We start from the raw sequence: 55,711 nt of genomic DNA, 5'->3' as shown, positions 1-55,711 counted from the left end.
CCTGTCGTCGATGCGCAGGACGGCCTTCAGGAGCCGGGCAAGCTCGTCAGCCACTTCGCGGCAGCGCCGCAACGGACTCGTCCAGACCGCCAGCGGGGTCGTGCTCGGGAGCGCGAGCGAAAGACGCCTCGCGCTCGCGCGCGGGTCCTCGCCCGGGGGCAGGTCGAGCCTCCCGTAACAGCGGTTGGTGACCGCGACCGCGGCATGCCGCGCGCACAGGAGGAGGCTCATCGGACGCCGCTTCCCCGCCAGAGAGCAAGCGTGAGCAGGAGGGTGCACTCCACCACCTGCTCCGTGGCGCCGAGGAAGTCTCCCGTCAATCCGCCGGCCCGCCGCATGAAGCGGACGCCGCACGCGACCGCGGTCAGGCCGGCGATCGCGAGCAGGCCCACCAGCAACCTCCAGTCGAGGAATCCGGTAACGGCGGCCGCGCCGAAGAGCAGCGCGATCCAGCCGCTCGCGACCGCCACCTGCGCCGCCCCAGCGCGCACCACAGCGCTGCTCTTCGCGCCTTCCGGCGACACCGAAGGCAAGATCGCCATCATCCACACCGGCGGAAGACGCGCCAGCGCTTGCGTCAGCAGCAGCGCCAAGGGCGCCAGTCCGGCAAGAGCGGAGAGGAGCGCGACCCGCAGGAGAAGCGCCATGCAGAGGGCCGCCGCGCCGAAGGTCCCGATGCGGCTGTCGCGCAGGATCACGAACAGCTTCTCGCGATCGGAAGCGCCGCCCAGCGCGTCGGCGGTATCCGCGAGGCCGTCCTCGTGGAAGGCGCCCGTGAGCAGCATTCCGGCGGATACGGCGAGAGCGGCCGACACCACCGGGCCGGCGCGCGCGGAGACCAGCATCACCCCCGCGAGGACCGACCCCAGCACCGCACCCACGAGCGGAAAGTGCGCGGAGCTCCAGCGCAAGTCCTCCGCAGTGAATGCCGGTCCGCCCACCGGCAGCCGGGTGAGGAAGGCAAACGCAGCCGGCACCGCGCGAAGGACGGTCATGGGGCGCCGCCGTCCGGGACGCCCGCCGAGGCGAAGGTCGCCATGCGCACGTGGAGCGCGCAGGCGTGATCGAGGAGGGACAGCGCGAGCAGCGCTCCGCTCGCCTCGCCCAGGCGCAGCTCGAGGTCGAGGAGGGGTCTTGCTTCCATCGCCTCCAGGACGCGGCGGTGCCCCGGCTCGGCAGAGCGGTGCGCGAAGAAGAGGGATCTGCGCACCGCGGGCGCTGTCCGCACCAAGGCAAGGACCGCCGTGGAAACGATGAAGCCGTCGACGAGGATCGCCATTCCACGCTCGCAGGCGCGCGCGGCGGCTCCGAACAGCGCGGCGATGTCGCGCCCGCCCAGCCGGCGAACGGCCTCCAGGGACGAACCGACCTTGCCGACGCGTGCGAGCGCGTCGCGCACGACCGCTCTCTTCCGTGCCAGCGCGGCACCGCTCACGCCGGTGCCGGCGCCCACGAGCGTATCGGCGTCCGCACCGCGCGCGTCCAGGAGCATTGCGGCCACCGCCGAGGCGGCGGTGGTGTTTCCGATTCCCATCTCGCCCAGGGCTAGCACCAGAACGCCCGCGGGCAATGCGTCCACCGCGGCCGCCCCGGCCAGGACGGCGCGGGCGAACGTCGCCTCGCTCATCGCGTCCTCCACCCTCAGGTCGCCCACTTCGTCTCGAGCCACGGGCGCGCGGGCGAGACGAATGTCCTGCTCGAACGCGAGATCGGCGCCGTCTCGCACGCCGACGTCGACGATGTGGAGCGGAACCCGGAGCTCTTTGGCCAGGACGCTCGCCGCCGCGCCGCCGGCGACGAAGTTGCGCAGCATCGCCGCGGTGACTTCCACGGGATAGGCTGAGACGCCGTGCCGGGCGACCGGATGGTCGGAGGCGAACACGATCGCGGCCGCGGGCCGCGAAGCCGGCAGCGCAGTTCGTTGCAGCCCGGCGAGCCGCACGGGAATGTCCTCGAGCAGGCCGAGGCTCCCGCGGGGTTTGGTCAGGCGCTGCTGGCGCGCCCGGGCCAGCTCCGCGGAGGCGAGGTCGAACGGCGGGACGACGACTTTCACGGCCTCGCCCCTTTTCTGAAGTCCACGCCGACAATGTTTCCGGCGATGAAGTTGCTGACGATCGCTTGGTCGTCGTCGAGCGGCAGGATGTTCCAGGGGTTCGAACCGTCGCCGGTGTTGACCTCCGCGACCAACATCTTCGCCGGGTCCTTCACGGACAGGTCGAGCTTCTGCACCGTGTTGGTGGCGGACGCCACGGTATAGAGGAACTGGCCGCGTGCGCGCACGTCCTGCAGCGCGGCGCTCTTGCCGAAGGAGAAGAAGTTCACCTCGGCAATCATCGTCTGCGCGCCGATCGTCACCATCGTAAGGGTGCCGCTCACTGAGTTGACCACCGCCAGACGGCCGTCGCCGGCGACGGTCATCGCGGTAGGCTGGGCGCCGACCAAGACCTTGTCGCCCTTGACGGCGCCGCTCTGCGGGTCGAGCCGGACCAGGTAGCCCTCGTCCGCTCCACAGAGCGCGAACAGATCGTTGCCGTTCACCAGCAGATCGGCCACGTACGTCAGCGACGCGGGGCAGGGCAGCTGGATGGCGGGGTGACTTTCGTCCGCGCCGTCGGCCAGCGCGAACGTGCTCCGGTCGAGGCTGTAGAGGCGCGCGGAGCCGAAGTCGCCCACCCATATCTTGCTTGGACCACTGGCGACGTACGACGGCTGGAAACCCGCCGGTGGCGATGCCTTGCGGAGCGGCGCGTTCGTGGCCGGATCGACCTCGATCACCGCGCGTCCGCGTAACTCCTGCGCGGAGAACGAGCCGGCGCAGACCACCAGCAGCAGGTTGCCGTCGTTTCTCACCACGCCGCTGTTGGTGCAGGCGTGATCGTCCGCGCCGCCGGGCAGGATCACCGTCCTGACACCGGTCTCCGGCTGGACCCGGACCAGCATGCCGGGACCCCCAGGCGCGAAGTTGTCGTCGAGGTTGGTCAAGGAAACGAAAGCGGATCCACTTGGTCCGGACGCGATGACGGCAGGCGCGGGCCGGGTGGGATGGGTGGGATCGAAGGGCCGCAACGCGCTTCCAGAAGGCAAAGTGATGCTGGCGAGGGGAGGCGGTGCGCGGAAGCTGCCGCCGCTGCAGCTGGCCAGGAATGCCGCCAGCGCCAGGGTAAACGATCGAGTGGATACGGAACGGTTCATGTGGACCTCGTGCGCGTGGCAAATGTGCGATGGCGAAGGGCTCGCCGGCGCCACCGCTGGGAAGAGGAGTGGCGCTAGAAGCGGGCCCGCGCGGTCGCCTGGAACGAGGCCCCCGGAAGCGGGTACTGGAAGAGATCCTGCTGCGTACGGTCGTCGAGCACGTTGCGGACTTCGAGGTCGACCCAGAGTGGGCCAGCCACGCGCACACCCGCGCCTGCGTCGATACAGACCTGCGCGGGCAGTTCGGCCGTGCCATACGCGTTTCGCGGCATCGCCGAGGAGAGCTGGACTTGAACGAAACCTTCGAGCCGGTCTCCCCGGCGGTCGAGCCGCGCGAAGAGGCGGTGGGGCGAGCGGTACGAGAGCTTGCGCCCTCCTTGGGTCGCCGAGGGCCGCTCGTTCACCGCCTCGACGAAGCTGTAGGCCACCTCGAGGCCAACCTCGAGCGGGAGTCTGACGGAGAGTTGGACTTCGGCGCCTCGGATTCGCGCAGCGCCGATGTTGTACGGCTTCACCCGCGCCGGCGGATACAGCTCGTAAAGGATCAGATCGCGATAGCGAGACCAGAAGACGCCGGCCGAGGCGGTGAACGGATGGGTCTTCCAACGCAGGCCGGCGTCGACCGACAGGGCCCGCTCGGGGCGCAGATCTGGATTCGGCTGCGTAGGGCCCGTGTCGAGATACAATTCCGAGAAGGTGGGCGGGCGGAAGGAGGCTCCAGCGCCAGCTCGCACCTCGAAGGGTTCGACAGCAGTGCCCAGAAAGGGTCGCGCGCTGGCGCTCAGGCCCGGACTGAATCCGGTCATTGTCCCAACGAAGTCGAGCCGCAGTGCCGGATACACGGAGAGCGCTCCCCGCAGGAGCGAAGCGTCGTCGGAGATCCCCAGCGAGACGATCTCGCGGCGGTGGATTCCGGCGTAGCTTCCTGCTAGCCATTCGCCGCCCGCGGATAGGGACGTCGCGATGGAATGGCTGAGAGAAACGGGGAACGTCACCTCGAGCTCGCCGCGCGTCCCCAGTGTGTGGCTCTGCTGGACCGCGCAAGCAGGGCTCGAACCGCCTTCGGGACAGTCGAAACCCAGTCCGAGCGCGCGCAGCTGGACGAGGCTGGCGCGGCCCCAGCCGCGAGCCTGGATCACGGTCTCCCCGACGGTCGCCCGCAGTCGCGCGCCGAAGATCCCGCCTTGGTCGCTTTCACGCGCCCGCGGCGTGAACATGCCCACAGGTCCAGGCAATCCGCGGCTGGCCGCGGTGCCCTGGAAAAGAGCGTCGAGCTCCAGGCCTTCGCGCAGCGGCACTTCGGTCCGCACCAGCAGCGAGCCGCGCATCGCATCGGCGTTCTCCCGCACGGCTGGGTAGTAGGGCGCGCCCGGGATCTCCGGCGTGAACTGGCGCTCGTACTGGAACCTGCCGTTCGTCCGATCGAGCTGTATCGCCACGATGCTGCGGGCCGCGCTGGCCAGCGAGACCACCGCATCCGCCGTCACGCGCACCGAGCCGAACGACCCGGCGGCGAGTTCAGCGCCAAACTGCGGCTCGGAAGCACCGGTCGTCTTCGGCACCAGCTCGACCGCCCCGCCGAGAGCGCCGGCGCCGAGCTGCGCGCCGAGAACGCCGCGGCTAACGACCACCTTGCTTACGAACGAGGATGGCAGCGTGGACAGGTCGATGGCATCGCCGCCGGGCCCTTGGAGCGGAATGCCGTCGAGCAGCACGAGCGTTTGATCGGGCGACGCTCCGCGCAGCGACACGAACGCGGCTTGTCCCGGGCCGCCGCTCCGCTGCACTGAGACGCCGGGCGATGTGGCGAGGAGCTCGGCGACCGTCGGCGCCTCGCCTGCGAAACGTTCGGCGTCCACCACTGAGGTCTGCGCGGCGCCGCTCGGGCGCGAGCCGCGGACATTGATGACCTCGGTCAGTGGCCCGGCAACAGGCTCCTCCGGGACGCCCGCGTCCTGATCGGCACGGACGCTCCGCGTCCAGGAGAGCAACGCGGACAGGAGGACGGTGAAGAAGCTCGCGGCCGACTTCGCGCGCGAACAAACGAGACGCCCCTGCGGGGCTTCGACCAGCGGCATGATGTCTCCCTCTTTCTCTCGAAGAGGCGAAGGACTTCGTCTCATGCCGCCAGGCAGGTCTCCTGGCTCCCGGGTCCGCAGCGACTCGCTGCGCGCGCGTCCCGCCTTCCCCGGTGCATGCACCGAGTGGCTTCTGGGACGAGCTGCCCGGCTACAGTGGCGGGACCGCGCCGGAATTCGACCGGCTTCCCTCTAGGCCCTTGTGGGGCGCCACGGCGGCACGTCTAGCAATTGCGTTGGCGCGTTTACGCCGTTCGCCACGACTCGTCAAGCGGGGCGTTTTCGGCCAGGGGTCATTCGTGCTCCGGACGTGCGACGATGAACGCAGCGAGATCTCGAGATGCGAACGTGTGGCAGTCGTCCACGGGCGCACAGCGTGTAGACCGTGGCGTGGAGGTTCGGGAATCCTGGCCTTCAGAATTGCCAAGGCGAAGGTCGCCGGTTCGAACCCGGTGTTCCGCTCCAAGTCTTTGAAAAAGCCCGGTCTGATCCGGGCTTTTTTATTTCCAGCGCAAAAGGCTCTGACGTGTCGATCCGGCTCGCCGGGCTCGCTCGTCGCATGATCGGAAGCCGAGGAGGAGCCATGAAATATCTGTCGTTCATCCGCGGCGATTCCCCGGGAGGCAAACCGTGAGGAACCTCATTCTCAAGATGTCCGTCTCGGCAGGAGCCAGGCAAGGAGATCATGGCGCACGGAGGCGTCGGGTTTGCCCGGAGCCTTGTGCGGCTCGGACTGGTCGACGAGTACCGGCTGCTGATTCATCCGGTCGCACTCGGGAGCGGGCTAGGCCTCTTCTCGTCCCTGGCCAGGCCGATCTGGGCCTGGCCCCCGTCGGCGGTGAGCTGCAGATTGCCCTCGGCGCCGTTGATCTCCCGCATCAAGTTCGTGCCGCGCGAACGGCCGCCGCGGTAGTGGATCGAGAGTGCGGCGACCTTGGCGGTGCCTATTGACATCCCGAGCAGCCGCTTCTAATCGAGGGCCTCGGAGGGCAATGCAATCACCCTCCACGGCAACGAACAGGTTCCGCGCACTGCGCGTCAGAGGAGATCGCCATGCCTGCAACCGATAGCTCGGCAATCAGGAACATCGTTCTGGTCCACGGCGGCTTCGTCGACGGCTCAGGCTGGGCGGCCGTGTACGGGATCTTGAAGAAGGACGGGTACGACGTAGTGGTCGTGCAGAACCCCACGCTGTCTCTGGCTGACGACGTCGCGGTGACGAAGCGCGCGATCGCCGCGCAAGGCGGCCCCGTATTGCTCGTCGGTCACTCCTACGGCGGCGTGGTGATCACCGAAGCCGGCACCGACCCGAAGGTCGCCGGGCTCGTGTACATCGCCGCTTTCGCTCCCGACAAAGGGGAATCGGTGTCGTCGCTGATCAAGGATCCCCCGCCTGGCGCGCCGGTCCCTCCGATCCTGCCTCCGCAAGACGGCTTCTTGTTCCTCGACAAGGCGAAGTTCCACTTCTCCTTCGCGGGTGACGTGGACGCCGACACGGCCGCGTTCATGGCAAGCTCGCAGGTCCCCTGGGGCGTGGAAGCACTGTCCGGGACGATCACCGAGCCCGCCTGGAAGACCAAGCCGAGCTGGTACCTGGTGTCCACCGAGGACAGGATGATCCCGCCGCCTGCCCAGCGGAACATGTCAAAGCGCGCCGGCTCGACCGTCACGGAGGTCGCCGGCAGCCACGCGGTCTATGTGTCGCAGCCGAAGTCGGTGGCCGCATTCATCGAGAAGGCCGCCAACGAAGTGGCGGCGAAGCGACGGTAGCCGCCTTCGGGGAACCGCACGCTACGCGCGCATGCGGAGATACTTCTCGATCTGCCCGGAGAGGGCCTCGGCGGCGCATAACGCGCAACGGGACACAACCCCGCGCATCGTTCAACCGTGACGTTCGATGCCTTCTTCCACCGTGACGGCGGCCGCTACGTCCCGACCGAGCTCACCCGCGGGCCTTGGAGCGCCGACGCGCAGCACGGCGGTCCGCCCGCTGCGCTCCTCGGCACGGTCCTGGAGGCAACTGAGCGGCGCGACGACTCGATGATCGTGCGCGCCACCTTCGAGATGCTGAAGCCCGTCCCACTCGCGCCGCTGACGGTCGCGACCCGCGTGCTCAACGCGGGGCGCAGCGTCCAGGTCCTCGGCGGCACGATCTCCGCGGGCAGCGAGGAGATCCTCCGCGGGGAGGCGCTACGCATCCGCACGACCGACCTCTCGTTTCCCGAGCCGCCGCTCCTGCCTGCGGTTCCCGGACCCGATCGGGGCAAGGTGGCGCGGTTCTTTCCCACCGGCTACGAAGTCGGCTACCACACCGGGATGGAGAACTCGTTCGTGCGCGGCGGTTTCCTCGAGCAGGGCCCGGCGATCGCGTGGCTGCGCATGCGCCATCCACTCATCGCGGGCGAGCCTGTGACGCCGCTCGCGCGCGTGCTCATTGCCGCCGATTCCGGCAACGGCGTGTCGAGCGCACTCGATTACCGCCGTTTCATCTTCATCAACCCCGATCTCACCGTGTACCTGCACCGCTACCCCGAGGGCGAGTGGGTCTGCCTCGAGGCGGTGACCACCGCCTCGAACCGCGGCCTGGGGCTCGCGCACTCGGTCGTGCACGACGTGCGCGGCCCCATCGGATATGGCCTGCAGGGTCTCCTGATCGGCGAGCGAAAGCGCTGACTCTGATGAAGCGGGGAGATAGGCGAGGACCGTGCTTATCCGTCCTTGCCTTTGGCTTCCAGAACGCGCACACCAGCGCACCGACCAGGGTCTTCCACGGGCGCGAAGTGGCGGCCAAAGCGCGACCCTGATGCCTCACACGACCAACCCACGGAGGCCACGATGAGCAGCACGCAGATGCACAGTGAAAACGCAACCCAGAACCCGAAGGCTGGGATGGTCGATCTGAAGCTCGAGGTCGTCGTCCTTCCGGTGTCCGACGTCGATCGCGCCAAGCGCTTCTACCAGAGGTTGGGGTGGCGCCTGGATGCCGATTTCGCCACCGGTGAGGACTGGCGGGTGGTGCAGCTGACACCTCCCGGCTCACCGTGCTCGATTCTGTTCGGCAAGGGAATCACGACCGCCGTGCCGGGCTCAGTTCAGGGAAATTTCCTCATCGTCGATGACATCGAGGCAGCACGCGCCGAGTTGATCGGACACGACGTCGACGCGAGTGAGGTGTTCCATTTCGCGGGTGGCCTCCATCTCGACGGGACGAAGGGACGCGTGCCGGGCCCGGACCCGGAAGGTCACTCCTACCGCTCATGGGCCTCATTCAGTGATCCAGATGGCAACGGCTGGCTGCTCCAGGAGATCAAGACGCGGCTTCCCGGACGAGGACTGAGCATGGACGTCGCGACTCTGACGGAGCTTCTGCGAGAGACAGAGAAGCGCCATGGCGAGTACGAACCGACCGCTCCGAAACATCACTGGTCCGGGTGGTACGCCGCCTACATCGTCGCGCGCGAGCAGGGGAGGACTCCCGACGAGGCAGCCAAAGATGCCGCGCTCCACATGGAAGGTACCCGCCGCTGAGGGCCGCGCGCCAGCCGATCGATGAGCCGCCGGCCGCTTGTGCGACCGCGCGCAGGGGTAGAGATTGTCGGAATGCGACCCGACATCGTTCCCGGCGCGGTGTTTCCCGACTACGAGCTTCCTGACCACCGCGGCAAGCACCGCACGCTCTCGGAGTTGCAGGGAGGCGATCCGTTGGTGCTGGTGCTCTCTCGCGGAGGTTTCTGTCCAAAAGAAAGGAGGCAACACGAAGGGCTCCTGCAAATCCACCGCGAGATGCAGGTGGGCTACTGCCGTCTCGTGACGATCTCGACCGACAACCTCCTCGAGACGAACGAGTTCCGCGCTGGCGTCGGCGCCTGGTGGACGTTTCTCGCGGACCCCGGGCGCAAAGTGCAGAAGGATCTCGACATCGCGGAATACACCGACCCGCATCACAATCCGATGATCCCTCACACGCTGGTGCTCGAGCCTGGCCTGCGTGTCTACAAGATCTACAATGGGTACTGGTTCTTCGGCCGGCCGACGGTGGAGGAGCTGCGCCTCGACCTGCGCGCCGTACTGCAGCGCTGCCGTCCCGATTGGGACATCAGCGGCGCGGAGCAGCGAACAGCCTGGGCGAAGGGCGAGAAGGCAAACTTCCATCCGTACGGAAAAACGCAGGCGCAGATGTTGGCCGAACAGGACTGATCCGCTCGGCGGCAGCGGGCTTTCCGCGACTCCGAGGAGGATTCATCTCCAAGCGACGACGCCGACAACGTCGGCGCCGCGCCGTCGTGACCCGGATGCGGACACCCACGCGCATTCTTGATAGATGTGCGCGGGAGCGGTTCTGCATCGTTCGCCCGCGCGCCGCATCCGAGCACCGGGTGGATCATGAAAGGGGGCCGCGCCATGATGAACACGCGCACTTGGATCGTCGCCCTGACGCTCGCCAGCGCCGCCTGTCACAAGACCGCCGCCACTCCAGCGCCGCCACCTCCCACCGTCCAGGTGGCGCAGGTCGAACAGATGGACGTCCCGCTCTTCCGCGAGTGGGTTGGGACTTTGGACGGCTTCGTCAATGCCGATATCAGGCCGCAGGTCGAAGGGTATGTCCGCAAGCAGGCGTACAAGGAGGGGACGTACGTCGGGAGGGAAGATCTCCTCTTCGTGATCGACCCGCGCAATTACAAGGCGGTAGCCGACCAGGCAAAAGCTGCCCTGGAGAGGAACATCGCGGCCCTGGCTAAGGCGCGCCTCGACGTCCAGCGCGACAGGAAGCTGATCGCCCAGGAGGTGATCCCAAGACAGCAACTCGACAACGATCTCGCGGCCGAGAAGGAGGCGGCAGCGAGCGTCGAGTCTTCTCGTGCCACACTTGCGCAGGCGAAGCTCAGTCACGGCTGGACCCAGGTGACTTCGCCGATCGACGGCATCGCGGGCATAGCCCAGGCGCAGGTCGGCAGCCTGGTGAGCCCTTCCACAGTCATGACCACGGTCTCGCAAGTCGATCCGATCAAGGTCCAGTTCAACATCAGCGAAGTCGAATACCTCCGCTCCGCCCAGGGCAACCATTGGGCCGAGCCGGCGAGGGGCGATGATCCGCTCCTCGACCTCATCCTCGACGACGGCAGCGTGTACCCGGCACGCGGGACCGTGGTCGTGACCAATCGCCAGGTCGATCCGCGGACGGGCACCATCGCCATCCAGGGTGCATTCCCGAATCGCGGCAACATCCTGCGCCCAGGTCAGTACGGAAGAGTGCGGGCCGCGATCGACGTTCGGAAGGGGGCGCTGGTCGTGCCCCAACGGGCCGTCAACGAGCTCCAAGGGGCGTACCAGATCGGCGTCGTGGCACCGGACGGCACGGTCGACGTCCGGACGGTGCGAGTGGGAGAGCAGGTCGCCAACCGGTTGATCATCGAGGAAGGTCTTCAACCCGCCGACAAGGTCATCGTCGAGGGATTCGTGCGTGTGAGGCCCGGCATGCTCGTGCACGCGACTCCTTCCTCCGACAGCTCCACGGCTTCCGCGACGGCACCTGCGCCGCCCTCACCGGGTCGCTAGCCATGTCCCGCTTCTTCGTCGGCCGTCCCATCGTGGCGATGGTCATCGCCATCCTGATGGTGATCGTGGGAGCCGTCGCGCTGGTCGGCCTCCCGGTGGCCCAGTACCCGAACATCGTGCCGCCGCAGATCCAGGTGCGCACGATCTACACGGGAGCCGATGCCGTCACCGTCGAGCAATCGGTCGCGACTCCGATCGAGCAGCAGATGTCCGGGGTCGAGAAGCTGCTCTACATGCAGTCCACCAACGCCAACGACGGCTCGCTCGTCCTGCAGGTTACCTTCGACATCGACAGCAACATCGCCATCGACCAGGTGAACACGCAGAACAAGGTGGCTCAGGCGCAGCCATCCTTGCCGGCCGACGTGGCGAGCTACGGTCTCACGTTCCAGCAGTCCACCGGTCTTCCACTGCTGGGGATCTCGCTCTACTCGCCGAAGGGCAGCTTCGACACGCTCTTCATCGGAAACTACGCCACCATCAACTTGACGGATGCGCTCTACCGCGTGCCCGGCGTGGGTCAGGTCCTCAATTGGGGGACCTCGGATTACGCGATGCGCGTCTGGGTCAAGCCCGACAAGCTGGCCAAGCTCGGTCTCACCGTCCCTGACCTCGCCGCCGCCATCCAGGCGCAGAACAACGTGAACCCCTCGGGCCGCCTCGGCGCGGAGCCGGCTCCGCGCGGCCAGCAGTTCACCTATACCGTGCGCGCCCAGGGGCGGCTCCTCACCGCGGAGGAGTTCGGCAACATCGCCGTGCGGCTCAACCCGGACGGTTCGACGGTGCGGCTCAGCGACGTCGCCCGCATCGAGCTCGGCGCGCTGACCTACAACCAGCTCGGGCGCTACAACGGAAAGCCTGCGCTCGTCTTCGGCGTCTTCCAGACGCCCGGCTCGAACGCGATCGCCGTCGCCAACGGTGTCCGGGCGACGATGGCGGAGCTGAAGAAGCGCTTTCCGGCCGACCTAGACTACGCCATCTCCCTGGACACCACGGCGCCGGTGACCGAGGGAATCCGAGAGATCCTCGTCACCCTCCTCGAGACCGTGCTGCTCGTCGCGCTGGTCGTCTTTCTCTTCCTGCAAAGCTGGCGCGCCACCTTGATTCCGCTGCTCGCCGTACCGGTGTCGCTGATCGGGACGTTCGTTCTCTTTCCGTTCCTGGGCTTCTCCATCAACACGCTGTCCTTGTTCGGGCTGGTGCTCGCCATCGGCCTGGTGGTCGACGACGCGATCGTGGTGGTGGAGGCGGTCGAACGCCACATCGAGGAGGGGCTCACGCCCAAGGACGCGACCCTCGCGGCGATGAAGGAGGTCACCGCGCCGGTGGTGAGCGTGGCGGTCATCCTCGCTGCGGTCTTCATTCCGCTGGCGTTCACCGGCGGCATCACCGGGCTCCTCAACCGGCAATTCGCGCTCACCATCGCGGTGTCGGTGCTCTTCTCCGCTTTCAACGCGCTGACGCTTTCGCCTGCGCTCTCCGCCTTGCTCCTGCGGCCCCGGCCGGAAAGGAAAGGCGTCCTCGCCGGATTCTTCGGTGGCTTCAATCGCTGGTTCGGCCGGGCGAACGACGGGTACGTCACGGCGTCCGCTTTCCTCGCGCGCAAGGCGGTCGTGGGCATCGGCGTCCTCGCCGGATTCTTCGGTGGCTTCAATCGCTGGTTCGGCCGGGCGAACGACGGGTACGTCAAGGCGTCCGCTTTCCTCGCGCGCAAGGCGGTCGTGGGCATCGCCATCCTCGCCGGATTCACCGTGCTGACGGTGCTCGCCGGCAAGAAAGTTCCCGCAGGGTTCATCCCGGAAGAAGACCAGGGCTACTTCTTCCTCAACGTGACGCTCCCCGACGCCGCCTCGCTGGAGCGGACGGATGCGGTCTGCCGGAAGATCGACGCGATCCTCGCGGCGACCCCGGAGGTCCAGTCCTACAACACCATCGCCGGCTTCTCGATCTTGAGCTACAGCTCGGCGACGTACAGCGGCTTCTACTTCGTGTCGCTCAAGAATTGGTCGGAACGCCCGGGCGCGAAGCACACCGTCGACGCGGTGATCGCCCGCATCAACGGGCAGCTCGCGGGTCAGGTCAACGAGGCAATCGCCTTCGGCTTCCCGCCGCCTGCCATCCCTGGTCTAGGGGCCTCGGGCGGATTCTCCATGTGGATCCAGGACCGCAGCGGCGCCGACGTCCCGTTCCTCGCGAAGAACCTCAATGCGTTCATCGCAGCCGCAAGGAAGCGGCCCGAGGTGGGATCGATCAACACGGTCTGGCGCGCCTCGGTACCCCAGATTTACGCCGACGTCGACCGCGACAAGGTCCTCAAGCAAGGCATCAGCTTGAGCAGCGTCTACCAGACCATGCAAGCGTTCATGGGCGGCGCCTACATCAACCAGTTCAACCGCTTCGGCCGCCAGTGGAGGGTGTTCTTGCAAGCGGAGGCCGACCAGATGGTCCCTCTCTCCGCCTTCGTTTCCACCAAGCGCGTCTACGGTCCCGAGTTCACGAATCGCTTCAACCTGTTCCGCGGTGCCCATCTGATCGGAGGACCCGCACCCGGCTACAGCTCGGATCAGGTGCAGCGAGCGCTCGAACAAGTGGCCAACCAAGTCCTGCCTCGCGAGATGGGCTTCGAGTGGGCGGACCTCTCGTTCCAGCAGCAAAAGGCCGCTGGCACCGGCACGCAGACCTTCGTGCTCTCGCTGATGTTCGTGTTCCTCATTCTCGCCGCTCTGTACGAGAGCTGGTCGCTGCCGTTCAGCGTGCTGCTTTCTCTTCCGATCGCCGTGTTCGGCGCTTTTGCTGGATTGCTTTTGCGAAAGTACGACTTGAACGTGTACAGCCAGATCGGGCTCGTCATGCTCGTCGGTCTTTCGGCGAAGAACGCGATCCTCATCGTCGAGTTCGCCAAGGGAGAGCTGGAAAAGGGCCGACCGCTCATGGACGCCGCCCTGGAGGGAGCAAGGCTTCGCTTCCGGCCGGTGCTCATGACTTCGTTCGCGTTCATCTTCGGTCTCTTGCCGCTCTGGATCGCGTCGGGCGCCGGCGCGGTTTCGCGGCGGATCCTCGGGACCGCCGTCATCACCGGCGTGATGGCGGCGACCGCCATCGCGATCTTCGTCATCCCGATGCTCTTCGTCCTCGTCGAACGGCTGAGCCACAGGCGTAAAACGCAGGTCGAAGGCCGGCCCCTTTATCCGGTTGCTTCGGACGGAGGTCATGTCGACGCGGTCTCTGACGGCGGAGCACAAGTCGGATTGAAGTGAAGATCAGGAATCCTCCGTGTCCGCGAACGTCACCTTCCCTCAGCTCCTCCACCTGCAGGACTTCGCGCTGCTCGGTTTGCGCGTGGTGGTGGCGATCGTTTTCGGTGCCAGCGGCTACTTCCATCTCAAGGACCCGATTGGGCGCGCGAAGAGCGTCGAGCTGAGCCCCGCCGTCACGGCCGGGCTGGGTGCCGCGGAAGCCCTGGCGAGCCTCGGCTTGGTCACTGGAATTCTCATCCAGCCGGCGGCGCTGGGGCTCATCCTGGTGAGCATGGGAGCAATCCAAAAGAAGGCGCTGACGTGGAAGACGGGATTCTGGGGCGAGAAGGCCGGCGGCTGGCACTACGACCTCATGCTCATGGCCATGAGCATGGTCATTCTCTTCACGGCCGGCGGCGGTCTTGTCTTACGGTTCTGAGTCTTCAATCGCTGATCTTCTGGATCGCAGCGATCAATTCTTCCGTCGAGAAAATCGCCCGGGCATAGTTGGGGAGATCAACTCGAGCGTGGCTTTCATTTCGTCCCAGCCGAAGCCCCCGATGGCATCCTTCACCAGCGTGACTTCGTAACCCAGTTCCGCCGCATGACGAATTGTCGAGTCGATGCAAGTGTTCGCGCGCAGGCCGATCGCGATCAGTTGGTGAATGCCGTGCTTCTTGAGCTGCAAATCGAGATCGGTGTTGGCGAACCCGCTGGAGCACCAGTGTTCCAATGCAATGACGTCCGTCCGATCCAATCGAAACGTCACATCTGCCATGGATTGTCTCCTTCGCTCTCTCGCACCGGCGCCCATGGGCCGGTGCAAACCGGGTCTCTCTTGCGGACAGCGCCGGGCGCGTGAAGCCCTCTCGGCAGACGGTTGAAAACTTTTGATCGGGCCGTATCCGAGCCGTCGTGCCCTGGTTCTTTGTCACTTGACTTTCCCGTCCTCGGCGAGCGTCATCCGCGCGCTGTAGCGCGGACGTAGAACGTACCGCTCCGCTACGACGTAGCCCGCGCGTCGCGGGCTGGGGGGAGCACCATGAAGAGCCCTGGATGGCTGACGGGCTGTGCGCTCGCGCTCGCGTGCGCACACGAGAGCAAGGGCGTCGTAAGCCAGAGCGACACGAAGATGCAGGGCGCTGTAGTGGGGGCGTCCCAGCCGCCGGCGGACGGCGCGACAGCCGCAATCCGCCCCTTCAACGTCAACGTTCCGGAGGACGCTCTCGTCGACCTCCGCCAACGCATCGCAGCTACGCGGTGGCCTGACCGCGAAACGGTTCCCGATCGATCGCAAGGCGTCCAGCTGGAAAAGCTACAAGCGCTCGTTCGCTACTGGGGGACGGGCTACGACTGGCGGAAGGCGGAGGCGAAGCTGAATGCCTTGCCGCAATTCATGACCACGATCGATGGCCTAGACATTCACTTCATCCACGTCCGCTCTCGTCGTCCGAACGCCCTGCCGGTCATCATCACCCATGGCTGGCCGGGGTCCGTCATAGAACAGCTCAAGATCATTGCTCCGCTCACGGATCCCACCGCTCATGGTGGACGTGCGGAAGACGCCTTTGATGTCGTCATCCCCTCGATGCCCGGATACGGCTTCTCCGGCAAGCCAACAGGCACAGGTTGGGATCCCGACCACATCGCGCGAGCCTGGGCCGAGCTGATGAAGCGCCTCGGGTACACCCGCTACGTCGCCCAGGGCGGCGACTGGGGTTCCCCGGTTTCAAACGCGATGGCGCGCCAGGCGCCGGCGGGCCTGCTGGGCATCCACGTCAATTTGCCGGCGACGGTACCGCCCGAGGTAGCGGCGGTGCTCCCCGTCGGCGGGCCCGCGCCGGCGGGATTGTCCGAGAAGGAGCGCGCGGTGTTCGACGTGCTCCTCACGTCCGCCAAGATGGGGAACCTGGCCTACGTCGTGATGATGGGCGCGCGGCCGCAGACGGTCGGCTACGGCGTGACGGACTCCCCGGCCGGTCTCGCGGCATGGCTGCTCGGGCATCCAGGCTTCGCGCAGTTGTCGTACGGCGACGATCGCGAAAAGTCGCCGACGAGAGACGATGTGCTGGACAACATCACGCTGTACTGGCTGACGAACACCGGAACCTCCGCAGCGCGGCTGTACTGGGAGAACGCCGGACGAGGCGTGATCAGTGCGGCCGCGCAGAAAACCGCCGAGATCTCGCTCCCGGTGGCCATCACGGTATTTCCGGAGGAGGTCTATCGAGCGCCGGAGACCTGGGCCCGACGCGCCTACCGCAACCTGATCTACTTCCACGAGGTCGACAAGGGCGGGCACTTCGCGGCCTGGGAACAGCCGGCGCTCTTCGCTGCGGAGATCCGGGCGGCGTTCAAGTCACTGCGGCCAGCGGACCCGAGAGTATCGGCGCGCTGACTGATTCAGAAAGGAGGATTCCCATGAAAACGAGGAGCGCAGCGCTCGCGCTTGCGCTGATCGCGTGCGCCGAAGGGAAGCCCACATGAAAACGACCCGAATCATGTCGGTCGTACTGCTGATCGCCGGAAGCGGTCTGTCGCCGCACGTGGCGCGGGCGCAGCTGGCAGGAACCAAGCGCACCGATCTCCAGCGGCACGATCTCAGCGCGCCCGGACGCGAGGTCATCCAGGCGCGCGTCGAGCTCGACCCGGGAGTGGCCTCTCCCAAGCACTGGCATCCGGGCGAAGAGATCATTTACGTCCTCGAAGGCTCGCTGGAGTATCAGGTCGAGGGCAAGACGCCGGTGACGCTCAAGGCCGGCGACGTCTTGTTCATCCCCGCCAAAGCGATCCACTCCGCGAAGAACGTCGGCACCGGCAACGGGGCGGAGCTCGCCACGTATGTCGTCGAAAAAGGCAAGCCGCTCCTGGTGGTGGCCAAGTGAGCGCCGAGTGAGGGGAATCCTTGGAGTTGCCGGTTCATCCTAGTCCTGGGGTCGGGTCACCCCATGAAGACGACCCGAAAGGAGTTTCCACCGTGTCCTCGAAACTTATGCTCCCGCTCATCGCGGGCTTCTCGCTGTGCGTCGTCGGGTCCGTCCCCACGCGCGCAGAATCCACCTCGTCAAATGAAGCAGCGCCGCCAACGACGGACTCGCAGACGAAGCCGGAGAAGAAGAAGAAGGTGAAGAAGCATCCGAACAAGACCGAGCTCGACAAGCTGGAGCGGGGCAACCCGCACAGCGTGATTTACAAGTCCCGGAAGAAGAGCGCTCCCAACCCCACGAACGAGCAGCTCCAAGCCGGCGAGACGGGAAATCCGCACAGCGTGGATTCCGCGAACCGCAAGGCCAGCGCCAAGAACCCGACCGACACCGAGATCAACGCTGGCGAGAAGGGAAATCCCGACGCGGTCCAACCGCAGAAGTGAACGGCGGGATCCCTCGTGAGCTAGGGCCGGTCGCTCCGCGGTGCACCGAGAGACCGGTCTCCAGCAGCGTCTGCGCGTAGGTGCGGACATCTCTATGGAAAAAGGCAGGTCACCATGAAGAGTCTTGGATGGTTGACGGGCTGTGCGATCGCGCTCGCATGCGCACACGAAGGCAAAGGCGTCGTCGCCGAGAGCGATGGGAAGACGCAGGGCGCTGTAGCGGCGCAGCCGTCCCAGCCGCAGGCGGCCTCGACGGCGGACGCCACGACAGCCGCAATCCGCCCCTTCCAGGTCAACGTTGCGGAAAAGGAACTCCTCGACCTCCGCCAACGCGTCGCGGCTACGCGGTGGCCCGACCGGGAGCCTGTCACGGATCGGTCCCAGGGCGCGCAGTTGGCGAAGATCCAGGCGCTCGTACGCTACTGGGGGACGGGCTACGACTGGCGGAAGGCGGAGGCGAAGCTGAATGCCTTGCCGCAGTTCGTGACGAAGATCGACGGGCTCGACATTCACTTCATCCATGTCCGCTCTCGTCATCCGAATGCGCTGCCGCTGATCATGACCCATGGGTGGCCTGGCTCGATCTTCGAGCTCGTGAAGGTGATTGGCCCGCTCACCGATCCCACGGCCCATGGCGGACGCGCGGAAGACGCCTTCGATCTCGTTGTGCCCTCGATGCCCGGTTATGGGTTCTCGGGCAAGCCGCAAAGCACGGGCTGGAATCCCGACCACATCGCACGCGCCTGGGACGAGTTGATGAGGCGTCTGGGATACAAGCGTTATGTGTCGCAAGGCGGCGACTGGGGAGCGGTGATCTCGGACGTAATGGCGCGTCAAGCGCCGCCGGGACTATTGGGTATCCACATCAATATGCCCGCGACAGTGCCACCGGAGATCGCGAAAGTTCTCGCCTCTGCCGGTCCGGCCCCGGCAGGGCTGTCCCCCGAGGAAAAAGTCGCGTTCGATGGAATGGACGCCCTCTACAAGAAGGGCTCCGGCTATGCGCTCATGATGGTGACGCGCCCGCAAACTCTCGGCTACAGCCTGGCGGATTCGCCGGTCGGGCTCGCTGCGTGGTTCTATGACAAATTCGCTGACTGGACGTATAGCGGCGGTGACCCCGAGAAGGTGCTCACGCGCGATGAGATGCTCGACGACATCACGCTGTACTGGCTCACCAACACCGGGACGTCTTCCGCGCAGCTCTACTGGGAGAACAACGCGAACAACTTCAACGCGGTGGACATCAACGTTCCCGCCGCCATTACAGTCTTCCCCGGCGAGATCTATCGCGCGCCCCGGAGCTGGGCCCAACGGGCTTATCACAAGCTGATCTATTTTCATGAGGTCGACAAGGGCGGGCACTTCGCGGCCTGGGAACAGCCGGAACTCTTCTCTGCGGAGATCCGGGCGGCGTTCAAGTCACTGCGGCCAGCCAACGAAAAAGTGGCGGGGCGCTAATGTCCGAACACATCGACCACAAACGCCGCCGATTCCTGGGCACCGCGGCGACGAGCATTGCCGCCGCGTCGCTCGGCGTGATCCGTTCCGCTCGCGCACAGTCCGGCAAGACACAACAGGCCGACGTCTCCCCGCCCAAGCCGGGGTCGCACACCGCGTTCGGTCCCATCAAGCAGATCGATGCCGGCCTCCTGAATGTCGGTTACGCGGATGTCGGCCGCGCCGATGGTCCTGTGGTCATTCTTCTCCACGGTTGGCCGTACGACATCCACAGCTATGTCGATGTCGCTTCTGCGTTGGCATCGGCGGGCTACCGGGCCATCGTCCCCTATCTGCGCGGCTATGGCACGACGCGCTTTCTCTCGAGCGAAACGTTCCGGAATGCCCAACAGTCGGCCGTTGCTCTCGACATCATCGCCTTGATGGATGCCCTCCAGATCAAGAAGGCAATCGTCGCCGGTTTCGACTGGGGTTCACGGACGGCCGCCATCCTCGCGGCGCTCTGGCCGGAACGCTGCAAGGCGCTGGTCGCCGTCAGCGGTTATCTGATCACCAACCGCAAGGCAAACCTGCAGCCGTTGCCGCCAGCGGCTGAACTGGGGTGGTGGTACCAGTACTACTTCTCCACGGAGCGCGGGGCGCTCGGGTACACCAAGTACCGGCACGACTTCAACAAGCTCATCTGGAAGCAAGCTTCGCCGAAGTGGGACTTCGATGATGCGACGTTCGATCGCACCGCATCGTCCTTCGAGAATCCGGATCACGTCAGCATCGTCATCCATAATTACCGCTGGCGGCTGAGCCTGGCCAAGGGCGAGCCAAAGTACGACGCTCTAGAAGAGAAGCTTGCTCAAGCTCCCGTCATCACTGTGCCCGCGATCACCATCGCCAGTGATTTCGATGGCGCGGCCGCGGACGGAAAAGCCTATGCCAACAAGTTCTCAGGCAAGTATTCGCACCGGATCCTCAACGGCATCGGCCACAACGTGCCGCAAGAGGCTCCGGATGCCTTTGCCAAAGCTGTCGTCGAAGTCGACGGGTACACCACATGAGCCTGCTCGCCGCGTTGCTCGCCGCCACCATGGCTCCGCTCCCCGTTGAAGGTGAGTTGCCCTCTTTCGGCGGGGCGAGCGGATGGCTCAACTCGCAGCCACTGACCAAGGACGGCCTGCGCGGGAAGGTCGTCCTGGTCGACTTCTGGACGTACACCTGCATCAACTGGCTCCGGACACTCCCCTATGTTCGCGCGTGGGCCGGAAAATACAAGGAACAGGGACTGGTGGTCATCGGCGTCCACACGCCGGAGTTCCGATTCGAGAAGGACCTCGACAACGTCCGCCGGGCTGTGAAGGACAGGAAGATCGATTTTCCCGTCGCGATCGACAACGACTACGGGGTCTGGCGCGCCTTCGACAACCATTACTGGCCGGCGCTCTACCTCATCGATGCGCAAGGGCGGATTCGACACCATCAGTTCGGTGAGGGCGGATACGAAAGGACGGAAAGGATCATCCAGCAGCTCCTGGGCGAAGCCGGGTCCAGCGGCATCGGGGATCACCTGGCTGCGGTCGAAGCCCGTGGTGTCGAAGCCGAGGCGGATTGGCCAGACCTGAAGTCTCCGGAAAACTATCTCGGCCATGAGCGCACGGAGAACTTCGTCTCCCCGGGTGGAGCAGCCCTGGACAAGCGTCGCGTCTATGCTGCTCCTGCGAGGCTGAAGCTCAATGATTGGGCCCTTTCCGGCGACTGGACGGTGAAGAGAGACGCCGTCGCGCTGAACAAGGGGAACGGGCGGATCGCGTACCGTTTTCACGCCCGCGATCTTCATCTCGTCATGGCACCGGCGGCGCGAGGATCGTCCGTCCGATTTCGCATCCTCGTCGATGGACAGCCGCCGGGCGCTGCTCATGGAACCGACGTCGACGACCAGGGCAACGGCACGGTTTCCGGGCAGCGGCTGTATCAATTGATCCGGCAACCGAACCCCATCGCTGACCGGCTGTTCGAGATCGAGTTCCTCGATCCGGGCGTGGAGGCGTTCGCGTTCACGTTCGGCTGAATGGAAGACCTCTCCTGGATTCACAAGCTCCGCCGACCTGGCTTCGGTCATCCGAGCCCGGCTGCTCGCGCGATCAGAAACAACCCTGCCCCCACGACGACGGCACCGGTGCCTCGCGCGACGCGCTCACCGGCCGGTGCGAGACGCTCGACGGTGATGGCTGCCGCCACGACAGCCATCGCGCGAAGGTCCATGACCCCGATGACCAGGAGGATCGCCATCAGACCGACACAGCAGTGGCTGCAGTGGACGCCGAGGCGCAGGCCGTGTCGCCAGGCCGTGCCGGCGTCGGCCGGCAGCGTACGGCCGCGTCCGGGTGCCTCCCGGCAGCAGGCAAGGTGAAGCGCCTTCCACGCGGTGCGCTGGAGGGAGCCGGCGATCAGGACGACCACAGCGACCGCGATCGGTACGGCGCGCGCCAGCGCCGGCTGCTGCATCTCCATCGCCGCCAGCGCGACGCCCAGCGGAAAAGCGGTCATTCCGAACACGGTCCAGACGAAGAAATAACCCATGGCCACGATCGCGGTCAGCGGACCGAGGCGCGTCTCGGGCGTCCTGCCAACGGCCTCGCGGTAGCGCCACAGCATCGGGACCAAGGACGGCAGCATCATCGCCACCATCATCACGACCCACATGCCAAGGAACGACACCGCAGCGCCGGGCCACGTCTGTCCGGGCATCCGCATCCACGCCATCGACATCGTCCAGCCGCCGGCCATCGGCATCTCGCCCATCGCCGACATGGACGCGCACCAGACGATCGTTACCGCCCCGCTGGCAGCGAAGAGCAGCGCTGAGACGCCCAAAAAGGCTTGCTGGGAAGCTCGCTCGGAAGCCATGCGTCGTGAGATCTCCTGTCCTGCCGTAGCGGCACGACAACCACGACATCGGTCAGCCCTTGTCGTACTCGTCGTGGCGGCGCCACCAGACGCCCGTCTCGTTGCGCCCCTTGGGTGCGCGGTCAAGCCACTGGTACATGCCCCAGAGGCCGTCCAGTCCCCGCGCATAGGCGGAATAGGCGTGGTAGACGACGCCGTCCTCCAGCGCGAACGCGCTCATGCCCGGCCTCTCGCGCGTGTACGTGGCCACGTCGGTTCCGGTCATGGCCGCGAAGGCGACAGGGCCCTCGTCGGCGGCTTCCGGCTTCGCGTCCAGCGCGTGGCCGCCGCGCTCGTAGTTGTATTCGACGGTCCCCTCGCGCTGTTGCTTCTCGGTGACCGACACGTTGAAGTCGAAGTTGAACTCCCTGCCGAACGAGGAGGCCCAGGGAAACGTCCACCCCATCCGCCGCTTGAACGCCTGCAGCTTCGCGAGAGGCGCCCGCGACACCGCCAAAAGTGTGACGTCGTGGTTGGCCAGGTGAACGACAGAGCCGTCGAACCCGTCCGCGATCGCCGAACAGGACGGACACCCTGCCTTGTAGTCGGGGCCGAACATGAAGTGGTAGACGAGGAGCTGCGAGCGCCCTCTGAAAAGGTCTGCCAGCGAGGCGCTCCCCTCGTCGGTCTCGAATCGATACTCCTTGTCGATCCGGACCCATGGCAGCTCCTGCCGCCGCCGCGCCAGCTCGTCGCTGCGCCGCGTTAGCTCCTTCTCCTGCTTGAGCAGCTCCAGCCGGGCTGCAAGCCACTCTTCATGTGTACCGGTCATGTGCTTCGTCATTGCTCTTTTCCTCTTCTTCGGGTGTCCTTCATCGTTCGTTCCCTTCCGTCCCACGTTCGCGTCTCACGCTGCGGAGCCCGGTGCCATCGCGGCGATCATTGCGGCCATCTGCCGTTGACCTTCCTCAGGCCCCGGGTCAGGAGCGCTTCCGTCAGCGCTCGCCCGATGCCGCGGTTGGCGCCCGTCACCAGGGCGACCGCTCCTTCGATTCTCTGTGAGTTCATCGTCTTTTCCTTTCTTGTTGGGTTCGCCGGTCAGCGCTGGTTGCGCGCGGTCGGCCTGCGGACGGCGCGTACCTTGCCGCTCGTGTCGCCGCCGCAAAAGAACAGATCCTTGCCATCGGCCTCGAGTCCGCTGACGGTGACGCCCGCGGGCATCTCCAGGCGCTCGAGGACTTCGCCGTTCTCCGGATCGATGCGCCGGATCTCGCTCTGTTCGTCCTCCATCGTGGCGTGCCAGAGCTCGCCGTCGACCCACGAGACGCCGGTGACGAACCGATCCGACTCGATGGTGCGCAGGATCGCGCCCGTGTTCGCGTCGACCTGGTGGATCTTGCGCGCGCGGTATTCGCCGACCCAGAGCGTACCCTCGGCCCACGTCAGGCCCGAGTCGCGGCCTTGTGCCGGCGCGGGAATGCTGCCCAGCACGCGGCCCGTCTTGGGGTCCACCTTCTGGATCCGGTCTTCGGCGATCTGCCAGAGATGTTTGCCATCGAAAGCGGTCCCGGCGTCGGCCGCGACGTCGAGCTGGCGCACCAGCTCTCCGCTTGCAGGGTCGATGGCGGCGAGCTTTTCGCCCCTGGCGAACCAGATGTTTCGGCCGTCCCAGGTGACGCCGTGGACTTCCTCGATGCCCGGAAACGGGCCATATTCGCGGACGATCTCCGCGCGCTTCGCTGTCTTGGGGTTGGTCGTGGTCTTCATGGCAGCGTCAGGGATAACGCACCGGCAGCGCCCCGGGGAGCAACAAGGTTGTCGCGAATCCGGTGAGCGGCGGCGCGACCCAGCGCCGAGAGCGCCCGCGACCCACCGGACGCACTGCCCTGGACTCGTCGAGGTCGCGAATGGCGCGCTGCACCGTCCGCTGGCTCGCGCCGAGGGCGTACGCGAGCGCGGAGGTGGACCAGGGCTCGCCGCCCTCGAGCAGCGCCAGGATCGACCCCGCGGGTCCGTCGATCGGAGGCGCGAGCACCACCACCGGACGCGCCGCGCGAGGCGCGAGCGCGAAGCCCACCTTGGTCGCGTCGACACCCGCAAGCGATCGGATGGCGGCCCGCACGCGCCCGACCTCGACGCGCAGCCGCGCGCGGTGGGACTCGTTCGGCGATCGCGCCTCGAACGCGCGGGCGATCAGCGCCTCGCGAGGAACGTCGCCGGGCCAGGCCTCCGCGAGCGCGCGGACGATCTCGAAGAGCACCGGGCGGCTCGCGAGCGAGACGGAGCTGCCCCGCGCACGCACGGCGCGCCGGCACGCGTCGACGATCAGATCGTCGGAGGCGAAGAGCGCCTCCAATTCTTCGAGCGTCACCTGCGTCACCGATGCGCCGCGGATCAGCCGCGCAGACGGCGACGACAGCGCCCGCTGTGCGCGTTCGACCTCGGCCACGAGCGCCGGAATCCCCGCCGCTAGCGCGGCCGCGTGTGACCGCGCCAGAAAGCGCTCGGCCTCCTTCGCGCGGACGCGCCGGAGCGCGATCTCGGCGCGTGACAGCTCGAACAGCGCGGCGAGCGATGCGGGCGCTCCGTTCGTGTCGAGCGCGGCCAGCGCGGCCTCCCCCTCGTCGAGCCGCCCGAGGAGGAGCGAGCGCCGCACGCCGACCAGGCGCGCGTGCAGCGCGTTCGCGCGATCCCCCAGCGCTTCCAGCGAGCGGGCCGCGGCGTCGAGCGCGCGCGCCGGCCAGCGGAGGTCGAGCGCGGCCAGCGCGGCCTCCCCCTCGTCGAGCCGTCCGAGGAGGAGCGAGCGCCGCACGCCGACCAGGCGCGCGTGCAGCGCGTTCGCGCGATCCCCCAGCGCTTCCAGCGAGCGGGCCGCGGCGTCGAGCGCGCGCGCCGGCCAGCGGAGGTCGCGCGCGGCCAGCGCCACCTCGGCCTCGGCGGCTCGACAGCGAGCGCGCTCGAGGCGCTCGCGCGGGCCGAATCCCCGCGCGGCGCGGCGAAGCAGCTCGCGCGCCCGCTCGTAATCTCCGAGCTGGGCCATGGCGATGCCGCGGAGCGCGAGCGCCGGCGGATCGTCGCGCAGCGCGATCCGCTTCAGCGCTCCGAGCGGATCGCCGGACGCCAGCGAACGCGCCGCGGAGGCGACGAGGGAGTCCATGCCCCCGGAGGTTACAGGCGAAACGGCGGCCGCGCGTCACATAGTGGCAGCTTGATGGTAGTGCCGCCTTCGGGACGGCTGGCGTGGGTGGTGCTGTTCGAGATCGAGAGTGGTGCCCGGTTGCGATCACCAACTCTCTCTGTGTCAACCACGTTCACTTGGGAATAATCGCGCGAACGATTCGGTCTTGGAGCCAGACTCGGCAGGAGAGGCGATGAGACTCGGATTCGGAGAGATTCTTGTAGTGTTGGCCCTGGCGTTGCTGTTCTTTGGCCCGTCCAAGCTGCCGGCGCTGGGAGCCAGTCTGGGTGAGGCGATCCGCGGCTTCAAGCATGGCCTCACGAGCGTGGGTTCCGAGCCGGAAGGCCCGCCCTCGAGCCAGCGGGCCGGCAATGAGGCGACGGGCTCTTCACAGTCGGCAGCGGGTGTATCGGAGACAGCGCAGAAGTTTGTTTTGCCTTTCAACGAGCGAGGCCGATACGCCGTACAAGCTTCTCAAAGCGTAGGTCCGAGCGCAGGGGATCGAAGCCCGGCCGGAGCAGGACGCTCGGGTTGAATCGCGCTTCGTACTCCTTTTCGAGCCAATTCATGGCTTGATTCGTATCCCCGAGAGCTGCGTAGATCACGGCAATCTCCGAAGCATTCGCATCACCAGGGGTTGAGCGATTCTTCAGATCGTCCAGCAGCTTTACCGCTTCGCTCTTCTGTCCGGATGCGACGTAGGCGCGAGCGAGATTAGCCATGCATGTCGGGCTGCGCCCGGAAAGCTGGACTGCTTTTTGCAATTCGTCGACGGCCTCATGGTGCATGTGTTTTTGCAGGTATGCCTCGCCCAGTTGATTATGTGCGAGAGCAAAACCAGGATCCATTTCGATCGTTTTGCGACTCTCTCGTATCGATTCGTCATAAGAGCGCGCAATGACATGAAGCTCCGCCAACTCAGTTTTGATGATCAGGGACAGCGGATCCATGCTTTCTGCGATTCTCATTTCTGCAATCGCTTCATCATTCCGACCCAATAGGCTCAGATGCCAGGCATACCAATGGTGGGCCGTAGCGTAGCCTGGGTTCAGTTCAATGGCCCGCCGGAATTCCTTCCCGGCAGAGTCCAGATCCCAGTCGAAGATATCCAAGCAAAATGCGAGCGAGTTGTGGGCTTCGCCGAGCGCGCCGTCCAATTCCAGAGCCTTGATCGCCGCGGCCTTCGCTCTTGGGAGTGCCTCCTTGGGGGTCATTGCCGCATACTCCCAGTCGCCCAGCAGAGCATAAGTGTCGGCCAGGCCGGAATAAGCTTGGGCGTATTTCGGATCCTCCTCGATCGCCTGATTGAAATGAGCCAGGGCGACCTTCAAAGCATCCGCCGTTCGCTTGTTCCAGAAGTAGCGACCCTTGAGATAGGATTCGTATGCCCGCGGGTTGACGACCCGTACGTTTTGTAGCGCCGCCTTTTCCTGTGGACTCAAATTGAGCCGAATCTGGTCTGCAATGGCTTTAGCCACCTTCTTCTGGAGCGCCAAGGTATCTCGCAATTCACCCTCATAGCTCTGGGACCATAAGTGCTTGTCCGCAGAGGCTTCGATCAACTGTGCCGTGATGCGGACCTGGTCGCCTGAACGGAGCACGGTGCCTTCCACCACGGCATCCACGTTCAGCTCGCGAGCGATCTGCGGGAGAGGCTTGTGTGCGTGTTTATAAGCCATCACCGAGGTGCGCGAGATCACACGCAACGCGCCGATCTGGCCGAGATCCGAAATCAACTCGTCGGTCATCCCGTCAGCGAAGTAATCCTGGGACGCATCGCTCGAGAGGCTTTCCAACGGAAGGACAGCCAAGGAGCGAATGACAGGCGACGGGCGATACCAGGACTGAAGCTTCCCGGCGCCAAAAAATGCCATCAGGAGGAGCAGTACGAGCACTGATATCTTCCACGCAAGTGCCGGCTGAAGATCTTTGAGCATTGCGAGTTTGCCAGCGAAACCGGCGCGATGAGACGGTTCTGGCGCGGGAGGAGGCTGAGTCGCGAGGTCCGGACTGCGAACAGGGGCTGCATCGGCAACTTCGACCTCCGCGAGGAAGCGGTAGCCGCGACGAGCAACAGTCTCCACAAAGCGGGGACTCTGGGCAGAGTCGCCGAGGGCCTCACGGATTTTGTTGATCGCTTTATTGACCCCGTGATCGAAATCCACGAAGGTGTCTGCGGGCCAGAGTCTTTTCTGAACTTCCTCGCGAGTTACGACCTCGCCGGGGTGCTCGAGCAGCATCGCCAGGACTTGGAAGGGCTGTTCCTGAAGCCGAACTCGTAGGCCGTGTTTGCGCAATTCTCCAGCGCGAAGATCCAAGTCGAAAACCCCAAAACGGAGCCGTCCGCGAAGCTGATGGTTTTCTCGCATCGAGAAGTGAACCGCAGTCTGAAGAGAGTGTACCGCCGGGCAGAGTTTACTGGGGCTCGTACGGCCCCACCGAGCCGAACGACGCCCCACCCGCTATCGGCTGGCGTGAGGCGATCACGATCCGGGTGACGCGGGCATCCGCGCCGCTTGCAGGCACCGGAATGAGGAGCATCGACAGCGCTCCGATGGACAGCATGGGACCGCCCTTCTGCGGGGACCGGAGCAGCCGGGCCGCTCCAAACAATCCGTGCGACTTATCTCGCGACCGGCTGCAGATGCCGGCGATGGCGGACTCCCCGTGGCTGCGCAGACTGCGCCTCGCGTTCGCGAGAAATCAAGGCCTTTGGTCCCAGGGCTGCGCGCCAGGCGCGAGGATTTAGCGCTTGCAAGGTCGACCTCGGATGGCGGGTCTGCGAGGGCCCCACATCGACATCCTTGGTGAACGCGAGGCGGGGAGAGTGCCCCGTAAGTCGCCGATTTCGTGACTGTTTTCAGGGGACCCGCATTCCAGCGGGAAGGAACTGCCCGTCCATTGCATCGATTTCAAGCGAACCCTAGTGAGGCCTCTCAAGCGCACCGGTAGGACGCCGAACCGCTTGCAGGAGGCTTCAATGCTCGAGCACGATCATATTCCGAATTTTGAGCAGGTTATTTTGCCGCATCTTGATGCCGCCTACAACCTCGCACGCTGGCTGCTGCGCAACGACCATGACGCCGAGGACGTCGTGCAGGAGGCCATCATTCGCGCGTTCCGCTTCTTCGACGGCTTCAGTGGCGAGAACCCGCGCGCCTGGCTGCTGAAGGTGGTCCGTAACAGCGCATATAAGTTCTTTCATCAGAACCGCGCGCGTGAGCTCGGTGCCGAGTTCGACGAGGAGCTGCATGCTGATGCCGCCTATCCTGGTCGAAGCTCCGAGACACCCGAGGTACTCCTGCTGTGCTCCGCTCAACGGCGCTTGATCAACGAAGCGGTCCAGGCGCTGCCGGTCGAGTTTCGCGAGGCATTCGTGCTGCGCGAGATGGAGGGACTCTCTTACAAGGAGATCGCGGAGGTGGCCCGTATTCCCATCGGGACGGTGATGTCTCGACTGTCGCGCGCCCGGCGGCAATTGCAGGCTGCGGTCGGCCGGCATGAGCAGGCCCGGGGCGCGCGATGATCTGCGCCGGGGCGCGCAGGAATCGATGCCGGGCGTACCGATTCATTCGGGCGGAGGCAAATCGGAATGAACGATCGAAGAGGGACGCCGAGAAGATGCGCACCGTGCTCCCGGAGGGATATCGGTCTCTTTGAGGCAGCTGAGCCTGGCGTGGGGGCCGATGATTCTCGGGCTGATCACTACCAAGGATGTCCTCCGGCACACGCGGACGATCGTGCGCGAGTTCGGGGCCGCAACGTACCTGCGCTGCTGCCTGGGCATCCTGCGGCGGAAGCAAACGACATTCCTCGAGTGCATCTACCCCCCTTCTTGCACTGCCGCTCGAGCTGCGTGAGTGCCGATTCATCGGGATGGCGTCGCAACCCCTGCGTACTGCTCGTCGGTGACCTTCTCCATCCAGTCGACGACCTTGCCGTTGAGGTGTTCCTGAATGGCGAGGTGAGTCATCGCGGTCGTCGGAGACGCGCCGTGCCAGTGCCGTTTGCCGGGCGGGATCCACACCACGTCGCCGGGCCGGATCTCATCGCTGGGCCCACCTTCGATCTGCACCCGGCCGACGCCGGCAGTCACGATCAGCGTCTGCCCGAGCGGATGCGTGTGCCACGCGCTGCGAGCGCCTGGCTCGAACGTCACGTACGCTCCGGATGCGCGCGTCGATTCTTTCGCCTGGAAGAGCGGATCGATGCGCACCGATCCGGTGAAGTATTCGGCGGGACCCTTTTGCGAAGGCTGCGTGCCGACCCGGGCGATGGAAAGGGAAACGACCGTTGCCGCGGCGACCATGTTCATATCCGTCCTTTCAACTCGGCTGGCCGGTGTATTGATGCGGATTCTCAAACGATGCCCGCGACCATCGCTCGCATGAGCTCATCCCTGCTCGCGGAGCCGTTCGAACCGGTACGCGAGCGCGGGGCCGCCGCGCCCTCCGTACGCCAGCTCTCCCATGAGGAGCGCGAACGGCTCCGTAGCGGGCCATGCGCAACGGTCCTGTATCGACGGGCTCGAAGCCGGCGTCGCGGATGAGCGACGCGGCGACCTTCTTCCCGCGCGCGCCGTCGCCGCCGTAGACGACGCTCGGCCGCGGCGTCCGCTTGCGCGCCTCGTAGACGCCGGCACGCATCTCAGAGGCCCGTCCTCTTCTCGAGGTGCTCCGGATACCGCGCGCCCTGCACCTTGATCTTCGACGCGGCGCCGTCGATCGCGCGGAGCTCGTCGGGCGTGAGCCGTACGCTGGCCGCGCCGAGGTTCTCCTCGAGGCGATTCAGCTTCGTGGTCCCGGGAATCGGCACCATCCACGGCTTCTGCGCGAGCAGCCACGCGAGCGCGATCTGCGCCGGCGTCGCATTCTTCTGCTTCGCCACCTGCCCGAGCAGATCCACGAGCGCCTGGTTCGCCTTGCGCGCCTCCGGCGTGAAGCGCGGTACGATCTGGCGGAAGTCGTTCTTGGCGAACGTGGTCTTCTCGTCGATCGTGCCCGTCAGGAAGCCCTTCCCGAGCGGGCTGAACGGGACGAGCCCGATGCCGAGCTCCTCGAGCGTCGGGATCACTTCCTCTTCTGGCTTCCTCCACCACAGCGAGTACTCGCTCTGCAGCGCCGTAACCGGCTGCACCGCGTGCGCGCGGCGGATGGTCTGAACGCCCGCCTCCGAGAGTCCGAAGTGCTTGACCTTGCCCTGCTGAATCAGCTCCTTCACCGCTCCCGCCACGTCCTCGATCGGCACCTGCGGATCGACGCGGTGCTGGTAGTACAGATCGATTGCATCGACCTGCAGCCGCTTCAGCGAGCCCTCGACGGCCTTCTTGATGTGCTCCGGCCGGCTGTCGGTAAGGCTCCAGTGTGATTCACCCTCGAATGCTGGCCTGAAGCCGAACTTGGTGGCGATCACCACCTTGCCGCGGAAGGGAGCGAGCGCCTCGCCCACGAGCTCCTCGTTCGTGAGCGGCCCGTAGATCTCGGCGGTGTCGAAGAATGTGACGCCGCGCTCGACCGCCTTCCGGAGCAGGTCGATCATCTGCTTGCGGTCGGGCGGCGAGCCGTAGGCGAAGCTCATCCCCATGCAGCCCAGGCCAATCGCCGAGACTTCGAGATTGCTCTTTCCAAGTTTGCGCTTTTGCATTGCCGTTTCTCCTGCTCAGCCCCGCAAGCTGGCGATGTCGATGACGAACCGCTAGCGGACGTCGCTCCTGAGCACGCGCTCGTACGCCTCGTTGGTCCTCTGGATGGGGACGATTTGCCGCATTTCGGTGTCTCCTGCATTGGCTTCATCGACCGGGGTCGATCGCTCACGCGCGACCTGGCCCGGGCTGCCTTGTTCTAGATTGAGCGCCGTGAACGTGCCTGTCGATGGCCTACCGCGAGCGCGGCGTGCTTCACGGGGGTCGCCAGCGGAGAGCGCTACCTCTCGTGCCGCTCAGCGTCGTGCGGGCGAAAAAAGTTCCTGCCATGTCGATCCGGCCCCGGCCCGCTCGTCGCATGATCAGAGCCCCCGAGGAGGAGCCATGAAATACCTGACGTTCATTCGCCATCCCGAGTCGAATCGCGAGTCCCCGCCGCCGCCCGCTTTGATGGAGGCAATGCGCAAGTTCGTCGAGACATCGATCAAGAAGGGCACCCTCGTCGACACGGGCGGTCTGCTGCCGAGCAAGGATGGCGTCCGCGTGCGGCTCGCCAACGGCAAGATCACCGTGACCGACGGCCCGTTCGCCGAGAGCAAGGAGGTCATCGGCGGCTGGGCAATCCTGAAGACGGAGTCGAAGGCTGAAGCAATCCAGGTCGCCACCGAGTTCATGGAGTTGCACCGAAAGTATTGGCCGGGCTTCGAGGGTGAGTCCGAGCTGCGGCCGATGTTCGATCCTGGCATGGGCCCGTAGAAAGACATGCGAGGCCCCCGCCGGGACCTCGCATGTTTCGTTCCTATCGAAGGCCGCCCGACGCGAGGATCTGCTCGCCGGTCAGCCACCCCGAGTCGGGGCCTGCGAGGAACACCGCGACCGCCGCGATGTCCGCCGGCTGTCCGGTGCGGCCCAGCGACGCTTGCGCAATCGCGTTCTTCTCGAAGTCCGACCCGATGAAACCCGCGGCGTGCGTGCCCTCGGTCTCGACGATGCCGGGGTTGATGGAGTTGACCCGGATCTTCCTCGATCCCAACTCCCGTGCGAGGACGCCGGTGATCCCGTCGATGGCGGCTTTGGTGCCGGTGTAGACCGCGCTGTTCGGAGGGGTGATGCGGCTCACCGCTGAGCCGATGTTGATGACGCTGCCGCCTTCGCCCAGATGCTTTGCTGCCGCCTGGGTGGTCAGCAGCAGGCCCAGCACGTTCACGTTGAACTGCTTGTGGAACGACTCCTCCGTGATGTCGGAGAGAGGCGCGAACTCGTATACGCCGGAGTTGTTGACCAGGATGTCGAGACGCCCGTAGGCCTCGATGGCGGCGTCGATGATGCGCCTCGCGTCGGCGGGCCTGGAGACATCGCCGGAGACCGCCACCGCTTTGCCTCCCGCGGCTTCGATGAACGCGACCACGCTGTCGGCGCCCGCTTTGCTGGAAGCGTAATTGACCACGACCGACGCTCCCTCCGCGCCGAGCGACCTGGCGATGCCGGCGCCGATGCCCTTCGACGCGCCAGTGACCACTGCGACCTTGCCTGCGAGCTTGCCCATGGGGTGTTCCTTTCAGAGCGGTTGGGACGAACTCAGGGATGGATGCTTCCATAGTTCGGAAGATTCGAACTATTGAACAAATCCCTCGCAACGCTTAGACTTGAAGTCGTGAGGCCCCTGTTCCACCCCGCCATCGAAGAGGTCACCGTCGAGGGGATCCTGCACGCGCTCGCGGATCCGGTGCGCCTGGCGCTCTATACCGAGTTGGTGGCTTCCACCTGCTCGCGGAGCTGCTCGAGCCTTCTCTCAGTCAGCGACAAGACCGTGCCCAAGTCGACGCTCTCACAGCACTTCCGCGTGCTCAGGGAGGCCGGACTGATCCGCAGCGAGCGCCGTGGCGTCGAGATGCAGAACTCGTCCCGGTGCGCCGAGATCGACCAGCGCTTTCCCGGGCTGATCCCGGCAATCCTCGCCGCGCGCGGCGCGCAGCAGCGAGCCGACTCACCGCGGGTGCGCGCGGGCAGGCGCAAGCAGCCGGTCCGCAAGGCGTCTTGAGGGGCCAATGCGGTTGGCTCTCATTTTCATCCGGCTTGACTTCCGCGGTTCACCAGCGAGATGGCCAGGATGGCCAACGCCATCGACAACACGATTGAGCCGGTGAGCTTTTCGCCGGCCAGCGCCCATCCCAGGAGTACTGCCACGATCGGGTTCACGTACGTATGGGTTGCGACCAGGGTCGGCGAGTAGTGCTTGAGCAGCCATGCATAGGCGCTGAACGCCGTCAGCGACCCGAAGAAGATGAGAAAGAGGAGTCCGACAAATGATTCCGGCAAGATCTGGCTGAATTGAAACGCGTGATGCTCCCCTCGGATGAGTCCGCCTGCCAGCAGCATCAAGGAGCCGCACAGCAGCGGCAAGGCCGCGTTCAGCGTGGAACCGTTTGCGGGCTGCAGCTTGCGGGAATAGACGATGCCAAGCGACCATGCGATGGCGCTGACGAGAACTGCGACAAGCCCGATCAGCACCCCCGGCTCGGCGGATACATCCGGGCGGAAGAGCAGTGCGACGCTGACCGCACCCACCGCGAGTCCCGACCAGGTCATGCCTCGTGGCCGCGGACCCAACTTCAGGACCGGTAGCAGAAGGGCAACGATCGCCGGCTCGATGGCGATCACCAATGCGGCCACACCGGAAGGCACGTTCAGCTCGGCCCAGTGCAGCAGCCCGTGACTGACGAAAAAGAAGAGGAAGCCGAGAATGATCCCCGCGCGCAGTCCCTGGCGCGTCGGCCGCTCTCCTTTCCAGAGTGCCCAGCCGAGGAGAATGGACCCGGCAAGCAAATGCCGGATCGCGGCCGTGAACAAAGGGGGGATCGATTCGACCGCGTAGCGGATTGCGAGGAAGGTCGAGCCCCAGATCACGTAGATCGCAAGAAAGGCGAAGATTGCCTCGATCCGGCTGGGTCGCACGGTTTGAAGAGCGGAGGCGTCGGACACAGCGGAGCTCTCTGTCATTTGCGTGAGGACCAGCCGTTCAGATGCACGGCCGCTGGACTGGTTCTGAAACATGACTGTGAAAGTCCCTCAGCCCATGGGCGGCGCATTGGACGAACTGCGAAGTACGGAGAACCGGACGGTTGCGCCGTCCGGTTCTTCCACAGTCCTCGAGCAGAGATCCTAGTTGCTCTGGTCCGCCTGGTCTTCACCGGCCTTCTTGTAGAAGAAGTAGTCGGCCTTGTAAGGCACGAACGCCGAGTGGCCGACGTCTGTTGGCGAACTGCAGCCCGTCGACGGTGCGAGCCCTCCAGAGGTGTTCAGCCGCTGAATGAAGGTGGTCTTCGTCAGCGTGCCACCACCGGTGGGTCCGTCTTCCCCTTTGACGGCCGTCAGCAGGAGCCAGGCGATGGCATTCGGTGCGACGAAAGGGGCGTCGGTGGAGGACTCTTTCAGTTTGGCCCAAACGGTGCTCGTGTCCCGGGAGTGTTGCCACGTGGCCCGAATCGTGCCAACGGCTACCACCGCTGGATTCGTGTTGTTCTCAAACGGGTTGGGGCTGAAGAAGTGGGTGGTGAGTTGCTTCTCATCGTCGCTGAACAAAGTGGCCTGCGGCGTGAAGAGCGTATAGGCGACGCCAGTGCCTGAGGGCACGCAGATGTAGTTCTGGGTGCCGACGCCATGACCCACGAGGAACACCTCGTTCCCCGCTTCCACTTTGAGCTTGTCGGGCACGGGTGGCGGCGTGAGATCGTCGGCGTAGGCCGGCTGCGGCAGCGCGATCGCGAACGCCGCCGCGAGAGCAGTGGCCCAAGCCATGGGCACGATGCGACTTGTGGTCCGATTTTCTGGTGCATTGCAATTCTTCATATGATTGTCCTTTGGCGGTTTGTGTTTGTTGCACTCCCAATGATGCGATCAGCCGGCCGTCTATTCCCCAGCTTCCAGCCGTCCGGCCGCACGGAGATGCTGAAACAGCGCATCCGGACATCCAGCGACTCCGGCGCGCGCAGACGACCGCGCGCTGCGCTAAAACCTCCACGCGATGTCGGTCATGGTCATCACCGGTGCGAGCCGCGGGATCGGCGCGGCGACCGCGCGCCTGGCGGCGGAACGCGGCCATGACGTGTGCGTGAACTTCCGCACGAACGAAGCCGCTGCCGCCGCCGTGGTTGCCGATGTGCGCGCGGCGGGCCGCAGGGCGATCGCCGTCCAGGCCGACGTCGCCAGCGAGCCCGATGTCGTGCGTCTCTTCGAGACCGTGGATGCGACGGTGGGCGTCGTGGCGGGGCTGGTGAACAATGCGGGCATCCTCGAGGGGCAGACGCGCGTCGAACACATGGATGCGGCACGCATCAGCCGGGTATTCGCGACCAACGTGACCGGGGCGTTTCTGTGCGCGCGCGAGGCCGTCCGCCGGATGTCCAACCGGCACGGGGGTCGCGGGGGAGCGATCGTGAATGTCTCCTCGCGCGCGGCCGTCCTCGGCGCGCCGGGTGAGTACGTCGACTACGCCGCGTCGAAAGCGGCGCTGGACGCCCTGACCATCGGTCTCTCCAGGGAAGTCGCCGGCGAAGGGATTCGCGTCAACGGCGTGCGAGCGGGCATCATCGACACGGGGATCCACGCGAGCGGCGGTGAGCCGGGACGCGTTGCGCGACTGGGCCCTCTGCAGCCGATGGGGCGGGGCGGCCAGGCTGCCGAGGTTGCTCGCGCCGTTCTCTGGTTGCTCTCGGACGAGGCTTCCTACACGACAGGCACGTTCATCGACGTCGCCGGCGGCCGATGAACTCTCGACTCACTACTCGAAGCGCCGAGCGCTGACGTCGAGGACCTTCAAGGCCATGATCATCCCCGCAGCACCGCGGCTGCTTCCCTGCAGCGCGCTTCCAGCGCCGCAATGAGCGCGCGGATGCGTCCGGTGCGCTGGACGTCCGCGTGCACGACCAGCCACAGATCGACGCGCTCCACGGGTAGATCGGGGAAGACGCGGCGCAGCCGCGGATCCGTATCGCCCAGGCAGCACGTGAGCGCTCCCACGCCGAGGCCGTTCGCTACGGCTTCGACCAGCGACAGCATGCTGTTCGCTCGGACGGCAGCGCGGGCGTCGCGCAGCGAGTGAGTGAGCGACGCAAATGCCGGCGCCCCGCGGAAGCCTTCCTCGAAGAGGACCGCGTCGTGCCCGGCGAACCCTGCTCCAGGCGCGGGCGGGCGGTGCCGCGCGAGGTAATCCGCGGACGCGTAGAGTGCGAACCCGATCGCCGTCAGCCGGCGGAAGCGCAGATCGCCGGATTCGGGTGACGTGAAGCGGAGCGCCAGGTCCGCCTCCCGCCGCGCGATGTCCAGGCGCGCAAGTCCCGTCTGCAAGTGCAGCCGGATCTCCGGGTGGCGCCGGTGCAGCTCGCGCATGGCCGGGAGGACCACCGCGTGGCCAGCCGATTCGGCTGCGGCGATGCGCACGGTGCCCGACAGGCGGCGGTCAGCGCCGAGCGCCCGCTGCTCGACGGCGAGGGCGGACTGCTCCATTTGCTCCGCGGCGGCGCGGATGCTCTCGCCCGCGTCGGTGAGCACGAACCCGTCGGGGGTCCGCTCGAAGAGCTTCGCGCCGAGCTCGCGCTCGAAGGCGGAGACCCGCCGGCCCACCGTCGTGTAATCGACCCGCAGCCTGCGCGCGGCGCGCGCCAGGGTTTTCGCGCGCGCCAGCTCGAGGAAGAAGCGCACCGCGTCCCAGTCCGCCATGCCATGCAGAATTGCATGGTTTACATGCGCGGGCGAGGCCACCCTCCGAGTAGCGCATGCATCTATCCCGGCGGACCCGCGCGGAGGCATGCATGCCCCGGCCACATCCCGACCCCCGATTCACCCTCATCGCCAGCAGCTTCGGTCTGGGCATGGCATTGCTCGACGTCACCGCCGGCAACGTCGCCCTTCCCAGCATCCGCGCGGACCTGCACACCGACGCAGCCGGCCTCTCCTGGGTCGTCGATGGGTACACGTTGCCGTTCGCCAGCTTGCTGCTTCTGGCCGGAGGCCTGGGCGACCGCCTCGGCGCGCGGCGGTTGTTCACCGCTGGGCTCGTCGTCTTCACCGCCGCCTCCGCGATGTGCGTCGCCGCGCCCGACATCGGCTGGCTCATCGCCGCCCGGGTCCTCCAAGGGATGGGCGCGGCGCTCTTCATGCCCGCATCGCTGTCGATCCTCCGCAGCGCCTATCCCGAGCCCGTCGAGCGCGCGCGGGCAATCGGCATCTGGAGCAGCCTCACGGCCGTGACCGGCGCGAGCGGTCCGTTGGTCGGCGGTGCCCTCATCCACGCATTCGGATGGCGGAGCATCTTCCTCATCAACGTCCCGATCGGCGTGCTCGGCGTCCTGCTGGCGCTCCGCTTTGTGCAGCGCAGCCCCGCGTCCGCGACGAGGGCGTTCGATCTAGGTGCGCAAGCGGCGGGAGCGTTCGGACTCGCCGCCTTGACCTGGGCGCTGATCGAACGGTCCGCTCGGGGCTGGTCGTCGCCACTCATCGTGCTCGCGTTCGTCTGCGCTGCCGGCGGAATCGCCGCGTTCGTCGCGCTCGAGCGACGCAGCGCGGATCCGATGCTGCCGCTCCACCTCTTTCGCGATCGGACCTTCACCACCACGGCGGCGGCAGCCCTGGTTTACGCTGCCGGCTTCTTCGGCGGCCTGTTCGTGCTCTCGATCGAGTTCCAGGACGTCCAGGGACATAGTCCAGCGGCCGCGGGGCTGCTCTTCGGTATCGTCAGCGTTTTCTTCGGCGTGACGAGCATCGTCGCAGGGCGACTGGCTGGTCGCTACGGAACGCGCGCGCCGATGGTCGGTGGGCTCGCCGTCCTCTGCGCCAGTGCAGTGGGGCTCGCCGAGCTGCCGGCCTCGGCGCCCCTCTTCATGGAAGGGCCTCTCCTGGCGCTCACCGGCCTTGGGGCAGCTCTGGTCGCGCCCTCGATGAACGCCGCGATCCTGGCCAGCGTGCCTTCCTCGCTGGCGGGCATCGGCGGCGCGGTGCTGAATACGAGCCGTCAGGTCGGCACGGCCCTCGGCATCGCCGTGTTCGCGTCGTCCTTCCACGGCCGGCCGGCGGCGGAAGCCGTCCGCCTTTCGCTCGGATGCGCCGCGCTGCTGTACCTGTGCGCGCTCGCCCTCGCGTCGCGTGCAACCGCGCCGGCATCGCAAAAGACTTACGACGTCATTCCGGTCGTCGACCACTGAGCCCGATGCATTCTACGCGACGGATGCGAGGCTCCGGTGCAGCGCCAGCCGGTGCTCCACTTCCTCGAACAGCGCTCGCTCTTCCTCGCCCTCGCATTGCAGGGGCGAGACGCGGAATCCCTCGCGGGCCGGGGCGTAGGTCAGGAATGCGCGCAGCGTTTCCTCCTGGCCGTCAGAGAGCGGATTTTCCGCATGGACGTTCACCAGCACAGTCATCGATTCCGGCGTCGCGTGCGCGACCACGGAGCGGATGTGCACGAACACGTGCCGGGTCACTGGCCGGATGAAGTTCAGGCCGTGCAGTCCGGCCAACCGGACCGGCTCGCCGCGGAGCCACGCCCGTGCAGACAGATTCGCGCTCGTTTCGATCCAGCGCATCAATGTGCCGCCGTAGAGCGTGCCGTGGAAGTTGAGGCGGCTGGAGCGGATGGGCTCGATCTTGTGGACGTACGAGAGATGCCGCTGCCGCGGCTTTTCCGCGCGCTCCCATGGCAGGCGAAACGCGGGAAGGAGCTTGAGGAACTCGCGGATGAGCAGCGTGTTGTCCGCGGAGCCGCCTCCGCCCGGCGGACCGCGCAACTGCCCGCTCGCCAGCTTGTCGCGGAACTCACGGCGCAGCCGGCCCTCGTCGAAGCGCGTGATCTCCTCCAGGGTCTCTGGATGCAGCTGCGGCACGGGACCTGGTTTTCCCGCGTCGTCGAGAGCGACGAAGGTCATGTAGCCTGCGACCGATTCTCGCGCGGTGCCTGCGGTGGGAAGGCCGTGCGTCATCGCGACACAAACGCCGATGCTCCGGGGAGAGGTGTAGGCCACCTCGGCGGTCATCGTGACCCGCTCGCCGATCTTGATCGGGTGCCGCAGTTCCATTGCATCGACGGAGGCAGTGACAACCGGGCGCCGGCAGTGGCGCGTCGCCGCCAGAACGCCGACGACGTCCATCCACTCGAGGATCTTGCCGGCGCGCAGAAATCCCAGCTCGTCGGCGATGTCGGGCGCGACCCACTCGTCCAGGTGCGCGCGCGGGCCTGACTTGAAGTCCGCCATGGCGCCGAACGTAGTTAGGCATGCCGCACTGCGCAATTTTTCCTGAGCGACATTTTCGTCCCAGACATGTGCGCCTTGGGAGCCGGATGCGCGACGGAGTGGTCGAGCGTTGCCTCGAAAAGGCGCCGCTCGCAGCGTCCTTCATCCACCGTGCGGGCAGGGCATGCCTGCGCTGACCCAGGCTTCCAAAGCTTGCACGAATTTCTCGTGCTGATGCTGCGGCGGGTGCCTCGACCGGCTATGGGGTGTGTAGAACGGAGGAGCACATGGATGTCATCTCGAAGTGGGCGCAGGTCGTCGGTCGCGTTGCGCTCGGAACGATCTTCGTCGTCAGCGGACTCGGAAAGCTCGCGGCCTGGCGCGGAACCGTCGCGTACGCGGCCAGCAAGGGCGTTCCGGAGATTCTGCTCGCGATCGCCACCGCCCTCGAGTTGCTCGGGGCCGTCTCCATCGTCGTGGGGTTCAGGGCCCGCTGGGGTGCGCTCGCGCTGCTCGTCTTCCTCGTGCCAGTGACGCTTGTGTTCCACAACTTCTGGGCAGTCCCTGCTGCGCAGCAGCAGATGGAGATGGTCAACTTCCTCAAGAACCTCGGCATCGGCGGCGGGCTATTGATCGTTCTTGGAAGAGGAGCAGGCGCCTTCAGCGTCGACAGCAGCCGAGGATCCACGCGCGGCGAACCGGTCGCGGTCACGCGGGCCGCACAATAAGGAGTTTACAGCGTGGCCTGAGTTGGCTTTTCTGCGCGCAGGGTCCGCCTTCATGCGGGCTCGCGTCGCAGATCGTCGTCCCGCTCCTTGCGCAGCGACAGGATCTCCCGAATCACGATCTGCGCCGTCGCCGCCGCCGGGACCGCGATGATGGCACCCGGGAGCCCCATGAACTCCGCCATGAACAGGATGGCCAGCGTGGTGATGAGAGGGTTGACGTGCACCGTGTGGCGGAAGATGAGGGGGCTGAACAGGCTGCCTTCGAGCTGCCCGTAGACAATGAAATAGATGCCGGTGGCGACCGCCTTCAGCGGCCCGCCGGTGATCAGAGCGAGCAGGGTGATGGAGCTGCCTGCGACCAGCGGACCGGCGTAGGGGATGGCGCTGGACGCACCGCTCATGATTCCAAGCGGGAGAAAGAACGGCATGCCCGTGATGGCCAGGAAGATCGTCGTCAAAGTCGCGTTGATCGAGCAGATCCCGATCAGCCCCCCGACGTAGCCGCCGACAGAGCCGTAGACCTTCTCGACGACGCGCTCGTAGCGCCGCCGGTTCGGTGGCGAAGCCTCGGCGAGCGTCGCGACGACCAGGCCGCGGCCGAAGAGCAGCATGAAGATGGCCAGCAGCAGCAGGGTCACCAGGCCCGCCATCGCGCTGAGGAGGCTGCCGATGGCCGTGAGCACGGGGGCCACGGCGCCCGCCGCCGTCGGCACTGCCTGGCGGAACTGCTCGGCGAGATCGAAGTGCGCGTCCAAGGCGAGGAACAGCCGCGTCTGCTGGATCTTCTGCCAGAGCATGGGCGCCGCGGCGAACAACGCTTTGGCCTGACTCGCCACGGGCGGAATCAGCATGACGCTCAAGCCGGCGCTCAGCGCGAGCAGCGTGACTACGACGGCGGGTACGGCGACCTTGCGCGGCAGGCCACGCCGGGTCAGCGCTTCGGCCGCGTGGTTCATGGCCACGGCCAACATGCCCGCTCCGAGCGAGAGGGTGACCGAGACCTGCGTTCTCAGCAGGAAGAAGACCAGGGCCGTGACGGCCAGGACGCCGAAGCAGACGGTGAAGACGGTCTTGAGCGTGACCTGCGAGGCGGGGCGAGCCGGTCCGGAGGTGGCCATTGCGCCGTTCTACCGGAGTTCGCGGGCGCCGAACTTTTATTGCCGGGATCAGCACGGACTTCGACTCCCCCTCGTCGCGTGCTTGACGAGCCCTTCCTTGTGGTTACGTTGGCGTGGCTGGAGGTCGTGGATCAGTCGATGGCCTCCCCCGCGCCGATCGAGGCGCCCGTTCAGCGGGGAGGATTCAAATGTTCATCGTGAGGTACGACCCGCTTCGTGAAGCGATGCAGCAGATGCGGCACCAGCTCTTCCACCAGCACTTCGAGCAGCCTTACGAAGAAACCCAGGGCACAGGCGGCGGCTGGTCGCCGCTCGTCGACGTTTTCGAGGACAACGACGGCATCATGCTGAAGGTCGAGTTGCCGGAGGTCGATGCCAACGATGTCGACATCCAGCTCGAGGGTAACGCGCTGAACCTGCGCGGCGAGCGCAAGCTCGAGAACGCCGACAAGCAAGAGCGGTATCACCGTGTCGAGCGGTCCTACGGCAGCTTCAGCCGCAGCTTCACGCTGCCCTCGACAGTGGAGATGGGGAACGTCACCGCGCAGAGCCGCGATGGCGTGCTGCGCATCTTCCTTCCCAAGAAGGCGGAGACGAAGCCGCGGCAGATCAAGGTGCAGACCGACTCGAGTCCCGGTGAGCAGGGGATGGGTAGAGCGATGCCCATCGCTTGATCACATTTTGACGCTGGTTGGATTGAAGCCGGGGAGCCTGAAGTCGGCGGGTGACATCACGTCGTGAAGTGAAGGCTCGCCGGCGATCCGACTGTCCGGAACTGCGCTCGACATTTCTGTATTTCTGTCGCGTACGATTGAGTGCTCTAATTGGGCGCGCCGAAAGCTCGGTTGTGCCCCGCAGAGACGACCCAGTGCTCTGTACGGTCGAGGTTCTGCTTGGCGCGTGGCGGCGCCTGCTGGCACTTGCGGCTGGCGAGGGGACGAACGGACCTCGCCTCCACGCTCGTGCTGCGCCAGGTGTTCTAGTCCTGCCATCGGACGCGCAGCAGCGCTGCGGGTCGTGCGGCATCTAATCATCCACATTATGTTGCACTCCGACCAGCACGCGTCCTCGACGGGAACCTCGGTGCTTGACGGGAACAATCACCGCGCGCGCGTGGACGCCTGGATGGAGCGGGCCGCCAAGGAGGCTCCGCCCGAACGGCTCTTCGACGCTTTCGAGAGCGCTTTCGGCGCGATGTGGCGGCGCGCCCGCGTTACGCTCGGTGACGTCACGCTCAAGGCCATCCTCGATCGCGTGCTTTACACTGCCGCCGAGCGGTTCCCGTTACTCTCACCGCTCGAGGTGGACGCAACCGGTCTCCGCAGCGACAAGTTCCGCCAAGGCGCCGGCAGCTTGCACCGCGATCAGCTCGGGGAGGGGATCCGTTTCATCCTGGTGGAGTTCCTGACAGTCCTGGGCAACCTGACCGCCGAAGTCCTCACCCCCGCGCTTCACGCGGAGCTCGCGAAGGTCGCGGCGAAGGATGCAGTCCACGGCGAGGAAGCAAAGTCATGAATGAAAACAGTGACGTTGCGCGCGTCAAGACCGGCGTGCGGAACCTCGACGCGCTCTTCCTCGGTGGGCTACCGAAGGGAACGGTCGCCGTCGTCGGCGGGCCGCCGGGCGCGGGCAAGACGATCCTCGCCCAGCAGATCTGCTTCCACAACGCCTCGCCCGAGACGCGCGTGCTCTATTTCAACACGCTCTCGGAGCCGACCGCCAAGACCCTGCGCTACCTGACCCAGTTCCAGTTCTTCGACGCGAGGAAGATCGAGGCGGGCATCCAGTTCGTCGACCTGGGCGTCATCCTGCGGGCCGAGGGGCTCGAACCAGCCTCCACGCTGATCATGGAGCACGTCAAGAAAGTGAAGCCCGCCATCGTCGTGATCGACAGCTTCAAGGCGTTCGATGACCTGGCGAAGTCGCACGAACAGCTGCGGAAGTTCAGCTATGAGATCGCCGTGAATCTGATGGCGTGGGAGACCACGGCCCTGCTCCTCGGCGAGTATGCTCCGAGGGACATCGAAACGAACCCGCTCTTTTCCGTCGTCGACGGCATGCTGACGCTCCACCAGCGCGAGCAGTCCGGCGAGCAGCAGCGCTTCATCCAGATCTCCAAGATGCGCGGGACCAACCATAGCCGCGACGAGCACTCGTTCGTCATCACCTCCAACGGCATCGAGGTCTTCGCTCCGCGCGTCACCATCCACCGCGAGGACCGGAACACGGCCGATACGAAGCGCCTCAAGACGGGCATGTCCAGGCTGGACGACCTTCTCGGTGATGGCATCCCGCTCGGCTCCTCCCTGCTCATCGCGGGCGTGGCCGGGACCGGCAAGACGGTTCTCGGACTCGAATTCATCTACCGCGGCGCCCAGGCGGGCGAGAAGGGAATCGTCTTCTCCTTCGAGGAGACCGAGGAACGGCTGCGCGCCATCGGCCGGGGGCTCGGCTGGGACCTCGACGCGGAGATCGATCGCGGGATGGTCGAGATCGTCTTCATCCCCCAGCCTGACATCATGGTGGAGGCGCACCTCCTCATGATGCGCGAGCGGGTGCAGGAGCTGGGAGCGAGACGCGTCGTCCTCGACTCGCTCTCGGTCTTCCTGCACAAGATCAAGGATCCTCAGATCAGCCGCGAGAAAACCTTCCAGCTCGCGACCATCGTCCAGAACGCTGCCGCGGTCGGCTTCTTCGCTACCGACATCCCCTACGGCTCCTCGCAGCTCAGCCGCTTCGGTGTGGAGGAGACGGTGGTCGACGGCGTCATCCTGCTCACCTCGACCACTCCAAGGGCCGGCACAACCTGATCATCGGACCGGGCGGGATCAATATCTTTCCCCGCTACCCCGCGGAGCCCGCGGCCGAGAAGCCTCCGGCTGCGATGGAGACTTCGCGTCGGTCTTCCTCCGGAGTTCCTGGCCTCGACGAGCTGCTCGGCGGAGGGCTGCTCGAACGGAGCGTCACGCTGGTGTCGGGAAGCGCCGGCATCGGAAAGACGACGCTCGGGGTGCAGTTCATTCTCGAGGGCGCAAAGCGCAAGGAGCCGGGGCTGTACGTGGCCCTCGAGGAGGGGCCCGCTCAGATCCTCAAGACTGCTGAGGCGCTCGCGCTGCCTTTGGGCGAGGCTGTCGAGAAGGGTCTCGCGGAGATTGTCTTTCTCTCCAGGGCGCACGTCCGCGCGAACCAATTCCTCGCCATCCTGACCGACAAGATCGGGGCGCGCAGAGCGCGGAGGCTGGTCCTCGACAGCGCGAGCCATGTCGTGACGGAGGGCTTGTCTTCCGAAGAGTTGCGGCAACTCCTCTACGGCCTCGCCGCCCAGTTCAAGGCGCTCGACGTGACGAGCCTCCTCACGCTCGAGTCGCAGGCGATGTACGCTACCGACTCCATCACCGATGGCGGCTTCTCTCCGGTCGCTGACAACATCATCATGCTCCGGTACGCGCAGGTGCCGGGGGCGATTCGTCCGACCCTCGCGGTGGTGAAGACGCGGGGCAGCCTCCACGACCGGGGAACCTTCTACTTCGACATCGCAAAAGGCGGGATTCGGATCGCGGAGCGCATCGACGAAGCCACCCCTACGCGGGCGAAGGTCGACCGCGGCAGGAGCACGTGGAGGGGCCGATGAGCGCCGAGCGTCGAAAGGAGAGCAGGGGTCCGGAAGCCGGGGAAGGACCGGCGGCCCCAGGACCGGAAGCGCAGGCGCGGGCGTATCTTCGCCTCCGCCAGCTCTACGAGATCAGCAAGCTGCTCACGTCCTTCGAAAACGTCGAGGAGACGATCACGGCGATCGTCGGCATCGTGGGGCAAGCGCTTCCCCTGCGCAGCGTGATCTTCATCCTGGAGAGTGCCGGCCCTTCGCGGACCATCGTCTGGAAGGCGGACGCCGAGAGCGAGGAGAGGCTGCGGGCGGCCAAAGCCCGTGCGCGCGGCTCGTACTCCTACCTCGTACGTTCCGGCGTTGACCTGGACGCTGTCGCGGCTCGAACGCTTCCCGGTCCGCTCCGCGACGACGTGCGGCTCGAGGCGGAGGACGCGACGAGCTTCGTCTTGCTTCCACTCGTCGTCGACCACCGCCCGATCTTCGGCGCTCTTCAGTTCGAAACGGCGCCGCGCCTGGACGAGCTCGATCTCGTTTTCGTCAACGCCGTTGTCAACCAGCTCGCCGTCGCGCTCGATCGGCAGGCGGCCATCGAGGCGAAGCAAGCGAAGGCCGAGGCAAGACGCGCGGCGGCAGAGGTGCGCGAGGCTCATACCGAGGCCGAGCGCAGCTGGCTCAAGACGGTGCTGGATCGGATGCCCGCTGGCGTCATCATCGGTGAAGCTCCTGGCGGAGAGCTGCTCCTCGCCAACAAGCAGGCGGAGCAGATCTGGGAACGCCCGATAGCGCTGGGCGCCGGGACCGCCGAATACCGCGAGTACCGGGGGTTTCACCCGGAGGATGGCCGGGCGTATGAGCCCGAGGAATGGCCGCTCGTCCGGTCCATCGCAAGGGGCGAGATCGTGACGGAGGAGGAAATCGAGTATCTCCGCAGCGACGGAACGCGCGGCACCATGCTCGTCTCCTCGGCTCCCATCGAGGCGCCGGACCGGCGCATCGTATCCGGCGTCGCGACCTTCCATGACATTACGCAGCGCAAGCAAGTCGAGAGGGTGCAGCGCTTTCTCGCGGAGGCGAGCGCCATCCTCGCCGCCTCGCTCGACTACCGTGTCACGGTCGCAGCGGTAGTTCGCCTTGCGGTCCCGGTTCTCGGCGACGTCTGCTTCCTCGATGAGATCGGGGAGGACGGCGAGGTCCGCCGCCTCGAGGTCGTCTTCGCCGATCGGAAGCTGCGCGATCTCGCCGAGCGCGTCCGGCTGCTTGCGCCCAGCCCGGGCTCGCAGTCGCCCCAGGCGAAGGTGCTCGAGTCGGGCAAGCCGCTCCTTCTCGCCGAGCTTGCCGATTCGGATCTCCAGGATACTCCGGAGGGCGAGGAGATGCTTCGAACGGCCGGTCTTCAGTCGATGATCGTCGTCCCGCTTCTGGCGCGTGGGCAGAACCTCGGCGTGCTCACCTTCGCGACAGCGTCCTCCGGCCGTCGCTATTCGTCTTTGGATCTCGCATTCGCCGAAGAGATCGCGCACCGCGCCGCCCTCGCCATCGACAACGCGCGGCTCTACCTGCACGCCACGAAGGCCACCGGCACGCGAGACGAATTGATCGCCGCGGTATCGCACGATCTGAAAAACCCGCTTGCCACGATCGTCACGACCGCCGAGCTTCTCGCGAGGAGCGAGGCGCCTGACGAAAAGCGCCGAAGATGGGTCGAGTCGCTACGAAAATCCGCGGATGCGATGAAGCACCTCATCGAGGATCTCCTCGACATCGCCAGGATCGAGGCCGGGCGTCTCACGATCGAGGAGCAGCGCTGCGCGGTTGGGGGGCTGCTCGCCGAAGCCTTGGATCTGATGCAGCCGCTCGCCCAGCAGAAGAGGCTTCGGCTCGAAAGACAACTCCCTGGCGGGGAGGTCTACCTCCGGTGCGATCGACCGCGGATCCTCCGGGTTCTCTCGAACCTCATTGGGAATTCGATCAAGTTCACCTCGGAAGGCGGCGCTATCACCGTCAGGGCCGAGCTTGCCGATCGCGAGGTCCGGTTCTCGGTCGCCGACACCGGCTCCGGGATCGCAGCGGATGAGCTCCCGCATATCTTCGAGCGCTTCTGGCAAGCGAGGAAGACCGCGCGGCTGGGCGCCGGTCTGGGGCTCGCCATCGCCAAAGGGATCGTAGACGCGCACAGGGGCCAGATCTGGGCGGATAGCGAGACTGGGACGGGCAGCACGTTCTTCTTCACTCTGCCGTTGGGCAATCGCGAGGATGCCCCTCGTCCGGTGGACGCCGGATCACGGCGTTGACCTCGGCCCCCAGCATCAAAGCAAGTGGAAAACCACATCCACACTGGAGCGACCTGTCCGCTCATCGCGGGATTACGACGGCCAGTACCCGCCGTCCATTCGGTACTTGATCCTCGCGCAGTCCGAGGACCGCGCCCTTCAGACTGTCAGACTGCATTTCTCGCCTGCGCGAAGAAGCGCCTCGTCGTCGACCGGCTCGAGACGCAGAGGGCCCACGACGGAAATCGAGCCGCGCTCCGGTGAGAAGCGGAGTCAGCCACACACCCAGGAGGGAGCACCCATAGCCTTGTTTGAGCGGGTCGCGGAGGCTAGTGTCCGCGGCCCATGACCGCGAGCAGGGTACTTAGCGGCACGGCTGCCTCAGACGGCATTGCCATCGGTCCGGCACACCTGCTGGTTCCGCCCGTAATCGTCGTCGAACGCCAGATCTCGCGAGATCTCGTGCCCGTGGAAGTCGCCCGGCTTATCAGCGCGGTGACTTCGACTGACGAGCGGCTCGCGGTGCTCTCGGCGCGGCTGGAATCGGAACATCTACACGAAGGACACCTTCTCCTAGAAGCTCATCGGATGATGCTCAGGGACGACGAGATCGTGGGCGGAACGCGGCGCCTGATCGAGAGCGACGAGATCGCCGCCGAGGGCGCCGTGCGCCGGGTGATCGACGCGATCGCCGCGAAGTTCGGCCGGATGGAGGATCCGTATTTGCGCGAGCGGCGTGCGGACATCGAGGCCATCGGCGACCGTCTGCTGCGCACGCTGCTCGGTTTACCGGAAGTGTCGACAGACACCTCGTTCGCTCCCGGCACGATCGGAGTCGGTTCCATACTGTCTCCGATCGATGCCTTGCACCTGCCCCGGTCCGGCATGGTCGGTTTCGCGGCCGAGCGCGGTGGCAAGACATCGCACGCTAGCATCATCCTGAGGGCGTTCGAGATACCCTTCGTCGTCGGCGTGCGCGGTCTGCGCTCAGCGGTCCATCCCGGTGACAGGCTGGTCGTGGACGGATCGCTCGGCGAGGTGATCGTCAACCCGGACGCCGAAACGATCAAGCTGTACGAGGAGCGCCGGGACCGGGAACGGTCACGGCTGCAAGCGCTGAAATCCCGGGGAATGGGTCCGGTCGTCACCCGCGACGGCGTGCGGATCGAGCTCTCCGCCAACATCGAGGCGCCTTCGGAAGTATCGGCCGCCCTCGAGTTCGGTGCGGAGGCGGTGGGCCTGTTCCGAACGGAATTCTTGTATCTCGACCGCCCCGAGCTTCCGAGCGAGGAGGAGCAGTTCCAGGACGCGGTGGCAGTGCTCGCCGCTCTCGGCGGCCGGCCAGCGACCTTCCGGACGCTCGACATCGGAGGAGAGAAGCTGCCCCTGGCGGCGGCGATGCCGCGAGGCGCGAATCCGAGCCTCGGCGTGCGCGCCATCCGCTTCTCCTTCCTGCGCCCGGACATTTTCCGGACGCAGCTCCGGGCACTCTACCGCGCCTCGGCTGTGGGCCCGTTGCGAATCATGTTCCCGCTGGTGTCCGGGATCTCGGAGCTCGACGAGGCGCAGCGGCTCTGCGCCGAGACCGCCGAGGAGCTCGCGCGCGAGGGTGTGGCCTTCGATCGCAACCTCCCGATCGGAGTCATGATCGAGACCCCGAGTGCGGCATTGAGCACCGATCACCTGGCGAAGAGCTCGAGCTTCTTCAGCATCGGAACCAACGACCTCATCCAGTACACATTCGCCGCAGACCGGGAGAACGAAGACGTCGCACATCTCTACCATCCGCTCCATCCCGCCGTTCTTCGCCTGCTCAAGAGCGCCATCGACGGCGCGAACGGGGCGGGCATACCCATCGCCATCTGCGGTGACATGGCCGGAGACCCAGCCTTTACCTGGGTCCTCATCGGGCTTGGACTGCGCAGCCTCTCCATGTCCCCTCGCCTGATCCCGGCCGTGAGATCGGTCATCAGCGCCAGCAGGATCGACGAGATGGAGGCGCTCGTCGCGCAAGCGCTCACCCTTCGCTCGGAGACCGCGGTGGAAGACCTGGTCCTGGGCATGATGCGCGAGCGCTTTCCGCTCGAGCTCGCCAGCGGCGAGTCTCGGCCCATCAGCGGCTCCTAGACGTTCTCAGGAAGCCCAGCGGCCCGCGTGCGCCGGACAGCTTGCCAGCCACGGTTGCTGTTCCATCGAACGCCGCTCGAGATCGACTCCACAGATCTCGCAGCGGCCGTATTGGTCGGTATCGAATGCCTGGATGGCGCGATCGATCCGCTCGAGGAAGCTTCGCAGCCGTAGCTCTGGGTCTTCGCCGGCGCTCGCGGGCGCCGGCAGGCACGCGAGATCGACGTCCTTGCCCCAGAGCACTGCCTCGAGAAGCTCCGCCACCTCCTTGCCCTTGCGCAGCAATGGCGGCTTCCAGGTTTGGTTGGCGAGCATCTGGAACTCCCTGGGCGGCGCGCGCTCAGTGTGGATCGAGCGCGCGTAGACGCGCCAAGAGCCGGCGGACATCGAGCTGCAGCTCCGCCGAGAGGGGCCGTGCACGCGCGCTTCGGATCTCCAGGTCGACGTCGATGAGCTTCTGCGAGGAAGCAAACTGTGTCTGGCCGTGGCGGAAGCGGACGCGCGTGTCCCCGAGCAGCTCATCGAGCTGCAGGAGCTCCCGCTTCAGATCCGCTTCCTGAACCTGTGTCGGCGCCACCTGAACCCCCGATCCCCGTCAGATCGCTCTCTCCGCGATGACCGAAAGATAGCTGGTCCGCTTGAGGTCGGTCGCCTTCTTCGCGCCTTCCGTCAGCGCTCCGTGGCGAACCCAAACGACGGACGGATTTCCACCAAGGCCAATCTCATCAACGACGGGGTTGGCAACGTCCTTGACCAGCGCCTGAAAGTCGTGTCCCGCGAGCCCTGGCTGGGCGTGCGCGAACCACTGGGCGGCGTCGGCCGCGTTTGCAGCCATGCAGTGGTAGTACAGGGTTTCTCCATACCTTCTCACTCCGAATTCGCGCATGTTTCCCTCTTTGCCTGCCGTACGGCAGCTTGTGCGAGCAGAAGACATTGTACGCGCCGCATGGACGCGGTGCTTCCCTTTCGCCGCTGGCTGCTGCTGCTTCGACGGTTTGGCCCCCTGTTGGTCGCAATCGAGCTCGCTTGTGCCACGAGCTCACCGAGGCGGATGACGCGACGCATCGGCGCGCCGCGCATCAAACCGATAAGGAGGAAGCACCGTGGCGAAGAAGGACGAAATGGCTCGACGCGAGAAGATTGACGCAGATCGCGCCCAGGAGACCTGGGACGGCGAAGGGGGAGCACCGCCACGGCCGGACGTAACCGGCGCTGCCGAATCGTCACCGGAGCTCACTCTCTCTCCGTTACGCCGGGTCGGGGAGCGGCGTCGAGGAGATCGGCGCAGGTGATTGCGACACCGTTAGCGAGCGAAGCGAAGCACCATCACGTCGATTTGGGCGAGGTGACGCTTCACTGGACCGAGGTGGGCGAGGGGCCGCCCGTCTTGCTCTTGCATGGCCTCAACGACTCACACCGCACTTGGCGGGAGATCTGGCCTCGCCTGCCGGGCCGCCGAGTCCTGATGCTAGACCTTCCAGGCCACGGAATGTCGGGCCGCCCGGACGCTCCCTACACGCTCGACTGGAACGCAACGCAGGTCGCGCGCTTCATCGAGCGCCTCGATCTCCGGAATCTGGATGTCGTCGGTCACTCGTACGGCGGCGGGGTTGCTCAATGGCTGTTGTTGAAATGCCGCCCCCGGATTCGACGCCTGGGCTTGCTGTCCTCTGGCGGTCTGGGGCGGGAGGTCTATCCATGGCTGAGGATCGCCTCCGTGCCCTTCCTGATCGAAGCCTTCGGCCAGCGCTGGATGGGGCCGATTGCGGGTTTCGCCATGGCGCGGGCGACCACCAGCGATGCAGCGGCCGAGATCGCCTTGCTGACTTCTTACCTGCGCCAGCCAGGGACCGCCCGCGCGTTCTCGCGGACGGTGCGCGATGTCATCGGCTGGCGGGGCCAGACGCGAAACCTCTTCGATCGGATCACGGAAGTCGACGAGCTTCCACCCATGCGCCTCTTCTGGGGAGCTCGCGACACCATCCTCCCCATCTCCCATGGCACGGCCACCGCCGCCTTGCTGGAGAACTGCGAGTTGATCCGCTTCGAGAACTGCGGCCACTTCGTCCACTGGGAGGAGCCAGAGGGGCTCGCCCGCGCGCTCCGGATCTTTCTCGACTCGCGCGACGCGTCGCCGGCCCACCTGAGGACGCGTCCCCCCTCTTCCCATCTCAGTCCTGACGTGGCTCCACAGCGGATAGGGTGAAGCTGCACCGCTCCGTCATCGCTTCAGAAAGATTGGCGACGAGGCATTCCTCGCCGCGAACGCGCAACGAGAGCGGCCTCGCAAAGGTTGCCGTGATGGCGCTCTTTCCAGTCGTGGAGAAGTAGTGGGCGTGCGACTTCAAGAGTGAAGCCACGCCCCTGCCTCGATCGAGATCGAAAGGAACGTCAAGGGTCGAGGTGTCGCTCGAACGAACCGACACTTCGCCGGTCTTCAGATCCACGATCGGAATCATCCGCTTCATTGTGCCTCCTGGCGAGGCGCCAGCTGCGATTCAGGCTTAACGCCCGAAATGGAGGCGAAAGGACGAAGCGAGGGTGGCGTTCAGCGGATTGTAACGTGGATGCCCATCGAGCGCTCGCCGGACGCGCTCATCCAGACCGGGCCCGACCGGAAGGTCCCATTTCGTCTTTCCTGCCTCGCCGCCCCTCGTCCTTGTCGCGGACGACGGTGCGGGATGGTATCGCGGACCGGGATAAAGCTTTAGAGCTCCTGCAGCGCCCTGTGGATGAGCTGGACGCAGATCGAGCCCTCGCCGACCGCCGAGGCGACCCGCTTCACGCTGGACGAGCGCACGTCTCCTACTGCGAACATCCCGGGGATGCTCGTCTCCATGAGAAACGGTCGCCGCGCAAGAGGCCAGCGCGCTTCGGTCAGCTCCTCGGGGCGGAGGTCGGCGCCGGTCTTGACGAAGTTCTTCTCGTCCAGGACGACGCATCCCCGGAGCCATGCGGTGTTCGGATCGGCCCCGGTCATGACGAACAGGCTGCGGATCGGTCGCGTCTCCGGTTCTCCCGTTTCCACGTGACGCCATCGGATCCGCTCGAGCCGGTCGCCGCCCTCGAGCGAATCGATCCGTGTCCGAGTGCGCAAATCAACGTTGCGGCTGTTTTCGATGCGTTGGATCAGGTAGCGGGACATGCTTTTCGCGAGGTCCGGCCCGCGGACCACGACATTCACCCGCGACGCACTGCCAGAGAGGAAGACGGCGGCTTGCCCTGCCGAATTGCCGCCGCCCACGATCGCGATCTCCTCTTCCCTGCACGACTGCGCCTCGAGGTGCGTCGCGCTGTAGAAGATGCCGGCGCCCTCGAAACGCGAGAGCTCGGGCACGTCGAGCCTCCGGTACCTGGCGCCGGTGGCGATCACGATCGTCCTGGCTTGTACGACGTCGCCGTCAGAGAGGTGCACGCGGTAGGGACGGTCGTTGCAGTTGAAGCGGACCGCCGTGCGCGCGATGGCCACCTCGGCGCCGAATTTTTCCGCCTGGGTGAGCGCGCGGCCGGCGAGCGCCTGCCCGGAAATCCCGGTGGGGAACCCCAGATAGTTCTCGATCCGCGAGCTCGTTCCGGCCTGTCCACCGGGCGCGGTGCTCTCCAGCACCAGCACATCGAGACCCTCCGACGCGGCGTACACTGCCGCGCCGAGGCCCGCCGGTCCTGCGCCGACGATGACGACGTCCCTCACCGTCTTGGCGTCGAGGTTCGCGGTCAGCCCGAGCTCTGCCGAAAGTGCCTCGATCGAAGGGTTTCGGAAGACGTGGCCTTCCTCACAGATGATCACCGGCACTTCGTTGACGCCAATCTGCAAACGATCGAGCAGCGCCTGCACTCCCGGCTCTGTCTCCACGTCGTGGTACGTGAACGGTTGGCCGTTCCGCGACAGGAACTCCTTGAGTCGCAAGGTGCCCAGGGAGTGTCTCGAGCCGAGGAGGACCAGGTCGTTCTCAGCCTGGGAGATCAGCGCTGTGCGCCGGAGGACGAAGGCACGCAGGAGGATCTCACTCAGCTCGGGATCGCCTTGCACGACGGCGCGGATGCCGTCCCGGTCCAGGGCGACGACGGACCCCTCGGCGGCCACGCGGGCACGGGCCAACGTAACCCGGGCCGAAAGCATGTTGATCTCGCCGGTGAACTGACCCGGCCCGAGCACCGTGATTGGTTCTTCCCGGCCGGCGACCTGACGCACGATCTCGATGCCTCCGTTGAGCACCAGGAAGAGGTTGGTATTCCGGTCGCCGGGCTCGAACAGGACCTCCCCGACCGAGATGCTGCGACGTTTGCCGATTCCAGAAATGCGCGAAATCTGGCCATCGGTGAGGCGGGGATACATCTGCTCGCGACGATCCATGGGACCTCGGTGGATACGCTCCCGCAAGCGCCGGCGCAATAGCGGCTGCGCAGGCACAGCTTCGCTATCTTCCGATTGGAGGCGTGATGGTGGCTGAGCGCGACCCTGTTGCGGAGATCATCGCGGCCTGCAAGGTACTGCGAGGGGAAGAGCATCGCGTCCTTCATGAAGCCCTCGGGACCGACCTGACGGTGGAGGCGTTGCGGCGCAAGCTCGACGCGCTCGCGTCGGGATCGTTCCCGTTCCTGCGCGGAACCTTCCACCTGATGGCGGCCGATCTTCTGCAGGGCCGCGTTCCGGGCGCCGCGCCAGCAGCACCCGAGGGCCTCATCGGCGGTGACGTGCACCTCGAGAATTTCGGCACCTACCGCGGCGCGAGCGGCGAGCTCTGCTTCGATGTCAACGATTTCGATGAAGTCGGATGGGGTCCGCTGGATCTCGACCTCAGGCGTCTGTGCACGAGTGCCATGCTTCTTCCAGGAATCGATCGCGAGGCACGGCACGCTGCGGCCCGCGAGCTCGCGCAGGCTTGGGCCGAGGCGATCGATCGGCTCGGTGGACGCTTTCCCATCCCTAGTTGGAGCCTCGACAAGGCCGAGGGTTGGCTGCAGCAACTGCTGCGCGAGAAAGGACGCCGAACGGAACTGGATCTGGTGGCGAAGGTTGCTCCGGAGAAGGGGCATCGCCGCTTTGGCGAGGACGGCGAGCCGCCCAAGTTCGCGCACGCAGCAGGCCCGTGGCCTCAGGTGGTCGAGCTCGCGCTGGACGAGTATTACGACCACCTGAAACAGCTCAAGGCAGACACACGGGGAAGAGGATGGAAGCTGCTCGACGTAGCGTACCGCTTCAAGGGAAACGGGTCCCTGGGGCGTCTTCGATTCGCAGCGCTGCTGGGTGACGACGAGGAGCGAATGTTGCTCGAATTGAAGGAGGCCGCCCCAAGCGCGATCGAGCTCGCCCGGGGCACGAACACGTTCCTTGCCCAGCGAGCGCGTGTGCAAACCGCGGCCATCCGCAGGATGCAAGGCGATCCATGGCCGCGTGTAGCGGGCACCCACCTGGGCAAGCTCCCCGCGCTCGGTCGAGAGATCCAACCCGAGGAAGAGAAGCTACGTTGCGCGCGGTTCGCCGTTGCGCAGGACGGGAGCGGCCACGAGCAGCTCATCGCATACGCCAGGCAGTGCGGCGAGGTATTGGGGCGCCTCCACTGTCGCGTGAACGCGCCTGCCATGCTGGGTGCGCCGTGGAACGCACTGGAGGCAGCACGCTCTGCGGTGTCGTTTGCAGAGAGTTATGCCGCCGTCGTCGAGGCGGACTGGCACGCCTACGTCCAAGCCCGCAGCCGCGTCGCCCAGGAGCTCGGCGTATAGCCGTCGAGGGGCGGCACAGTCTAGGCTACGCCCCATGAACCGCTCTCGATCCGCTCCGTGGTCCGTTGTCGCAGCGCTCCTGTCGGCATGTGCCGCCGGCTCGCCGGCGGTCCAGCGCGGAACCGTCGCGCAGCGGCCCGACACGTTCGTCTCCCTCGCGGAAGTAGACCCGTCCATCGCCATCGAGCTGAGGTACTTCGGGTCCCATAATTTCCTGGGACACCCGGTGCGTGGTTACAAAGCGGAGAAGTGTCTGCTCACCAGACGCGCCGTGGTGGCCCTGAAAAACGTCCAGGACGATCTGCGGCCGTTCGGTCTCTCTCTGAAGGCATACGACTGCTATCGCCCGCAGCGCGCGGTCGACACCTTCGTGACCTGGGCGAAGGACTTCGCCGACGACAAGATGCAAGCCGAGTTCTACCCGCGCGTCCCCAAGGATCGCATCTTCCGCGAAGGGTACCTGCTCGAGCGATCCGGCCACAGCCGCGGCAGCACCATCGATTTGACGGTGATCGCGCTACCTCCGCAGCCGCAAGAGACCTACAGGGACGGCGACAGGCTGCGCGACTGCGGCCTGCCTGCCGGCCAGCGATTCGGCGATAACACGCTCGATTTCGGCACCGGGTACGACTGCTTCGACGCGCTGGCCAACGTGGACAATCCCCGAATGAGCGTCGACCAGAAAACGAAGCGGCTCATGCTGCGGGCACTGATGGAGAAGCACGGCTTCAAGCCGTACCCGCCCGAGTGGTGGCACTTCACGCTGCGCGACGAGCCGTATCCCGAGACGTTCTTCGATTTCGAGATCGAGTAGAACTATCGCCCTTTGAGCTGCTGCACAGCTTCCAGCGCCTTCGCGACGTTGTCTGCGGGAGCCATGTTGCCGATGGTGGCAGCGACCTTTCCAGTCGGCGTCACGACGAACGTGGTGCGTTCGGCGAAGCCATGGCCGATCTCCTCGCCGCGCGTGTTCTTGGCGCCCGGCTTGGCTTCGCGCACCTGCAGGTCGTAGCTCTTCGCGATCTTGCCGTCTGCGTCGGAGGCTACCGGAATCTTGCCGGCGCAGTACTGCGGGTCAGCCGAGAACTGGTTCAGCGTCGCAATCTTGTCGAGCGACACCCCGATGATGCTGGCACCCGCCGCGGCAAACTTGTCGTTGTTCTCCGAGAACGCGTGCGCCTGGGTGTTGCAGCCGCCGGTGAAGGCCGCTGGATAGAAGTAGACGACGACCGGGCCCTTCTTCAGAGCATCCTTGAGCGCGAACTTGAACTCCTTGCCGGCGAGCGATGCCGGTGCCGTGAACTCAGGCGCCTTGTCGCCTTCCTT

At 65.9% G+C, this 55,711-nt stretch carries 54 protein-coding genes, 2 pseudogenes and 1 riboswitch (1 of these 57 cut by a window edge); of the genes and pseudogenes, 31 read left to right on the top strand and 25 right to left on the bottom strand.

Features of this window, described 5'->3' with window-relative positions; all coding sequences use genetic code 11:
* The 4 genes from E6J58_16580 to E6J58_16565 form a co-directional block, all read right to left on the bottom strand.
* Positions 1-231 carry the 5' portion of a phosphoglycerate mutase gene (locus E6J58_16580; GenBank protein ID TMB35430.1) on the bottom strand. It extends 336 nt beyond the left edge of the window, so only the first 231 of its 567 coding nucleotides appear in the window; the start codon lies at positions 229-231; its stop codon lies off the left edge, out of view.
* A complete protein-coding gene (gene cobS, locus E6J58_16575; protein TMB35429.1) occupies positions 228-995 on the bottom strand; it encodes an adenosylcobinamide-GDP ribazoletransferase in 768 nt (255 codons plus the stop codon). Before cobS ends, E6J58_16580 begins: the two co-directional genes overlap by 4 nt.
* Positions 992-2,677 (bottom strand): nicotinate-nucleotide--dimethylbenzimidazole phosphoribosyltransferase, encoded by a 1,686-nt coding sequence (gene cobT, locus E6J58_16570; GenBank protein ID TMB35453.1) that lies wholly within the window; start codon positions 2,675-2,677, stop codon positions 992-994. Before cobT ends, cobS begins: the two co-directional genes overlap by 4 nt.
* A 589-nt stretch (positions 2,678-3,266) precedes the next feature.
* Positions 3,267-5,315 (bottom strand): TonB-dependent receptor, encoded by a 2,049-nt coding sequence (locus tag E6J58_16565; GenBank protein ID TMB35428.1) that lies wholly within the window; start codon positions 5,313-5,315, stop codon positions 3,267-3,269.
* Positions 5,305-5,500: riboswitch (cobalamin riboswitch) on the bottom strand. Its footprint overlaps the gene before it by 11 nt.
* Positions 5,501-5,955: 455 nt before the next feature.
* Here E6J58_16565 and E6J58_16560 point away from each other — a divergent pair.
* The 8 genes from E6J58_16560 to E6J58_16525 all read left to right on the top strand — a co-directional run bounded on the left by E6J58_16560 (position 5,956) and on the right by E6J58_16525 (position 14,501).
* Positions 5,956-6,183 carry a hypothetical protein gene (locus E6J58_16560; GenBank protein ID TMB35427.1) on the top strand — a complete coding sequence of 76 codons (228 nt, stop codon included), beginning with the start codon at positions 5,956-5,958 and terminating at the stop codon, positions 6,181-6,183.
* Between the two features lie 140 nt (positions 6,184-6,323).
* Positions 6,324-7,040 carry an alpha/beta hydrolase gene (locus tag E6J58_16555; GenBank protein ID TMB35426.1) on the top strand — a complete coding sequence of 239 codons (717 nt, stop codon included), beginning with the start codon at positions 6,324-6,326 and terminating at the stop codon, positions 7,038-7,040.
* A 117-nt stretch (positions 7,041-7,157) separates the two neighbouring features.
* Entirely contained in the window at positions 7,158-7,943 is a 786-nt protein-coding gene (locus E6J58_16550) for a thioesterase family protein (GenBank protein ID TMB35425.1), read from the top strand.
* Positions 7,944-8,105: 162 nt separating this feature from the next.
* The gene (locus E6J58_16545; GenBank protein ID TMB35424.1) at positions 8,106-8,798 is read left to right on the top strand and encodes a glyoxalase; all 693 of its coding nucleotides are present in this window, start codon (positions 8,106-8,108) and stop codon (positions 8,796-8,798) included.
* Positions 8,799-8,870: 72 nt separating this feature from the next.
* On the top strand, positions 8,871-9,467 hold the full coding sequence (locus E6J58_16540) for a redoxin domain-containing protein (GenBank protein ID TMB35423.1): 597 nt from the start codon (positions 8,871-8,873) through the stop codon (positions 9,465-9,467).
* A gap of 186 nt (positions 9,468-9,653) precedes the next feature.
* Positions 9,654-10,826: an efflux RND transporter periplasmic adaptor subunit gene (locus tag E6J58_16535; GenBank protein ID TMB35422.1), complete on the top strand. Its 1,173-nt coding sequence runs from the start codon at positions 9,654-9,656 to the stop codon at positions 10,824-10,826.
* A 2-nt stretch (positions 10,827-10,828) separates the two neighbouring features.
* Positions 10,829-14,083 (top strand): hydrophobe/amphiphile efflux-1 family RND transporter, encoded by a 3,255-nt coding sequence (locus E6J58_16530; GenBank protein TMB35421.1) that lies wholly within the window; start codon positions 10,829-10,831, stop codon positions 14,081-14,083.
* 16 nt (positions 14,084-14,099) lie between these two features.
* Positions 14,100-14,501, top strand: coding sequence for a DoxX family membrane protein (locus E6J58_16525; GenBank protein ID TMB35420.1), 402 nt, complete (start codon positions 14,100-14,102; stop codon positions 14,499-14,501).
* Positions 14,502-14,505: 4 nt separating this feature from the next.
* Here the strand turns inward: E6J58_16525 and E6J58_16520 are convergent.
* Positions 14,506-14,876: pseudogene (locus E6J58_16520) on the bottom strand (cysteine hydrolase family protein).
* Positions 14,877-15,104: 228 nt separating this feature from the next.
* On the opposite strand from E6J58_16520, the gene E6J58_16515 reads away from it, so the two are divergent.
* The 6 genes from E6J58_16515 to E6J58_16490 all read left to right on the top strand — a co-directional run bounded on the left by E6J58_16515 (position 15,105) and on the right by E6J58_16490 (position 20,952).
* Positions 15,105-16,460 carry an epoxide hydrolase gene (locus tag E6J58_16515; protein TMB35419.1) on the top strand — a complete coding sequence of 452 codons (1,356 nt, stop codon included), beginning with the start codon at positions 15,105-15,107 and terminating at the stop codon, positions 16,458-16,460.
* 85 nt (positions 16,461-16,545) lie between these two features.
* The gene (locus E6J58_16510; GenBank protein TMB35418.1) at positions 16,546-16,947 is read left to right on the top strand and encodes a cupin domain-containing protein; all 402 of its coding nucleotides are present in this window, start codon (positions 16,546-16,548) and stop codon (positions 16,945-16,947) included.
* A gap of 92 nt (positions 16,948-17,039) precedes the next feature.
* Complete coding sequence (locus tag E6J58_16505) at positions 17,040-17,432, top strand: hypothetical protein (protein ID TMB35417.1); 393 nt, start codon at positions 17,040-17,042, stop codon at positions 17,430-17,432.
* Between the two features lie 114 nt (positions 17,433-17,546).
* Complete coding sequence (locus E6J58_16500) at positions 17,547-18,893, top strand: epoxide hydrolase (protein TMB35416.1); 1,347 nt, start codon at positions 17,547-17,549, stop codon at positions 18,891-18,893.
* Positions 18,893-19,945, top strand: a complete 1,053-nt coding sequence (locus E6J58_16495; GenBank protein ID TMB35415.1) for an alpha/beta hydrolase — start codon at positions 18,893-18,895, stop codon at positions 19,943-19,945. The genes E6J58_16500 and E6J58_16495 overlap by 1 nt, the downstream gene beginning before the upstream one ends.
* Positions 19,942-20,952 (top strand): thioredoxin family protein, encoded by a 1,011-nt coding sequence (locus E6J58_16490; protein ID TMB35414.1) that lies wholly within the window; start codon positions 19,942-19,944, stop codon positions 20,950-20,952. The genes E6J58_16495 and E6J58_16490 overlap by 4 nt, the downstream gene beginning before the upstream one ends.
* Before the next feature lie 47 nt (positions 20,953-20,999).
* Here the strand turns inward: E6J58_16490 and E6J58_16485 are convergent, their stop codons facing one another.
* The 5 genes and pseudogenes from E6J58_16485 to E6J58_16465 form a co-directional block, all read right to left on the bottom strand.
* On the bottom strand, positions 21,000-21,791 hold the full coding sequence (locus E6J58_16485; protein ID TMB35413.1) for a DUF2182 domain-containing protein: 792 nt from the start codon (positions 21,789-21,791) through the stop codon (positions 21,000-21,002).
* A gap of 52 nt (positions 21,792-21,843) precedes the next feature.
* Positions 21,844-22,614 carry a DUF899 domain-containing protein gene (locus tag E6J58_16480; protein TMB35412.1) on the bottom strand — a complete coding sequence of 257 codons (771 nt, stop codon included), beginning with the start codon at positions 22,612-22,614 and terminating at the stop codon, positions 21,844-21,846.
* A gap of 116 nt (positions 22,615-22,730) precedes the next feature.
* Positions 22,731-22,838, bottom strand: a pseudogene (locus tag E6J58_16475) (short-chain dehydrogenase).
* A gap of 30 nt (positions 22,839-22,868) precedes the next feature.
* Positions 22,869-23,537: a glutamine cyclotransferase gene (locus tag E6J58_16470; protein ID TMB35411.1), complete on the bottom strand. Its 669-nt coding sequence runs from the start codon at positions 23,535-23,537 to the stop codon at positions 22,869-22,871.
* A 7-nt stretch (positions 23,538-23,544) separates the two neighbouring features.
* Positions 23,545-24,927: a helix-turn-helix domain-containing protein gene (locus tag E6J58_16465; GenBank protein TMB35410.1), complete on the bottom strand. Its 1,383-nt coding sequence runs from the start codon at positions 24,925-24,927 to the stop codon at positions 23,545-23,547.
* Positions 24,928-25,141: 214 nt separating this feature from the next.
* On the opposite strand from E6J58_16465, the gene E6J58_16460 reads away from it, so the two are divergent.
* A complete protein-coding gene (locus E6J58_16460; protein TMB35409.1) occupies positions 25,142-25,483 on the top strand; it encodes a twin-arginine translocase TatA/TatE family subunit in 342 nt (113 codons plus the stop codon).
* On the opposite strand, the gene E6J58_16455 is transcribed toward E6J58_16460, so the two are convergent.
* Positions 25,389-27,317, bottom strand: coding sequence for a tetratricopeptide repeat protein (locus E6J58_16455; protein TMB35408.1), 1,929 nt, complete (start codon positions 27,315-27,317; stop codon positions 25,389-25,391). The two genes, E6J58_16460 and E6J58_16455, sit on opposite strands and share 95 nt — an antisense overlap.
* A gap of 611 nt (positions 27,318-27,928) precedes the next feature.
* On the opposite strand from E6J58_16455, the gene E6J58_16450 reads away from it, so the two are divergent.
* On the top strand, positions 27,929-28,474 hold the full coding sequence (locus E6J58_16450; protein TMB35407.1) for a sigma-70 family RNA polymerase sigma factor: 546 nt from the start codon (positions 27,929-27,931) through the stop codon (positions 28,472-28,474).
* 130 nt (positions 28,475-28,604) lie between these two features.
* Positions 28,605-28,808: a hypothetical protein gene (locus tag E6J58_16445; GenBank protein TMB35406.1), complete on the top strand. Its 204-nt coding sequence runs from the start codon at positions 28,605-28,607 to the stop codon at positions 28,806-28,808.
* 8 nt (positions 28,809-28,816) lie between these two features.
* Here E6J58_16445 and E6J58_16440 read toward each other — a convergent pair whose 3' ends face one another.
* Positions 28,817-29,263 (bottom strand): cupin domain-containing protein, encoded by a 447-nt coding sequence (locus E6J58_16440; protein TMB35405.1) that lies wholly within the window; start codon positions 29,261-29,263, stop codon positions 28,817-28,819.
* A 332-nt stretch (positions 29,264-29,595) separates the two neighbouring features.
* Complete coding sequence (locus E6J58_16435) at positions 29,596-30,591, bottom strand: aldo/keto reductase (protein ID TMB35404.1); 996 nt, start codon at positions 30,589-30,591, stop codon at positions 29,596-29,598.
* Positions 30,592-30,973: 382 nt separating this feature from the next.
* On the opposite strand from E6J58_16435, the gene E6J58_16430 reads away from it, so the two are divergent.
* A complete protein-coding gene (locus E6J58_16430; GenBank protein ID TMB35403.1) occupies positions 30,974-31,345 on the top strand; it encodes a hypothetical protein in 372 nt (123 codons plus the stop codon).
* Positions 31,346-31,388: 43 nt separating this feature from the next.
* On the opposite strand, the gene E6J58_16425 is transcribed toward E6J58_16430, so the two are convergent.
* Positions 31,389-32,135 (bottom strand): glucose 1-dehydrogenase, encoded by a 747-nt coding sequence (locus E6J58_16425; protein TMB35402.1) that lies wholly within the window; start codon positions 32,133-32,135, stop codon positions 31,389-31,391.
* A 108-nt stretch (positions 32,136-32,243) separates the two neighbouring features.
* Here E6J58_16425 and E6J58_16420 point away from each other — a divergent pair, with 108 nt between their 5' ends.
* Positions 32,244-32,630, top strand: a complete 387-nt coding sequence (locus E6J58_16420) for a helix-turn-helix transcriptional regulator (GenBank protein TMB35401.1) — start codon at positions 32,244-32,246, stop codon at positions 32,628-32,630.
* Between the two features lie 26 nt (positions 32,631-32,656).
* Here the strand turns inward: E6J58_16420 and E6J58_16415 are convergent, their stop codons facing one another.
* Positions 32,657-33,643, bottom strand: a complete 987-nt coding sequence (locus E6J58_16415) for a hypothetical protein (GenBank protein ID TMB35400.1) — start codon at positions 33,641-33,643, stop codon at positions 32,657-32,659.
* 108 nt (positions 33,644-33,751) lie between these two features.
* Entirely contained in the window at positions 33,752-34,438 is a 687-nt protein-coding gene (locus E6J58_16410; protein ID TMB35399.1) for a DUF3455 domain-containing protein, read from the bottom strand.
* Between the two features lie 175 nt (positions 34,439-34,613).
* Here E6J58_16410 and E6J58_16405 point away from each other — a divergent pair, with 175 nt between their 5' ends.
* The gene (locus E6J58_16405; protein ID TMB35398.1) at positions 34,614-35,357 is read left to right on the top strand and encodes an SDR family oxidoreductase; all 744 of its coding nucleotides are present in this window, start codon (positions 34,614-34,616) and stop codon (positions 35,355-35,357) included.
* Positions 35,358-35,416: 59 nt separating this feature from the next.
* On the opposite strand, the gene E6J58_16400 is transcribed toward E6J58_16405, so the two are convergent.
* Entirely contained in the window at positions 35,417-36,397 is a 981-nt protein-coding gene (locus E6J58_16400) for a LysR family transcriptional regulator (protein TMB35397.1), read from the bottom strand.
* Between E6J58_16400 and E6J58_16395 the strand changes: the two genes are divergently transcribed.
* Positions 36,364-37,788, top strand: a complete 1,425-nt coding sequence (locus E6J58_16395) for an MFS transporter (GenBank protein ID TMB35396.1) — start codon at positions 36,364-36,366, stop codon at positions 37,786-37,788. The two genes, E6J58_16400 and E6J58_16395, sit on opposite strands and share 34 nt — an antisense overlap.
* 12 nt (positions 37,789-37,800) lie before the next feature.
* On the opposite strand, the gene E6J58_16390 is transcribed toward E6J58_16395, so the two are convergent.
* Positions 37,801-38,832 carry a hypothetical protein gene (locus E6J58_16390; GenBank protein TMB35395.1) on the bottom strand — a complete coding sequence of 344 codons (1,032 nt, stop codon included), beginning with the start codon at positions 38,830-38,832 and terminating at the stop codon, positions 37,801-37,803.
* A gap of 266 nt (positions 38,833-39,098) precedes the next feature.
* On the opposite strand from E6J58_16390, the gene E6J58_16385 reads away from it, so the two are divergent.
* Positions 39,099-39,539, top strand: a complete 441-nt coding sequence (locus E6J58_16385) for a DoxX family protein (GenBank protein TMB35394.1) — start codon at positions 39,099-39,101, stop codon at positions 39,537-39,539.
* A 50-nt stretch (positions 39,540-39,589) separates the two neighbouring features.
* On the opposite strand, the gene E6J58_16380 is transcribed toward E6J58_16385, so the two are convergent.
* Positions 39,590-40,657: an AI-2E family transporter gene (locus E6J58_16380; protein ID TMB35393.1), complete on the bottom strand. Its 1,068-nt coding sequence runs from the start codon at positions 40,655-40,657 to the stop codon at positions 39,590-39,592.
* A 188-nt stretch (positions 40,658-40,845) separates the two neighbouring features.
* Between E6J58_16380 and E6J58_16375 the strand changes: the two genes are divergently transcribed.
* The 6 genes from E6J58_16375 to ptsP all read left to right on the top strand — a co-directional run bounded on the left by E6J58_16375 (position 40,846) and on the right by ptsP (position 48,661).
* Positions 40,846-41,331, top strand: a complete 486-nt coding sequence (locus E6J58_16375) for an Hsp20/alpha crystallin family protein (protein TMB35392.1) — start codon at positions 40,846-40,848, stop codon at positions 41,329-41,331.
* 409 nt (positions 41,332-41,740) lie between these two features.
* Positions 41,741-42,172 (top strand): hypothetical protein, encoded by a 432-nt coding sequence (locus E6J58_16370; protein TMB35391.1) that lies wholly within the window; start codon positions 41,741-41,743, stop codon positions 42,170-42,172.
* Positions 42,169-43,467 (top strand): hypothetical protein, encoded by a 1,299-nt coding sequence (locus tag E6J58_16365; protein TMB35390.1) that lies wholly within the window; start codon positions 42,169-42,171, stop codon positions 43,465-43,467. The genes E6J58_16370 and E6J58_16365 overlap by 4 nt, the downstream gene beginning before the upstream one ends.
* A 74-nt stretch (positions 43,468-43,541) precedes the next feature.
* A complete protein-coding gene (locus E6J58_16360) occupies positions 43,542-44,288 on the top strand; it encodes a hypothetical protein (GenBank protein TMB35389.1) in 747 nt (248 codons plus the stop codon).
* Positions 44,285-46,555, top strand: coding sequence for a GAF domain-containing protein (locus tag E6J58_16355; protein ID TMB35388.1), 2,271 nt, complete (start codon positions 44,285-44,287; stop codon positions 46,553-46,555). The genes E6J58_16360 and E6J58_16355 overlap by 4 nt, the downstream gene beginning before the upstream one ends.
* 324 nt (positions 46,556-46,879) lie before the next feature.
* Positions 46,880-48,661 carry a phosphoenolpyruvate--protein phosphotransferase gene (ptsP, locus tag E6J58_16350; protein TMB35387.1) on the top strand — a complete coding sequence of 594 codons (1,782 nt, stop codon included), beginning with the start codon at positions 46,880-46,882 and terminating at the stop codon, positions 48,659-48,661.
* A 6-nt stretch (positions 48,662-48,667) separates the two neighbouring features.
* Here the strand turns inward: ptsP and E6J58_16345 are convergent, their stop codons facing one another.
* From E6J58_16345 to E6J58_16335, 3 genes are read right to left on the bottom strand one after another with little or no spacing between them, the layout of a single operon-like run.
* Positions 48,668-48,976: a hypothetical protein gene (locus tag E6J58_16345; protein TMB35386.1), complete on the bottom strand. Its 309-nt coding sequence runs from the start codon at positions 48,974-48,976 to the stop codon at positions 48,668-48,670.
* 25 nt (positions 48,977-49,001) lie between these two features.
* Positions 49,002-49,238: a hypothetical protein gene (locus tag E6J58_16340; GenBank protein TMB35385.1), complete on the bottom strand. Its 237-nt coding sequence runs from the start codon at positions 49,236-49,238 to the stop codon at positions 49,002-49,004.
* 18 nt (positions 49,239-49,256) lie between these two features.
* Positions 49,257-49,547, bottom strand: coding sequence for a hypothetical protein (locus tag E6J58_16335; GenBank protein ID TMB35384.1), 291 nt, complete (start codon positions 49,545-49,547; stop codon positions 49,257-49,259).
* A gap of 279 nt (positions 49,548-49,826) precedes the next feature.
* On the opposite strand from E6J58_16335, the gene E6J58_16330 reads away from it, so the two are divergent.
* Positions 49,827-50,867 carry an alpha/beta hydrolase gene (locus E6J58_16330; GenBank protein ID TMB35383.1) on the top strand — a complete coding sequence of 347 codons (1,041 nt, stop codon included), beginning with the start codon at positions 49,827-49,829 and terminating at the stop codon, positions 50,865-50,867.
* On the opposite strand, the gene E6J58_16325 is transcribed toward E6J58_16330, so the two are convergent.
* Positions 50,833-51,129, bottom strand: coding sequence for a hypothetical protein (locus E6J58_16325; protein TMB35382.1), 297 nt, complete (start codon positions 51,127-51,129; stop codon positions 50,833-50,835). The two genes, E6J58_16330 and E6J58_16325, sit on opposite strands and share 35 nt — an antisense overlap.
* 239 nt (positions 51,130-51,368) lie before the next feature.
* Positions 51,369-53,015, bottom strand: coding sequence for a cyclic nucleotide-binding domain-containing protein (locus E6J58_16320; protein ID TMB35381.1), 1,647 nt, complete (start codon positions 53,013-53,015; stop codon positions 51,369-51,371).
* Positions 53,016-53,098: 83 nt separating this feature from the next.
* Between E6J58_16320 and E6J58_16315 the strand changes: the two genes are divergently transcribed.
* Complete coding sequence (locus E6J58_16315; protein ID TMB35380.1) at positions 53,099-54,385, top strand: DUF2252 domain-containing protein; 1,287 nt, start codon at positions 53,099-53,101, stop codon at positions 54,383-54,385.
* Positions 54,386-54,419: 34 nt separating this feature from the next.
* On the top strand, positions 54,420-55,199 hold the full coding sequence (locus E6J58_16310) for a D-alanyl-D-alanine dipeptidase (protein ID TMB35379.1): 780 nt from the start codon (positions 54,420-54,422) through the stop codon (positions 55,197-55,199).
* A gap of 2 nt (positions 55,200-55,201) precedes the next feature.
* Here E6J58_16310 and E6J58_16305 read toward each other — a convergent pair.
* A partial coding sequence (locus E6J58_16305; GenBank protein ID TMB35378.1) for a peroxiredoxin occupies positions 55,202-55,711 on the bottom strand: 510 nt, incomplete at its 5' end.

This window comes from Deltaproteobacteria bacterium (assembly GCA_005879535.1).
Lineage (GTDB): Bacteria > Myxococcota > Myxococcia > Myxococcales > 40CM-4-68-19 > 40CM-4-68-19.
Note: the sequence above shows the minus strand (reverse complement) of the source record. Positions and strands in the feature narration are given on the sequence as shown.

What these genes read in the sequence shown, in the direction of transcription:
- E6J58_16460 (TMB35409.1), top strand. Translation starts at nt 25,142, where the DNA reads ATGAGACTCGGATTCGGAGAGATTCTTGTAGTGTTGGCCCTGGCGTTG.
- E6J58_16390 (TMB35395.1), bottom strand. Translation starts at nt 38,832, where the DNA reads ATGGCGGACTTCAAGTCAGGCCCGCGCGCGCACCTGGACGAGTGGGTC.
- E6J58_16450 (TMB35407.1), top strand. Translation starts at nt 27,929, where the DNA reads ATGCTCGAGCACGATCATATTCCGAATTTTGAGCAGGTTATTTTGCCG.
- E6J58_16490 (TMB35414.1), top strand. Translation starts at nt 19,942, where the DNA reads ATGAGCCTGCTCGCCGCGTTGCTCGCCGCCACCATGGCTCCGCTCCCC.
- E6J58_16385 (TMB35394.1), top strand. Translation starts at nt 39,099, where the DNA reads ATGGATGTCATCTCGAAGTGGGCGCAGGTCGTCGGTCGCGTTGCGCTC.
- E6J58_16365 (TMB35390.1), top strand. Translation starts at nt 42,169, where the DNA reads ATGAATGAAAACAGTGACGTTGCGCGCGTCAAGACCGGCGTGCGGAAC.
- E6J58_16400 (TMB35397.1), bottom strand. Translation starts at nt 36,397, where the DNA reads ATGCCTCCGCGCGGGTCCGCCGGGATAGATGCATGCGCTACTCGGAGG.
- E6J58_16535 (TMB35422.1), top strand. Translation starts at nt 9,654, where the DNA reads ATGAAAGGGGGCCGCGCCATGATGAACACGCGCACTTGGATCGTCGCC.
- E6J58_16335 (TMB35384.1), bottom strand. Translation starts at nt 49,547, where the DNA reads ATGCGCGAATTCGGAGTGAGAAGGTATGGAGAAACCCTGTACTACCAC.
- E6J58_16375 (TMB35392.1), top strand. Translation starts at nt 40,846, where the DNA reads ATGTTCATCGTGAGGTACGACCCGCTTCGTGAAGCGATGCAGCAGATG.
- E6J58_16360 (TMB35389.1), top strand. Translation starts at nt 43,542, where the DNA reads ATGGAGACTTCGCGTCGGTCTTCCTCCGGAGTTCCTGGCCTCGACGAG.
- E6J58_16415 (TMB35400.1), bottom strand. Translation starts at nt 33,643, where the DNA reads ATGTTTCAGAACCAGTCCAGCGGCCGTGCATCTGAACGGCTGGTCCTC.
- E6J58_16530 (TMB35421.1), top strand. Translation starts at nt 10,829, where the DNA reads ATGTCCCGCTTCTTCGTCGGCCGTCCCATCGTGGCGATGGTCATCGCC.
- E6J58_16540 (TMB35423.1), top strand. Translation starts at nt 8,871, where the DNA reads ATGCGACCCGACATCGTTCCCGGCGCGGTGTTTCCCGACTACGAGCTT.
- E6J58_16395 (TMB35396.1), top strand. Translation starts at nt 36,364, where the DNA reads ATGCATCTATCCCGGCGGACCCGCGCGGAGGCATGCATGCCCCGGCCA.
- E6J58_16380 (TMB35393.1), bottom strand. Translation starts at nt 40,657, where the DNA reads ATGGCCACCTCCGGACCGGCTCGCCCCGCCTCGCAGGTCACGCTCAAG.
- E6J58_16310 (TMB35379.1), top strand. Translation starts at nt 54,420, where the DNA reads ATGAACCGCTCTCGATCCGCTCCGTGGTCCGTTGTCGCAGCGCTCCTG.
- E6J58_16355 (TMB35388.1), top strand. Translation starts at nt 44,285, where the DNA reads ATGAGCGCCGAGCGTCGAAAGGAGAGCAGGGGTCCGGAAGCCGGGGAA.
- E6J58_16555 (TMB35426.1), top strand. Translation starts at nt 6,324, where the DNA reads ATGCCTGCAACCGATAGCTCGGCAATCAGGAACATCGTTCTGGTCCAC.
- E6J58_16455 (TMB35408.1), bottom strand. Translation starts at nt 27,317, where the DNA reads ATGCGAGAAAACCATCAGCTTCGCGGACGGCTCCGTTTTGGGGTTTTC.
- E6J58_16500 (TMB35416.1), top strand. Translation starts at nt 17,547, where the DNA reads ATGAAGAGTCTTGGATGGTTGACGGGCTGTGCGATCGCGCTCGCATGC.
- E6J58_16565 (TMB35428.1), bottom strand. Translation starts at nt 5,315, where the DNA reads ATGAGACGAAGTCCTTCGCCTCTTCGAGAGAAAGAGGGAGACATCATG.
- cobS (TMB35429.1), bottom strand. Translation starts at nt 995, where the DNA reads ATGACCGTCCTTCGCGCGGTGCCGGCTGCGTTTGCCTTCCTCACCCGG.
- E6J58_16480 (TMB35412.1), bottom strand. Translation starts at nt 22,614, where the DNA reads ATGACGAAGCACATGACCGGTACACATGAAGAGTGGCTTGCAGCCCGG.
- E6J58_16410 (TMB35399.1), bottom strand. Translation starts at nt 34,438, where the DNA reads ATGAAGAATTGCAATGCACCAGAAAATCGGACCACAAGTCGCATCGTG.
- E6J58_16465 (TMB35410.1), bottom strand. Translation starts at nt 24,927, where the DNA reads ATGGACTCCCTCGTCGCCTCCGCGGCGCGTTCGCTGGCGTCCGGCGAT.
- E6J58_16440 (TMB35405.1), bottom strand. Translation starts at nt 29,263, where the DNA reads ATGAACATGGTCGCCGCGGCAACGGTCGTTTCCCTTTCCATCGCCCGG.
- E6J58_16405 (TMB35398.1), top strand. Translation starts at nt 34,614, where the DNA reads ATGTCGGTCATGGTCATCACCGGTGCGAGCCGCGGGATCGGCGCGGCG.
- E6J58_16320 (TMB35381.1), bottom strand. Translation starts at nt 53,015, where the DNA reads ATGGATCGTCGCGAGCAGATGTATCCCCGCCTCACCGATGGCCAGATT.
- E6J58_16545 (TMB35424.1), top strand. Translation starts at nt 8,106, where the DNA reads ATGAGCAGCACGCAGATGCACAGTGAAAACGCAACCCAGAACCCGAAG.
- E6J58_16495 (TMB35415.1), top strand. Translation starts at nt 18,893, where the DNA reads ATGTCCGAACACATCGACCACAAACGCCGCCGATTCCTGGGCACCGCG.
- E6J58_16515 (TMB35419.1), top strand. Translation starts at nt 15,105, where the DNA reads ATGAAGAGCCCTGGATGGCTGACGGGCTGTGCGCTCGCGCTCGCGTGC.
- E6J58_16425 (TMB35402.1), bottom strand. Translation starts at nt 32,135, where the DNA reads ATGGGCAAGCTCGCAGGCAAGGTCGCAGTGGTCACTGGCGCGTCGAAG.
- E6J58_16485 (TMB35413.1), bottom strand. Translation starts at nt 21,791, where the DNA reads ATGGCTTCCGAGCGAGCTTCCCAGCAAGCCTTTTTGGGCGTCTCAGCG.
- E6J58_16470 (TMB35411.1), bottom strand. Translation starts at nt 23,537, where the DNA reads ATGAAGACCACGACCAACCCCAAGACAGCGAAGCGCGCGGAGATCGTC.
- E6J58_16435 (TMB35404.1), bottom strand. Translation starts at nt 30,591, where the DNA reads ATGCAAAAGCGCAAACTTGGAAAGAGCAATCTCGAAGTCTCGGCGATT.
- ptsP (TMB35387.1), top strand. Translation starts at nt 46,880, where the DNA reads ATGACCGCGAGCAGGGTACTTAGCGGCACGGCTGCCTCAGACGGCATT.
- E6J58_16510 (TMB35418.1), top strand. Translation starts at nt 16,546, where the DNA reads ATGAAAACGACCCGAATCATGTCGGTCGTACTGCTGATCGCCGGAAGC.
- cobT (TMB35453.1), bottom strand. Translation starts at nt 2,677, where the DNA reads ATGGGTGGGCGACTTCGGCTCCGCGCGCCTCTACAGCCTCGACCGGAG.
- E6J58_16560 (TMB35427.1), top strand. Translation starts at nt 5,956, where the DNA reads ATGGCGCACGGAGGCGTCGGGTTTGCCCGGAGCCTTGTGCGGCTCGGA.
- E6J58_16345 (TMB35386.1), bottom strand. Translation starts at nt 48,976, where the DNA reads ATGCTCGCCAACCAAACCTGGAAGCCGCCATTGCTGCGCAAGGGCAAG.
- E6J58_16430 (TMB35403.1), top strand. Translation starts at nt 30,974, where the DNA reads ATGAAATACCTGACGTTCATTCGCCATCCCGAGTCGAATCGCGAGTCC.
- E6J58_16325 (TMB35382.1), bottom strand. Translation starts at nt 51,129, where the DNA reads ATGAAGCGGATGATTCCGATCGTGGATCTGAAGACCGGCGAAGTGTCG.